The sequence below is a fragment of the Tenacibaculum xiamenense genome (genome assembly GCF_964513065.1).
Taxonomy (GTDB): Bacteria; Bacteroidota; Bacteroidia; order Flavobacteriales; family Flavobacteriaceae; genus Polaribacter; species Polaribacter xiamenense.
On sequence record NZ_CAZEQU010000010.1, the window covers coordinates 230,686 to 288,356 of the forward strand.

Genomic DNA, 57,671 nt, shown 5'->3' on the forward strand with positions numbered 1-57,671 from the left:
AATGCTTAACGGAGCCAAAATTGCACTTAAAAAGCGTACAGGTTTGGCCATAATATTTGCAAAAACTAGAGCCTTTCTGTTTGCATAAACTTTTGGTAATACTTCTCCAAAGAGTAAGATTAAAAAAGTTACTAAAATAACTTCAATAAAAAACTTACCTCGATCAGAATACCCTTCAAGAAAAACTTCTCCTAGAGAAGCAAACAAGAGAACAATTAAAATATTGATAAAATTGTTTGTTATTAAGATAGTCCCTAAAAGTCTTTTGGGTTTTTCAAGTAGTTTTGCAATTGTGCTTTTTCCTTTCGTTTTTTCTTTCAGATCATCAATTTCAGTCTGAGAAATTGAAAAAAAAGCTATTTCTGTTCCTGATATTAATGCAGAACAAAGCAATAATAGAAGTAGCACAACCAATTTAATTCCAATAATCCAGTCAGTGCTCAATAATAAATATGATATCGGTTCGGGTTCTGAGTCCAAAATTTAAAGTTTAGTTATACTAGAATGGTAAATCATCATCTTCGTTAGGCATAGAAGAAGCATTGTTACCATTTTCAGGAGCACCGTGCTGCTGATTAACCTGAGGTGGCGCTGGGTTATTATTAGGATCTTTCTTAGTAGACAAAAACGTCATATCCTGAACTTGAATTTCAGTTGTGTACCTTTTTTGCCCATCTACTTCATACTGTCTGTTTTTCAATCTTCCTTCAACGTACACCTTATCTCCTTTGGTAAGGTATTTTTCACAAATTTCAGCCAGTTTGTTTCTCACGACAATATTATGCCATTCTGTATTGGTGATTCTTTCACCCGTTTGACGATTTGTATATGTCTCATTCGTAGCAATAGGAAAACGACCAATAGCATTTCCTCCTTCGAAGTAATGCATTTTAACTTCATCTCCTAAGTGCCCGATTAAAATTACTTTGTTTACTGTTCCTGCCATAGCCTTAATTATATCCTATAAAATCAAATATACAAAAATTACTCACTAATAAGTTTTAAAATTCTCTTATCCTTTTATTGATCACTACTCACTACAAATTCATTCAAAAACTTCTCAATTAAAACAGGTACGGGTTTTTCCGAAACCTCCTCCCATTTAAGATTTGCTTCTTTGTAAGAATCAATAGAAACAATCCAAAATTGCGTGTATAAATGTTGGTGAGAAAGTTTATGAATTATTGTTTTCGTGTTAAAACGTTTAATAACTGCACCATTTAAATTCATTTCATTAAAAGAAGAATTTTCAACTAACTCATGGGCATCAATAGAACTTTTTGTTTCAATTAACGGAAATTGATACAATCCTTGCCAAATACCTTTTCCCTTTCGCTCTTCCAAAACTGTTCTACCATCATTAGTATCAATCACCAAATAATTAAAGTACCTCTTTTTTACTTTGAGTTTTTTTTCTTTAACGGGCAGGTCTTTCACCATATTATTACTAAATGCCATGCACATTGATGAAAATGTACAAGCATCACATAAAGGATTTTGAGGTTTACAATGCAAGGCGCCAAAATCCATAATTGCTTGATTGTAATTTCCTGGTTGTTCTTCATTAATTAAACTCTGAGCAAGTTCTTTGAACTCTTTTATTCCTTTAGTAGAATTGATAGGAGTACGCACTCCAAAAACACGAGATAATACTCTAAAAACGTTTCCATCTACAACTGCTACAGGCTCATTATAGCATATTGAAGCAATGGCAGAAGCGGTATAATCACCTACTCCTTTCAATTTTAACAAATCTTTATAATTTGATGGAAAAGTACCATTTAGATCGTTTGCAACATACTTCGCAGTGTAATGTAAATTGCGAGCTCGTGAGTAGTATCCAAGTCCTTGCCACAACTTTAAAACTGTATCTTCTTCTGCATTTGCCAAATCAAAGACTGTTGGAAAAGCCTCTGTAAACCGCAAAAAATAAGGCAATCCTTGAGAAACACGCGTTTGCTGGAGCATAATTTCGCTTAACCAAATGAAGTATGGATTTTTAGTTTTTCGCCAGGGTAAATCCCTATTATTTTGTAAATACCAGTTAATTAACTCTTTATAAAAAACCATTAAATTAATTTAGTTCTGCAAAGTTACTGGAATTTGATCGATTTTTTTTAAATTTAAACTTTTTCGGAATAGATTAATTATCATATATTTGCATCCTCAATTTTTAAAGAAAACAAATAAAAAATATTAATAATGACAAAAGCAGATATCGTATCTAAAATTTCGGACAAAAGTGGAATTGAAAAAGCAGATGTTTTAGCGACTGTTGAAGCATTCATGGATGAAGTGAAGGATGCATTGGAAAACGGAGACAATGTATATTTAAGAGGTTTTGGTAGCTTCATCATCAAAAAAAGAGCAGAAAAGACAGGTAGAAATATTTCAAAGAATACTACTATTAAAATACCTGCGCACAACATCCCAGCTTTCAAACCTTCAAAGGTGTTTACAGAAGGTGTGAAAACTAAGGTAAGTGTAAAATAACACGATCCTGTAAATAAAAGTATTAACCAAAAAGTCGGTTTATCCGGCTTTTTATAAACCAGTTTAACTATGCCAAGTGGTAAAAAAAGAAAGAGAGCTAAGATCTCTACTCACAAAAGAAAAAAAAGAGCAAGAGCAAACCGTCATAAGAAAAAGTAAGCAGTAGCTTACTTTTTCCGTTTGCTTATATAGCTCAAAAAAGTTCATTGACATTAAGGTTTAAACACCTTAAAAAGGTATATAAATACCTGTTTACAAAATTTTAATCCGTCTTCGTATGATGTACGTAGGCATAAAAATTACATTCAGATGAAAACAGAATTAATTATTCGGTCAAATTCTTCTGATATTGATTTTGCCTTACTGAGAGATGGTAAACTTATTGAATTAAACAAAGAAACAAACGACAATAAATTTTCGGTTGGTGATATTTTTCTAGCAAAAATTGGAAAAGTAATGACCGGATTAAATGCTGCGTTTGTAAATGTTGGTTATCCTAAAGATGGTTTTTTACACTATCATGATTTAGGGCCACAAGTACAATCTTTGAACAAATTCATAAAAAAAGTAAGCACAGGTAAATTTAAAGAATTCACTTTAAAAAATTTCCGCTTTGAGGAGGACATAGACAAAGACGGAGGTATTAAAGATGTACTAAAATCAGGTCAAAATTTATTAGTACAAATTGTAAAAGAACCTATTTCTACCAAAGGACCACGTATTAGTTCTGAGCTATCAATAGCAGGTAGATATTTAGTTTTAGTTCCTTTTTCTAATAGAATTTCAGTTTCACAAAAGATAGCTGACAGCAAAGAAAAGGAACGATTAAAAAGATTAGCAAAAAGTATAAAACCAAAAGGTTTTGGACTTATTTTACGTACTGTTGCTGAAGGAAAAAAAGTAGCAGAACTTGACAAAGACTTACAAAATTCACTGGATCGTTGGAAAAATATGTGCAAACGTATTCCAAATTCAAATACACCAACAAAAATATTAAGTGAATTGAATAGAGCATCTTCAATTTTAAGAGATGTAATGAATGATTCTTTTACAAGTATCGTAACCAACGATGAAGCTCTAGTACAAGAAATTAAAGAATATTTAAGGGAAATATTTCCTGCTAAAGAAAATATTGTGAAATTTCACAGGTCACAAGTACCTATTTTTGAGAAATATGGTATTGAAAGACAAATAAAAACATCGTTTGGTAAAACAGTTTCAATGAGCAAGGGTGCTTATTTAGTTATAGAGCACACCGAAGCTTTACATGTTATTGATGTAAATAGTGGTAACAGATCTAATAAAGCTTTAAGCCAAGAAGAAACTGCCTTAGAAGTTAATTTAATTGCCGCTTCAGAAATCGCAAGGCAACTTCAATTGCGAGATATGGGTGGAATTATTGTTGTTGACTTTATTGATATGAAAAGCTCTGAAAACAGACAAAAATTATATCAACATTTAAAAGAAGTTATGTCTTTAGACCGTACTAAACACAAGATACTACCTCCTAGTAAGTTCGGTTTAGTACAAATTACAAGACAACGTGTAAGACCTGAATTACATATAAAAACAAGAGAACCTAACCCTAATAAAAACGGAGAAGTTGAAGCTCCAATTGTTTTATTAGACAAGTTTGAATCTGAACTAGAAAGATTAGTTAACAGTAAAGATAGTTATAAGGATATTACTTTAAATGTTCATCCTTTTGTTGCTGGATATTTAACTAATGGATTTAACTCAATTCGTTTTCAATGGTTCTTAAGATATAAAAAGTGGATAAAAATTTTACCTCGAGATGCTTACTTATACTTACAATATAAGTTTTCTTATACTAAAATCAAGAAATAAGTAAGGTTTAATCTTATTATGAAATAAACCCCTTTCAAATAATTTGAAAGGGGTTTTTTATTTTATAGTGATTATAACGGTTACTCTAAAATAACTTTGTGCTCTTTGGAATAAAAACCATCTTCACTTTGAACTAAAACAAAATAGACTCCCTTATTAAGCGAACTTAAGTCTATTTGAAATTCATTTTGACTTTCGAATGTTTTAGAAAACTGCTCAATATAACTGGTCGAATAAACACTTACAACTGCCTTACCTAAAGCCACATCCCAAGGAATATTTACAATTCCAGTTGTTGGATTTGGATATGGAGGCTGTATCTTATCTTTTTCAGTATATATAGTAACAGAAGTACTGTTTGTTTTTCCATTTACATCTACAACTGTTGCTGTAATGTAAATTTCAGAACTTCCTCTTTTTGGATCGTATTGAAAGCTATATGGAGCTTCGGTACTCGAATAAAACTCAACTCTAGGGAAGAAATTAATGTCATTATATTCATACGTATGATACTCAACAAAGCTAATTTCACCACTTCCTTTGATTACCTCAACATTAACATCAAGAAGCTCTCCCTTATTAAGTGTGTAAAGGTTTCCTTCTGTTAAATTAGTGAATCGAATTTCAGGGTTTTTTACTACCTCAAAACTTACTTCTGCTTCACCCCAAGCTCCTCTTTCGTCAAGTGATCTTACCTTTACAGTATAAGCTCCTAACTCAGAAATACGAAGCGTAGTTTCCTCTGAAAAGTAATGTGAATTCTCATGGTTTTCTTCTCTAATTAAGTTTCCGTTTAAATAAACTTCAGAACGAACCAATTGCTCAGGCCCTTCAAAAAATTCATTGTAAGAAGTATATGCTAATTCAACTTCAAGAGATTCTGTAAGGTCAAAAGTAGTTCCCTCGAAAGGTGTATGAATAAAAACTACTGGTGCTATATTCTTTTCACCATTTCCAATTCTTCTCTGAACAGTTACTGAATCACTCTTCTTCCCTAAATTATCAATTGCAACAATTGTAATATCAAATTGATCCATAAGCTTTTCAGGAGTAATAACTGCTGAATACACATTTCCTTCTTTGATCATTTCAATGTTTTCCTTAACAACACCATATACATTCGTATAACTCATGTACACCTTCTCTACGGAACCATCAATATCTGTTGCTTTAATTTTAACAGGTATGGCGTCTAAATTATTTTGGAACTCATTTTGAGCTGATATCAATTCAAGCTTTGGAGATTGATTTAATGTAAAATCTAATTCTAAACCTTTTGTTGATTTTACTCCTTGCTCATTGATTGCTACAATACTTAAAACTTCCTCTCTATTTGTATTCGGAGAATAATCAAATGTATATACATTATTTACCTCTGATTTAGGCTCTAATAATAAAGTTTCTCCTGGTGTTTGAAGTTTCAAAAACACTGATGAAAAACTTAAAGCAGCATTCGTTACAGATGCCTTAACTTGAATTAATTTACCATGTTCGACATTAGTATTAGGCACAGGACTAATTAATGTTATTGTTGGCTTATTATTATTTGTACCACACTCTCCAAGCAAGGTCCAAGGTCCCCATTGATCATTTGAAAATGGAACTCTCCCTTGAGACCAAAACTTAGCCTCAAATCTATCACCTAAATACTCAACAACGTCACCTTTTTTATATGCTTTTGATCTTGACCATTGAGCTAAATTACAGGCTCCAGACACTCTGCTTCCTCCTGTAACAACTACTGATACAGCTTGCTGATTTCCTGCTAAAACTCCTTTATGAGTAATGGTTACAGTATAAACCTCGCCAGCAGTACCACCTACTACTTCAATTTTTTCAATATTATCAACAATATTATCACCTTTAGTTGCTCCCGCAGCTGGATTTGCTGGGTTCAATTTCCAAGGGAAAAACTCCTTATTCTCAGAATCCGTAACTCTAATATCCAAGTCATTCACTAATACTGGAGTTGAATCATCAACGGTTGTATCAAATGGAGAAACATTATATGCTAAATCGTTCCAGGAAATGGAAACCATCAACGGCTCGTTGTTAGAATTCTTTCTAACTTTGAAAGTATGTACCTCATTATTATCAAGGTTTATCTCTTTAATCATACTTAACTCTCCATTATTCTTAATGGCTTCCGCAGCTTTTTCAGCATTTAAAAGCCCCCAACCAAATTCGTAATCAGGTCCTGGGTTTCTTCCAGCTTCAGATGCTGTATGTAATGCTAAACCTTTTAAAGTTGCAGCATGCATATAAAATCCGTTTAATCGCTTATAATACTGTTGCAATAACAATAAAGACCCTGAAACATTTGGAGCTGACATAGAGGTACCACTCATTGTAGTATAAGCACTTGTACTATATCGGTCAGCCGAATAAACACCTACTCCGTTTCCTGCAATATCAGGTTTAATTCTACCGTCATCTGTTGGTCCCCAATTAGAAAAACCAGACATTTTTACCGAACTAGCATCTACATAGTTCTCTACCTTATCAACAGCAGCTACAGTTAAAATATTTTTGGCAACACTCTCTCTGTAAAGAATATCATAGCCTCCTTTGTTTAAATAATCATGCCAAGCTTCATTCTTAGATTCATAAAAATTATCTCTATCATTAGATGCTGACTTCACATGTAAATAGTAAGGAGATTGATTCGCTATCTCATCAAGGTTCTTTGCCCAGCTTGTATATTTACCAAATTCATATTCAGGTAATGAGTTTGCCCACCAGCCATAAGAATGATTAGAAACTAATAAATTATGATCTTTAACAGCTTGAATAATTTCTTGATTATCATTAAACCAATCATAACTTAGTAGAGTAGCATTCGGAGCCATTCCAGCCGCTCTACCTCCGTTGGCATGTTTAGCACCTACTAAAGTTCCACCTACATGATCAGCATGTCTATCATTTTCGGTCACGTTGAAAGGATTTATATTTCCGTATATTGGTTCTACTCCTTCTTCTTTTACAATAACTCTTCCAGTAAATGCTTCATGGTTTCCATTCACGGTTGAACCTTCCCAAATTCCGATCATTTCTCCTTCTCCAGTTAAATTATAACCTAATCCACTTGACGGGTGTAACTTATCAGTTCTGGTGGTTTTAGCTGCATCATCGTTATACGTGGTATAATAGTACAAGGTACCATCTTCACCAACATCCATTAACTCTCTATGGCTATTATCCTCCGAAGCGCTTTCAGGAGCTGCTGATCTTAATAATGACTGTTGTCTTAAGTATGCTTCTACTCTCTTCTTCGCAGCCTCCCTTTCTCTTTTAAATTGAGATTGCAATGAAGTTAATCCTTGCGAATTAGTTTCTTTTTTCACTTGAAGAATTGCCTTTTCCTGGGCATATCCACCAAATGAAATTAATCCTATAGACACTGCTGAAATAACAGTTCTAATTTTCTGCTTTGTAAAATCTATAAACATTTTGCTTATAATTTTTTCTAATATTTAAAAATGATTTTTAATTATAGAATATAACATCAGTAAGTTTGGTTGACATGGTGTGTTTATAAAACAGGTATGTAAACTATACACTAATCAATATTCTTTTCGTGCAAAAATTATGGGATAGCGCTTCCTTTTAATTCTCATGAGATTTTTTTTGCAGGCGCGAAACTACACTATTTTTTGATCCAAGGACTATTCCAGAGCGGGATTTTTAAAAAGCCATATTTTAAAAAAATTGAATAATATTCAATAAAAAACCTTAATCGAAAGATTATATTTATCAAAAACAACCATAAACCAACAGAATTAACATTAACCCAGTTGTCAAATAGGTTTTAGTAGAAAAATTTGCAAATTTTATCAAGTCTAAATAACAGAAAAGCTCCTGTTAATTTTATTAACAGGAGCCTTACTATTAGTATTATTTTGTAAGTAATTCTATTCGAAACTACTATTCAACTACTATTTTATATTCTTTACGGTATAATACACTTTGGCTTTCTACCACGACAATATAGGTTCCTTTTTTAAGGCTTCCTAAATCTAATTGTGCTGCCGCCTCTTTAGAGTCAAAAGTTTTCTTAAACTGGAATTTATAATCTAAACTATAAACGTAAGTAATAAATTTACCTAATGACTTGTCCCATGGAATATTTACAATTCCAGTAGTAGGGTTAGGATACGGAGGTTTTACCTCTTCTTTATCAGTATAAACTGTTAAACCTGCAGTGTTTGCCATTCCAAATTCATTAATAGCCACAACATCAATATCAATTCTAGACAGGCCATTTTTAGGCTCAAAAGTTGTGCTAGAAATCGCATCATTTGTTGTAAAATTATGCATATAAGGCATTCTTCCACCGTCTACAAACTCTCTAATATAGTAACGCACTTCTCTAATCTTTGCATAATCTCCTTTAGCTTCAACAGCTACTTCGAAAGATTCTCCAATTTTTAAAGGATATGTAGTTCCATCTACTAAGTTCGAAAAACTAACAGTTGGCTTATCAACAACTTTAAAGTTTATTTGATTTTCGCCCCAAGTTCCTCTTTCATCTAATGTTCTAATTTTAAGAGTATATTCACCTGCTTTAGTAACAGGAACAGAACTTCTCTGTCCTAACCCAAACTTTTTATCGTAAAAATGCTCATCAACTTTTACATCGTTTAAGAACACTTCTGATCTAATAATATACTCTGGTCCTTCAATTATACCATTATAGGTTACGAAAACAAACGGAATATCTCTTGGTGAATCAAACTCAAACACCTGTCCTTCAAATATTTCGTAAAACTCTACAACAGGAGGTAAGTTTGGCGCATTGGCAGCTATTCTATTATACATTTCTACAGGAGTACTTTCTCTACCTCTGTCATCAGTTGCAATAATTGCATTGTTGTATGCATCATAGAATGTTGGAGGAGTGAATGAAGCTGTATAAATATCTCCATTCTTAATCATTTCAACTCTTTCAAAAGTATTACCTTCAGCTTTGTAAATAAAAACAACCTTATCTACAGCTCCGTCAGCATCAGTTACTTTTGCTTTAATTTCAACTGTTTCTAGCGTTGTAAATAATCGATCGTCATAAGACAACAACTCAACTACTGGAGCTAAATTTTGTTTTAATGCTACGTTAATGGCTTTTTGAATTACAGTCTGACCCGCTTCATTTTTCACCAATACCTTGAACTCAACATTATTAGAACTATCTACATCAGGATAAGTAAAAGATTGAGCGAACAATGTTTGATCATTCTCAACATTTGTCAAATGATATAAATCTTCTTGCCCCTCAGTTGTTGTTGTTTGAAGATATACTTGTAAGCCTTTTCCATAGATTCCTGATACTTTGAACTCTAAATTCGTTGGAGTTCCTTTGTAAATAGCATCACCTTCTTGATGACTTAAGAAACTTATACTTGGTTCTCTTTGTTCCTCATAAAGGAAGAAATTGAACTCTTCTGTTTTCTTTGTTCCTTTACTATCAATAGCTACAAAAGTATTTTGATACTTTCCATACCAATCTGGTGTATATTCAAATGTATATACATCACTTTCAACTTTTAATGGGCTAATTATTTCAGTTCCTCTTTCACTTTTTCTTATAAGGTTTACTGAAGTTAAGTCATTATCAGCATCAGTAACTCTAGCAGAAAAAGTAACTTTATTCATTCCTCTAAACTCAGTTCCTGCAGTAGGAGCCAATAAATTAATTTCTGGAGCATTATTTCCTAAATCGTTACAAGATCCTAGAAGTTTCCATGGTCCCCATTGATCTTTCGCGAAAGGAGCTTGTGCTTGCGACCAGCTTTTTGCTTCAAATTTATCTCCTAAATACTCAACAACATCTCCTTGGTTATAAGCTTTAGTTCTTGACCATTGAGCAATATTACAATCTCCAGAAACTCTTTTTCCACCAGTAACAATTACTGCTACTGACTGACGACCTCCTACTAGATTTCCTTTATGGGAAATAGTAACAGTATATACTTCTCCTTCAATTCCTTCTGCAATATCAATTCTTTCAACGTTGTCAACAATATTATCTCCAGTCGTAGCTCCTTGTGCTGGATTATTTGGATCTAACTTCCATGGGAAATATGGTTTATTCTCAGTATCAGTAACTCGAATATCTAAATCATTAACTAGTACTGGAGTTGGATTATCAATAGATCTATCTGCTGGATTGAAATTATAAGCAACATCATTCCAAGAAATTGATACTAATAAAGGCTCATTGGTAGAGTTTTTTCTTACTTTAAAACTATAGACTTCTTGATTATCTAAATCTATTCCTTTAATCATACTTAACTCTCCGTTATCCTTGATTGCTTTTGCTGCCTTTTCAGCATCTAAAAGCCCCCATCCATACTCGTAGTCTGGACCAGGATTTCTACCTGCCTCAGAAGCCGTATGTAAAGCCAATCCTTTTAGCATTGCAGACTCCATATAAAAACCATTTTGCTGCTTATAATATTGCTGTAATAATATTAACGATCCTGAAACATTTGGAGAGGCCATTGAAGTACCACTTAATGCTCTATATGAATTGTTAGATTGATCACTTGCAGAATATACATTTACTCCATTTCCAGAAATATCTGGCTTTATTCTACCGTCATCTGTTGGTCCCCAATTAGAGAAAACCGACATATTTACTGAAGAAGCATCTTGATATGATTCAACTTTTTCAACAGCAGCTACAGTAAGGATATTTTTAGCTGTATTTTCACCGTACATTAAATCATATCCTCCTTTTGCTTGAAAACGTGCTCTATCATTAGAAGCCGCTCTTACATGTAAATAATAAGGAGCATTGTTTGCTATTCTATCAATATCTCTTGCATCGTACAAGTACTTCCCAAATTGATATTTCTTTAAGAATGCGGCTCTTAAACTATATGAATGATTTGAAACCAACAGGTTATGATCTGTAATAGCTTGAATAATTTCTTGCTTATCATTCCACCAATCATAACTTAAAAGCTCTGCATTCGGGGCCATTCCTGCTCCTCTACCTTCAGCTGAGCTTAATGCTCCAACCATAGTTCCTGCGACATGGGTTGCGTGATAATTGGTATTATTATTATTGTAAACTCCTTCTTGCGAATTTGCTCTTCCGGTAAAAGTTTCATGAAATTCTCTTACAACTCCAGCATCCCAAATCGCTATTTTTTCTCCTTCTCCGGTTAAGTTATACCCTAAGCCACTTGAAGGATGTAGTTTATTCGTTCTTGTTGTTCTAGCAGCAGCATCATTGTCTGTTCCAAAATAATATAAAGTACCATCTGGTCCAACATCCTTTAATTGCGTAGTTACAGAAGGATCATCTTCCTCAGTACTTTGATTATTTAAAAGGTTATATGCTTTGTAGAATTCATGTCTGTTTTCATACTCTTCTACTCTTTTCTTAGCCTCTTCTCCTTTTTTCTTAAGTTCGGATTTTAATGATGACAACTGTCTATTATCAGTGTCAATTTTGATTAATTGAGCCGCTTTATCTTGCGAATATCCGGCAAATGACATTAACCCTACAGTAACAGCAGCCACCGCTACTTTAAAGTTTTTGTGTTTAGTAAACTGTATAAACATGATGTTTATATTTTAGTTTTATTCGTTAAAAAATAGTTTTTCACTATAGAATATGTATTTTGATTATTTAAGCTTCACCCTAATTAAGTGCTTAAAAAAAGGCACTATAATCCACCCTCAAAACATTACTGTTTTGATTTTTTTTTGATAAAAAAATAAAAATTGCCTTTTCTATAGCCTCTTATGAATTAAAGAATTCAATTCATAAATATTCCCTTCTAATATTCTATGTTTGCAAAAAGTTATGGATAGCTATTCCTTTTTCTCGAGAGTTTCTTTTCGCTATTGTAAAGCTATGTTATTTATAAATGTTAAAATCAAATATTAGCCAAAGCACCATAAAAACACTATAAACATACCAAACTAATAGCTCTATGAATTTGATAATATTTTAAGACAAAAACCGCCGTTCGTCCTTTAATTTATGTTAATTAAAACACTTTAAAAACCTTAAAAAAACCTACCCCATTGATAAACAACAAACTACACTAACACTTTAAAAAAACCAAAATAAAGAATCATGAAATGAAAAAACCGACATAATTCTTACCCAAAAAATTAAGTAAAGAACGACGTCGGTTTATTTATTATAATGCTGAAACTTATATTCAGTCTTAACTTTTTATTTTAAATCGAAACCTATATCTTTTCTGAAGTTCATTTTATCAAAAGATATTTTATCAATGTTTCTATAAGACTTTTCTAGCGCTTCTTCAATGGTATTTCCGAATGAAGTAATTGCCATAACTCTACCTCCACTAGTAACCACTTTGTTTTCATTTTTAGTAGTACCGGCGTGATATACTATTGAGTCTTCTATTTCATTATATCCAGTAATTTCCTTTCCTTTTTCATAAGCTTCAGGATATCCTCCAGACACTAACATTACTGTTGTTGCCGTTTGATCTGTTACTTCATAAGTTTTTTCCTTTAAAGTTTGATTTGCTACTCCTTCGAATAAATCAACCAAATCAGATTGGATTCTTGGTAAAACAACTTCAGTTTCTGGATCTCCCATTCGAACATTATATTCAATTACAAAAGGATCTCCATTTACATTCATTAGACCTATAAAAATAAACCCTCTGTAATCAATTCCATCGGCTTGTAATCCATTAACAGTTGGTTTAATTATTCTATCTTCTACTTTACTTAAAAACTCATCATTAGCAAAAGGAACTGGAGAAATTGCTCCCATACCTCCTGTATTTAAACCAGTATCTCCTTCACCTATTCTTTTATAATCTTTCGCAGAAGGCAATACTTTATAACTCTTTCCATCAGTAAGAACAAATACAGATAATTCTATTCCGTCTAAAAATTCTTCGATGACCACAGTAGAAGATGCATTTCCAAATTTTTGATTTGATAACATTTCTTCAAGCTCCGTTTTAGCTTCCTCTATATTATCTAATATCAGTACTCCTTTACCAGCCGCTAAACCATCAGCTTTCAAAACAAATGGTGGTTGTAATGTTTCAAGAAATGATTTTCCTTCCTCTAATGTTTCACTTGTAAAAGATTTGTACTTAGCCGTTGGTATTTCATGTTTTTCCATGAATTGCTTTGAGAAGTCTTTACTTCCTTCTAATAAAGCTCCATCTTTTTTAGGTCCAATAACTGGAATTTTGTTCAACGCTTCGTCAGATAAGAAAAAATCGTGAACTCCTTCAACCAAAGGAGCTTCTGGTCCAACCACAACCATATCTATTTTATTTTCCAATACAGTTTTCTTTACTGCATTGAAATCGGTTGGATTTATTGATAAATTAGTTGCTATAGCATCAGTTCCTGCATTACCTGGAGCCACAAATAAATTGCTAATCTTTTCGCTTTCAGATATTTTTTTAGCAAAAGCATGTTCTCTTCCTCCAGAACCAAGTATTAAAATATTCATTGTTGTGTTGTTTTGTGCTGCAAATATATTGAACTCGGAGAAACCTTTTTCAATTTAGATCAATTTCATTGAGATACACTATAAAACATCAGTGTTTACAAAGTGTTAATTAAATAAAATTACACAACCACTTAAGTTAAAAAACAAACAAAACACCATCTTAAAGTATAATTTTGTAAAAAAAACACAATATTTCTTTGTTTTTAGCTAATAAAAAACAAATTTTGTCGCTTAAATCAACTTAATCATTGTACATGAAGAAATTTTTATTCTCAAGAAATTTTCTATTGTTATCATTTTTTCTTTTTTCAATAGCTGTTTCAGCACAAACAGTAAAAGGGAAAATAGTTGATCTCAATGGAAATGGTCTACCATTTTTTAATGTGGTAGAAAAAGGCACAAATAACGGTACTACTACCGATGATCAAGGGGAGTTTACGATTAATATGAGTAAGATTCCCTCAACACTAGTAATTTCTTTACTAGGTTATGAAACAACTGAAAAGTCAGTTACTTCGACTAATTACCTCGTAATAGAGGCAATGGAATCAAGCGAAACATTAGAAGAAACTGTTATCGTTGGTTCACGTAATAAATCAAGAACAGCGGTTGACACTCCTGTTCCTGTTGATATTATTAATGTAGCTGAGCTTACCAAAAATTCTCCACAGGTAAATCTTAACCAGATATTAAACTATGTGGCTCCTTCATTTTCTTCAAACACTCAAACTATATCAGACGGAACGGATCATATAGATCCAGCTTCATTAAGAGGTTTAGGTCCAGATCAGGTTTTAGTTTTAATTAACGGAAAAAGAAGACATACCTCATCATTAGTAAATGTAAATGGTACTTTTGGTAGAGGTAGTGTTGGTACAGATTTAAATGCAATTCCTGCTGCAGCTATCAAAGACATTCAAGTATTAAGAGATGGTGCTGCCGCTCAATATGGTTCTGATGCGATTGCTGGGGTAATTAATATTGTTTTAAACAATAAAGTAAACGAATTAAACTTATCGGTTACTTCAGGAGCACATGTCTCTAAAAATTCACAAGAGCAACAAGGAGGTATTGATGGAGAAACCGTTAATATTTCTGCCAATTATGGTATTGCTTTAGGAGACAAAGGTGGATATATTAACTTCACTGGAGATTTCGATTATAGAGATCCTTATAGCAGAATGAGTGAGTTTAAAGGACAAATATTTAACGGATATAATTCTGTTGAGTGGGTTGCTAATAATTCTGGATTGGACTTAGCAAATTTAAGTCTTGACGATATTCGTTTTGCTTCTCAAGGTGTTACTCATTTTGACTTAGCAACGAAAAACGCCATTAATAGTGCTACAGATATAGCTACTGTTCAATCTCTATTAAACTTCGACACTACTGAATCTGAATTAGCTGTTAGAGGTTTAAACAGAAGTGATTTCAACATGCGTGTTGGTCAATCTGGTTTAAGAGGTGGAAGATTTTTCGCTAACATGAGCTTACCTTTAGATGATAATGGAACTGAATTATACTCTTTTTCAGGGTTTAGTTCAAGAACTGGTAATTCTGCAGGATTCTATCGTTTACCTCATCAATCAAGAACCTATACTCCATTATACATAAATGGTTTCTTGCCTGAAATCAACTCTAAAATTGTTGATAAATCAATCGCAGTTGGAATACGCAGTAAAGCAGGTGATTGGGATGTAGACTTCAGTAATACTTGGGGTACTAACAGTTTCAATTTTGAAATTTCAAATACTTCGAATGCTTCTTTGTTAAGCGCTTCTCCAACTCGCTTTGATGCTGGAGGATTTAGTTTTACTCAAAACACTACAAATTTAGACTTTGTAAATAACTATGAAGATATTTTCAATGGTTTAAACGTAGCTATTGGTGCGGAATACAGAGCAGAATTTTATGATATTGTAGCTGGTGAAGAAGAGTCATATACTCAATATGATGCAAATGGTTTACCTGTTACTCCATCGACTACAGCTTCAACTGACTTCTTTGGAAATTCAAGACCAGGTGGATCGCAAGTATTCCCTGGGTTTACTCCTAAAAATGCATTAGGAAGAGATAGAAATAGTTTTGCTGCTTATGTTGACTTGGAAGCTGAATTAACAGATCAGTTACTTGTTAGTGGTGCTGCAAGATTTGAAAACTATAGCGATTTTGGTTCTACAATCAATTACAAATTAGCTTCACGTTTTAAAGTTAGTGATAACTTAAACTTAAGAGCAGGAGCTAGTACAGGTTTTAGAGCACCTTCATTACACCAGAGATATTATAATGCCATAGCAACTCAATTTATAGCAGGAGTTCCAAGTGAAGTAGGAACTTTTACAAACGATAGTGATATTGCTCAGCAATTAGGTATTCCTAGTTTAAAAGAAGAAGAGTCTGCAAGTGTTAGTTTCGGTTTCGCTGGAAAAATACCAAGTGCAAACTTAAAAATAACTGCTGATGCTTATTTCGTTGCAATTGAAGATAGAGTTATTTTAACTGATAGATTCAACATTCCTGATGGTATTGTTACAAATGCAGAAGCAGCAGCTTTCTTTGCAAATGCAATTGATACGGAATCAATGGGACTTGATATTGTAGTTACTCATAAAATTGACTTAAACGAAAGTATGCGTTTATCATCTGATTTATCTGCTACTTTCTCTAAAACCAGACGTGTAGATGACATTCACTCTTCACAAGTTTTAGTAGACTCTGGTCAGGAGAGCAGCTATTTTAGTGAAGCTTCAAGAATTTATTTAGAAGAGGCTGTTCCAAGAACAAAAGTAAACTTGTCAAACACCTTATCTACAGATCGTTTTAATGTATTTCTAAGAAATGTTTACTTCGGAGAGGTAACTGAAGCAAGCAATAATATTGCCAGTCAACAAATATATGGTGGAAAGTTAGTTACTGATTTATCAGTTGGATTTAAAGCAACAGACGAGTTAACTTTTACCGTTGGTGCTAATAATATTTTTGATGTTTATCCTGATAGAACTAACAGCACAAATAGCAATTTTAGTTCTGGAAGATTTGAATGGTCAAGAAGATCTCAGCAATTTGGAATCGGAGGAAGATTCTTATTTGCTCGTTTAAACTTTATTTTAAACTAAATCTTACTAAAATGAAAAATATAAAATTAACCATATATATAGTTTTGTTTTCTCTAGGCTTTATTGCTTGTACTAACGAAACTACAGACCCTGTTATAGGAACTCCTGTCGCTACTTCTCAAGTTGAGATTGGTTTTAGTGATTCCAATAACAACGCCAATATCTTAGAAGACGGAGGGCAAACCTCTGTAAGTGTTGGGTTGACTAAAAGCTTACCTTTTGACGTTATGGTTGAGCTAGAAATTACTTCATCAGATGGTTCTTTAGAGGATGATGCTGGACAAGCAGAATTAAACTATGATCAAATGATTACTATTTCTGCTGGATCAACTTCGGCAAACGCCAATATTTCATTTGTAGATGATGGAAAAAGTGACGGGGCTGAAACTTATACCGTAAAAATTAAAAATGCTACCACTAGCGTAACTTCTACGGAGTATTTTATTACAGCTTCTTCTGATAAAACACAACAGTCTAGAACATTAAATGTTTATGATCAATTACCTGATGTGGTTGATACTACCGAGGGTAGCGTTAAAATTGATTTAATGTGGTCAGAAAGTTCAAGAGATATGGATTTCTACATCTTGAATGCTCCAGAGCCATTAGTATCGAACATAGTTGATCGTAGTGAAGGGTTTACCACTACTGAATCGGTAGATTTACCTGCAACTGCAGATGATATTACTTATTATCTTTTTATTAACCAATACTTGTTCACTGCTGATGTTGAGTATACTATCGATTTTACCTTCCCTGATGGTCAAACAATGAACTACACAGGTACGGTAACTCAAGATAGCAATGTTATGTCATTAGCTAAAGTTACTGATGGAGATACTGTTACATACACAATTACAAAACTTTAAGAAAATGAAGAAATTTAAATATATAAAAGGTTTTATCATCATCCTTTCTGTTTTTTTAACAGGAGCTTGTTCTGTTGATGATGATCTTCCAATAACACCAGATGCAATAACAAAAATTACAGCACAAACGGCTGTTAATTCGGTTCGTATAGCAAATACGGAAGACACCTACTCAGTAGTTGTGAATTTTTCAAACCCTCTTTCTAGTTTAAGTAGATTGACATATTCAGTGGGTTCTTCTACTATGGAAATAGATTTAGCTAAAGGAGCTACACAAGTAGAACTTCCAGTTGATATGTCTGGTGCTAATATTCTTGTGAAAACCTTAACTATTAAAGATTTAAAAATCATAAACGCGAATACGGATAAGGTATCACCTAGCATCTCTGAAAATCAAAACTCTACAACTATTATAAAGGGTATTGATGTTAATAATGATGTTACTTTTGTTCTTACTTGGAATGACAATAGTGATTTAGACTGTGATGTTAGAGATTCTGCAGCTACAGTTATTGATATTTCTCAAGGGTTTACCGATACGGAAATGGTTACCTTACCAGAAACATCTGCTGATGGTGAGTATTTCTTCACAGTACGTCCTTGGACTATTAACAGTAATCCATTAGAATGTTATGTAACCGTAATAAATGGTGAGAACGTAAGTTCTTATACAGGAAGTTTGGTAGATGCATTACCTAGATATGGAACAATTGCGAACTTCGTGAAAATCACAAAAACTACTGATACATCAGGAAATGCTAGCTTCGCTTTTGAACAAGTATTATTCTAAGAAATAAACATTTTATTTATATTCTTTTTTAAAGGGTCATTCATTTATTTGAATGACCCTTTATTAATTCTTCCATTTATTAAAGTATTTATAAGCAGAAGTTATATGATAAAAAAGTAGTTTTAATCTATAAATTCAAAAAATCCCTTTACTTTTAAAAGAAGTTAACAATTTAAATTAAAGTCTACTACTTACTAACTATCAGTTTTTTATAATATTCTCCATCTTCTTTAGTTAAAATTTTCATATTATAAATACCATTACCTATATTATGAATAGAGATTGTGTTTAAATTCGAATCCTGATAAAAAATAACATTTCCATTAAAATCATAAATTACTACTTTCACTAATTCTTTACTGGACTTTATATTAACAATACCATTACTTGGATTCGGGTATATTGAAATTAAATCATCTTTCTGTTTTCCTATATCTTCTTTAACTACCTTATCAACAATAACGGCTTCTCTTCCAACTGTATCTGGATGACACCTATTAGGAAAAGGACAATCATTATCTAATTTTCGACCTATAGTTAATAGAACATTACCTCCTGTTATTCTCGTTCTTGGAGACATTATAATACGATTTTCAGCTATAAAATCATTCCTTCTATTATTTATGCTTATGTTACAAGTATTTCCTCCAAGATTTATGTTATAATCACTCACTAACACATCTTTCTCAAGATAATTACAAATATGTGTTGTTGAACTACCTTTTAATTCATCGTTGGATACCTGGAAAATATCAGAAAATTTTAATATCTGATCTCCTACAAAAACATGGTTTAATTCATCATTTATTTCTATTCTACTACTTAAGATACCACCAATATGTGTTGCCGAATTCGGGTTTAAGTGATTTAAATCTGTAATTTGTTCGAACTTTCCTGATGCTTCCCTTTTATAAAAATACACTATTCCATCATGTCCACCATTTGGTCCTTTTCGGAATAGTAATAAGTAATTATCATTAATAAAATGAGGGTATCCATAATAAGAAGTATTAATATTTAAATCTTGCTCTTCAATCCATCGCCCATTTTCTTCTTTATATAACTTAATAGATAAAAAACCATTATTGGTACTATGAAGATCACTCCACCTAACAGGAACAATGTATTTATCAAAATAATAATAACTAACATTTTTATCTTCCAACCAATTTTCTATGGGTAAATTAATTGTCCTTTTTTTGTAATATCTATTATCAATTCCATCATACTCCCATTCTTCAATTAATCCTCGCTGTTTAGATTTAAAATACCCTTTGTCCGTTAATTTTATGTTTTCTGCGTCATAGTAAAAATCATCAGTAACAAAACTTAACTCATGGGTATTAATATCAAATCTATAAATTGAGCGTTTATTGGTTGGTGATCCATAGTTTTTCGTTATATAATATCCACTTCTAGTTACTATTTGACCTGATAGATCACTGATATTAATATCTCTAACTCTCCAATCCCCCTCAATCTCTTCAAAAATCTTTAAACCTCTAACACCATTATCGTTTGATATAACGGTAAACGTTTTACTATTAATTATTTTTACACTTTTTACTCTATCGTGATCTGTGCTATTAAAGTTCAAATTATAAAAGAGTACCTCTTTAAGCTCACCGCAATCAACTCTATAAGCCCTAATATTTATTTTTGATCTAGATTCAGGTTCCTCGACGGCACTAACGAATAAATCACCTCTATAATCAACTGGGTAATGTCTTTTTCTATAACAATTCAAAGGCACTGATATCGAAGGCTCATAACATCTCGTACAGTAATTATAATAAACCCCATTGGTTGGGTTAGTCCCACCAGTTCCTCCTAAAGAAGTATCACAAAAATTCTTTAAATTAAAATAACTATTGTTCCAAATTGTATATCTTACATACTTCAGCAAATCTCTCATTCTTTCTTTTTGCCCCTCAGTAAAAAAAATTCTGCAATAATCTCTCTCAACTTTCTGATAATCCATATAATTCTGAACAGCACTAGTAATTTGATTATTACAATTATATCCTTTGCATGTCCCAGGAGCTACATTAAGGTCACCAGATCTCGGTACAGTTTCAGTATCGCAAATATAATCTCCTTGGGTTTCACAATCTACCTCATCACATGGGTTACGACTAGCAATACCATTATGATCATAACTGTGTAAAAGTCCTAACCAATGGCCTATTTCATGGATTGGGGTTGCTTTGTTTACCCATCTATAATCTATAACTACACCATCTCTAAAAGGCAGTGCTTCATGTATTTCTGGTAGTGGAGAAGAAGAGTACCCTTTCAATTTATCGCTACCATCTACCCATTTTAATTCAGCAATCCAAATATTTAAAAAAGTATCCGACGGAAAAGAGTTTTTTCTATGTTGTTTTATGTCCGCATCGACCTCAAGAGCATGTTGAATCCAATTACTTCGGCGAACAAATGGTTGATAAAACTCCTTACCATAAAAATGACTTATTCCTTCTTCGTTAATACCAAATACATTTTGCTTAGCCAAGCAAAACCTGATCTTTGTATCAATTCCTGTATATCTTCCAGAATACCTATCATTTAAATCATTGATTTGTCGAATTAAATCAGAATCCCTCAAATTAGCACCCTGACCAAGTGTGTAATGAAAAGGGTGAACTAAGTTAAAAACAACTGGTATTGTTATTATCTTATCATCTTGATTATTGTAGTTTCTAGCTTTTTTATTTTTGATTTTAATAATTTGCGCCTTAATAGAATTTTCTATGTTCGGATCGAGGCTTTTCAAGGCTCCTAAATATTCGTCAAAACCACAATTCTGAGAAAAGCTTAAAAAGCTTGTCGCAAGTAGGAAAAATAAGAAGTAAGGTAAAAATCTTATTCTTCCAGTTTCATTATATTTCATAACATTATTCTTTTTCTGACAATTTTTCTTCTAAGGCTTTTATTCTCTTTTCTTGCTCAATAGTGTAAAGTGTTAATTCCTCTATTTTTTGAAGAAGTAAATTTGTCATTTCTTTCAAACGAAGTCCATCTTCTTTAATTTTTCTCGCTGAAGGTACTTCAGGTAAATGATGGTGCTTTTTGGTATACTCTTCCACTTCTTTTAAAGTCGGCATTTTATATTCTTCCTTCAAAATAGAATTTCCTGTATAATACTTTTGGAAAACGTAGTCGGCCGGTACTTCTAAATCTATTTTAACTTCTTCACAATGAATAGACCCTTTTACCGTTAACATTTCATCTGGATTTCTTGAACCAACACCAATTTTTCCGTCAACAATTAAATTTGCGGCACTGGTGAAATATATTTGTTTATCCCAATTCCAACTCCCATTTATTCTAGGTGCGAAATGCAGATTTCCTTGAGAAGTTCCTGGGGTATGAATTACCCAATCATTACCACCATAAAATTGAATATCATTTTTCAGGTATAAATGCCCTTCAAATGTCCCTTCATTTGTAACTTTTAAAGGTCTTGCCAAAGTTCCATCACTTCTTATCTCAAATTGGTTTCCCCATGCCCAAGCTCCATTTATTTTAGGTGCAATATGAAGAGAGCTTCGACCATCTCCATCTGGTGTATGGAAAATCCATGAATTAGAGCCTCCACTGATTAAATCTTGTGCATTTGATATAAAGGTAATTAGTAAAATTGTAATTAAGCAGATTTTTGTTTTCATAATAGCTTATTTTTAAAGATTTATTAAATTTTAATAAAGCTGCCACTGATTACGACATATACATTTGATTATGAAACACATGGGAAAAAGTTAGCAATTTTTAACTAAGGTACTTTTTTTTTGTTAAAAATCAAAGCCATTATATAATATCAATAATCTTAACCCAAAGGTTTTAGGTTAACAATAATTGAACTTGTCTGCATTAGATATTCCATTTAATAAAGTACTTGATTGCAGAAATTATGTGATGAAATAATGGTCTTATTTTCTTCGAAGACTCTTGCTTCAGATTATGGCGTACTTCTTCATAGGGGTAATACATTTTTCTATAATTCAAGGCATCAATTTTTTTACAAATATCGACATCTTCCATATACAGAAAATATCTTTCGTCGAACCCCTTAAGCTCAACAAACATTGAAGTTTTATACAATTGAAAACAACCTGTCAAGTATTCGGGATAAAATGACTCCGACAAATTTTTATCCGAATATTCTCCTTTTTCAATAACTGACCTGAAAATTTTTCTGAGAAAAATTATTCTTCTTACTAACAATTCAAAAAAACTAGGATATCGTCTACAAGAAAATTGATGTCTATTATCTGGAAACAAAATTTTAGGTGCGATCATGATAAGATCGTCATCTTTTCTGAGCTCTTCAAATAGCTTAAGAACAATTTTACCTTCAAAAACAACATCAGGGTTAAGTACTAAATGAAAATTAGATTTTCTTTTTATTATCTCTAAAATCTGATTATGTCCTTTTCCAAAACCAACATTAACTTTATTTGATATATATTCTATATCTGGACTATCAAAGGCATTCTTAAATCTGGCACTTTGAGTATTATCAATTAAATATAATCTCTTCGAAACTGGCACAGATAAAAAGCTATTAACTGTTAATTTTAGTTCATCAAGATTTTCATTATACAGAACTATGGATGCGCTTATTTCAATATTCTTATTCAAATTACTAATATGCTTTTTCTTCTCCCTTAAAAATATTAAATACTGTTTTGACAATGATCTTTAAATCTAATGCTAACGACCAGTTTTCGATATAAAATATATCCATTCTAACTCTATTCTCGATATCTCTTTTTTCTTTCACCTCTCCTCTATACCCACTTACCTGTGCCAAACCTGTAATCCCTGGTTTTACCTCTTTTCTTTTGATATAATTAGTCACCTCCACAGTAAACTTATCGGACTGCGTATTCATATGAGGTCTTGGACCTACTACACTCATTGATCCAAATAAAACATTTAAAAATTGCGGAAATTCATCTAAGCTAGTTCTTCTTAATATCGCACCAACATATGTTACTCTATTATCATTCTCTTTTGTTTGTCTTTCATCCGATGAACCATTAACATACATCGAACGAAATTTATAACAAACGAACTCTCCTCCATGCAAACCTTCTCTTGTCTGCTTAAATATAGCGGGACCTCTTGATTCTATTTTTATCAATAGAAATAACAATGGGTAAAGCCATGATAATATAAATACACAAACAAAAATTGAAAAAACTATATCGAATACCCTTTTTACTATTTTACTTTCAATTAATTCAAAAGGCATTTTTTTTACCTTAAGAACTCTCATAGAATCACCGTAATATTCAGATACTGTATTTTTATTCGATAACTCATTTGCATTTGGAATTAACTTTACGATTCTATTATTTTTCGAAGCAAATTTGGTTACCTTCTTTATGGTTGTTTCCTCTAGCTCTGAAAGAGAACAATAAATTTCGTCTATCCCTTTTTTTAAAATATAATCGAAACTATTTTCTATTTGCCCTAAGAGATTCGCGCTAGGAACTGACTCTTTATCTGAAAAAAAACCACAATAAATATATCCTAATTCCTTCTCATTATTGAACAAGTCCACTATCTTTCTTGTCGAATTATCATCTCCTAAAACGATGACCTTCCTATAATTTTTTCCAAACGTTCTGTACTTTCTTAAAAGATAAACACCAAAAAACTTGAAAAACACAATGAGTGAGCTTATGAGTACAAGGTATTTCGCTTGATTATTTACAACTATACCTTCTCGAAAAATAGAGAAATAAGCAAAGAATCCTATTGAAAAAACTAATAGCTGGGTTAATAGAAGCCCTATAATTTTATAAATAGAAGTATACCTATAAATTTTATAAAACCTCGTGAAAAGCGACGAAACAACCCAAAAAGCACATATATATACTATAAAATAAAGTTTAACATATTCATTATCGTTAAGAGAAAACGATATTACGTTTAAAACTAAAAGATCTAATACTAGAAAGAGGGCTCTTATATATTTAGAATATCTTTTTTTCACCAAAAAATTGTTTAGTTTTTTCTTCAACAAACTCTTTAATTTCTCTTTCAAATCTCTGCCTACTAAAACGTAGCGCATTTTGTCTTATTGCCTCTGAAGAAAACTCAACTTCTTCAAAATTTCTTATGGCATTTATTATATCTAATTCACTTTGTTTGTCAAAAAAAACTCCTGTTTTATTTTCAATTATAGTTTCCAAAAGCCCTCCTTTTCTATAAGCAATTACAGGTGTACCGCAGCTTTGAGCTTCAACTGGAAGAATTCCAAAATCTTCATCAGCGGCAAATACTAAAGCTTTAGCTTTTTGTAACAACTCAACCATTTTTTCTTCAGACACTTTTCCTTTAAATTTAATATTCTTTTCCGCTATTTTCTGAAGCTTTTTCTTGTCTGGTCCCTCACCTATGACAACTAATTTTTTATTTGGAAGTTTGTTAAATGCTTGAATAATTAATTCGATTTTCTTGTAAGACACCAATCTTGAAGCCGCTACGTAAAAATCACTTTTATCAACGTTTAATTGAAAGGTATCAGTATCAACAGGTGGATAAATAACCGTAGCTTCACGATTGTATATTTTTTTTATTCTTTCTGCTATATAATTAGAATTTGCCACGAAGAAATCTACTCTATTTGAACTTACCACATCCCATTGTCGGATTTTATGAAGAACACGTTTTGCATACCATCCTTTAATTCCTTTCATAAGAGATTTACTCTTTAAATAATCAAAGTATAAGTTCCAAGCATATCGCATTGGAGAATGGCAGTAACAAATGTGCAATTGGTTCTGATTGGTTAACGCACCCTTCGCTACAGCCGAAGAAGATGAAATAACAACATCGTACTCAGATAAGTCAAATCCCTCAATAGCTAGAGGAAATAACTGTAAAAATTTTCTATGATTCTTTTTTGCCGTTGGTATATTTTGAATGAAACTTGTAGTGGTCTTAGCTCCTTTTAATATATCATTTCTATCCTTGTCATTAAGTGTATCCACAAGTGTATAAAAATCGAAATCACTCCAAACATTGGTTAAGGATTGTACGACTTTTTCACCACCAGCATTTGTGTAAAACCAATCATGTACTAAAGCTTTTTTCATTAAATCTTTATAGTTTTCTAAAATCAAAATAATGCATTTCTTCCTTTGAGGTTAGGTACATTATTATTGCGGTTAAATAAATGCCTATTTGCCTATCGAGTAAATTCTCAACGAAGAAAAACATTATTAATGAAACCAGCAACATCAAGTTTACCCCATTTTTCTTTTTTAAATTTCTTTTGAAAATCAGGAAAAAAGGTAAACAAAATAAAATAAATCCAACAACTCCTCCTCTTGTAAATTCGAATAAAAACTGATTATGTGAATTATAATTTTTCTTTATAAACCATGCCTTTCGATCATTGGTTTTAAAACCCTCATAATTTTTATAATATGAGAATATATTCTCTTTAACTTCTTTGGTGTTCGGGTTTCCAAAAAGGTAATTTCCTTTTTTATCTATTTCATTTAAATATCCCGACCAAATTATAGTTCTAGAGTCGTTTTTTATGGCAGAGAATCTTTTTTGAATTGAAGTTTTTTTATCAGAAAACAGAAAAAGCGCTAGAAACAAAAACGAAGACACCAAAAAGACAATTTTGTATTTAGTAAATATACGTTCCTTATAGAGAATAAAAATTATGAATAAAAGTGTAAGTAACATAGCTAATCTGGCCGCAATGAATACAATTACCCCAAAGGCCAAAACTGCCGAAAATATATATACATACTTCTTTTTAATTTTATAAAACACATAGGACAACAATACATTAACTGCTGAAAAATAACCTAAATATGGTCTCTCTATCCCCATTATGCTATTTAATCTTGAATAGTTTGTTAAATCATATTTTTTTCCTTCATAGAAGTAAGTATAATTTATAATTCCATACAAAGCCATAACCTGCACCACAATAGTTCCAAGAAAAAGAAAAAATAGAGCATTTACGAATTTAACTTTATCAGTATTGAAACCAACAGCAACCATAATCAGAGGCATTAGCTTTAATAAACTTCCTAATTCAGAAACTAAAACTCCATTAACAAGACTATTAAAATAACTAAATAATATAAAAAGTAACAAAGAATACTTCCATATTGAGGTCCAATTTTTCTTCTCAAAATATGGTGGTAAAAGTACTTGAATAATTAAGGCTATATTTTGAATTAACATCCAAGAAGGGAGAAAAAAGAATAAAATATATAGAAAATACTCCTTAGTTTTTTTTAAAGCTTTTATCATTTAACAACAGATTTTTTATGTAAAAAATCAAATATTAACAATAGTGTCAGGAAAAATACAGGTATAGTCAACTTAGAAAAATAAGACATTGTAAAAGTGTAACTAACCCACATTAACAATTGGAAAAAAACAACACTGAGTATATAAGATTTACCTTCTATAAGTTTTGTAAGCAATGATTGAAAGACTCCTACTATCGAAAGCAATATCATATTTGCAAGCAATGCTAAAGGTAGTGGAAAAATTCGTAATAATATTGAAGGATATGCATTTGTCCAGCTTACCCCACGAGAAGTAACCGAAATATAATCTTCATAGGACCAAGGCCAAAACATCTTCATAAGTACGTGCATTCCATTCCATAGTTCATTAATATTCCAGGTATTGGGATTACCATTATAAACATAATGCTCTGTAACCCCCCAAAAAACATGGGCTTGTAATCCGAAAGCCCTATAAAAAACAGATTCTAAAGGAGTTAACCCTAGATGTTCAAAGGGTTTTTCAATAGAATATTTGTAATATACGATACAAAACAAGATTGTACATATAGCTATAAAGTACTTGTTTAGAATCCATTTAATCTTAAACTTTATTCTAATTTTAGCAGAAAAATATAGTGCTACTAATATACCATAGATTGCGATAAAAAAGCCTGTAAATTTCTGACCAACTAAAATTAAGTAAGAGAAATATAGGAGAAAAAACAAGGTTCCCAACCCCTTTTTATTTCTAAAAATAACAGCCGACCCAAATGCTACAAAAGCCATTACATTACCAACAATTGGACGGAGAAAAGGGTATTTGGCATAGTACCAAAAATTAAACTTAGTAATACCTTCTTCAAATAAAGGTATTGGAGAGCTTAACAAATTGAAAAATGCAATAGCTAAAACCGAACCAATAATTATTGATAATATTTTGAAGTCAGAAAAAGGTTTTAACTTAAACTTATAGGTTTTGATATTTTTGAACAGACTTGAAAAAAGTTTTTTATAAAAAATCAAGGCGATTAAGGAGCTAAGATAAAAAAGAAGTAATACGACTCCAGAATTAGCGAAAAAACCTTTTCTACCCTGTTCATTAACAAAAATTCCATTTTCTATAACTATAACAGAACAGAACATCCACACGTATTGAATCAATAATATAAAGGACAGCAAAAATAACCCTAAATCCTTTTCTAATAAATAGATTAAGATAACTAGGGCGCATATTAGTAATGTTATGTTAAGCGCTAGTATCATTCAAAAACTTCAAACTTAAATCTCTTAAAAATAGGTTTCAACAACTTATTATACTTCAATAATACATAAAACTTGATATCACCTCTAACATCATCATCAGCCTCTAGATATATGTTTAATAAAGCACTTGAATCAAAGGAATAAACACTTCCAGCTCCTAATTCATCAAAATATAAATCCTCTAAAGATTTTTCTGATGACAACACACATACTTCTTTGTTTTCAAACTCAGCTATCAGAACATCATAATCAATTCTCTCTCCATTTCTATGCGGTTTATAATAAACCCTTTTAGAATCGATATATGAGTCGTTTTGTTTTGCTAAATCACATAATTCTTTAAGTCTTTCAATATATAGCTCTTTACCAAAGTGATGTATATATGGTTCTTGTCCTATTATTAGAACAGAATTATTTAATTGTGTTTTCCTTTTTAAATAGGGTAGACTTACCGATTTTTCTGGGCAAATTGATAACTCGGGCGATCTAACATATTGCTTTTTTACTTTCTCATATTCGATTCCACTGGAATGCCCTTTATATATCACATACCTTATTCCATAGAGATAAGATATGATTTTCTTTAACCACATCTTATTTAAGCTTAGGTTTTCAATAGAATGATAATAGTAGTTTAATGTACCATCTTCTACAACATAGGTTTTCATATTCTTATTAAAAGAGAAAAAAAGATAATTCGCCAATATATCTTCTAAAGATGTAAAATAGAGAGAGATATTTTTCTCTTCCTTATACCTAATGATTTTATCTAAAATTAACTGGTATTCCTTTATTTTCCTAATAATATTTGTAATAGCATCAATACTGCCATTAGATTGATTATTTAAAGATATTCTTGAATAAATAACTTCTGAAAATAAATTTTTGTTTACATGAACTCCCTTATTTGCAATTAAAATATGATTCCCTTTTTCCAGTATAGGCACTAAGTTTTCATAGTTCCTTACTTGATTATTTGAAAGTCCAACAAAAATATTGATCATATCTTCAATTTTTTTACACCGTAATATCTTGCTAAAAATAAAACAATCCCCGAAAAAGCGAACCCTATTGATGCTCCATAAATTCCTAAAAAACTGGTAAGTATTATTGAAACTATGAGCCCTATCACTCCTGTGAACACAATTATTTTCAACAACTCAAGATCATGTTTATGAACATACAATTTAAAATGATATAATAAAGAAATGTTCATCAATGCAGCACCAAAAACAAGTAAATAGAGCATAGGTAAGTACTCTTTAAAAAGAGGTTTATTCTGCCAAGATAATAAAGGAAAGGTTATCAAAACGGCTAGAATTGATATTATGATTGTTTGTAAGAGTAATGAGTTTTTGAACTTATTAAATACTAAACATTCTTTCGAGGTTCCTTTTGATTTTATGATACTTGGCAATTCAAAAGATATTACCACGGTATTGATATATAGTGTTATTACTACAGCAATACTAGAATAAAAACTGTAAACACCAGCCATTTCTCTATCTAAAAAATAATCAACTATAAATCGATTTGCATACTCTATTAACTTCAAAAAAATAGTTCCAATAAAAAATATCATACTAATCTTTATGCCTTTTTTTAACCAAGAAAGAAGAAAGACAATCCTTTTAAATTCTATTCTATAGAAATAAATAATTAATGGCAACACCATGGTAAAGATGTCTGAAATTAGCCAAACCTTGAGCACATAACTCACTGTAAAGTTTATTTTAAAATAGGACATTATTATGATTAAAACTCCCCAAGGCGCAGTTCTTAAAAAAAGTAATATATTGGCAAGCATTACTTTTTTAAAACCTATTAACAGTCGATATATTTCTTGGTTTAAATGTTCAGAGATACAAAGGAACAATATAAGAAAAAGGTTATTATTTATATAATCAAAATGAGGTAACACAATAAACCCTAGCAAAAAGAATAATGCGTATATAACAATATAAAAAATGAAAGAAGTAAACACCTTGCTTTGAATTTCATCTTTTTCATTATTAGATTGTAAAATATCTCGAATACTAAAATTATAAAGATCAAATCCAAGAACAAAAATTGTAATTGTAATTAATGATGTTATTAAACTGTAATCACCAAAGTCTTTATTTGACAAGTATTTTGATAAAACACTAAAGACAATGAACTTAATACCAACTCCTCCTACTCTAAGAACAAGGTTTGCTAGTTTGGATATAAATAAGGGGCTAAATAGTTTCAATTCTATTCTAATTCAAGAAGTTCTAAAACTCTTATATTGTTGTTCTTAAGTATAAGCTCAACAAACTCTCTAAACACTCCTTCTCCTCCTTTTTTTGTCAAAACAACATCTACAATTTCTTTCATGTATTCAGGAGCACTCGAAGGAACTGCACTAAGACCTACTTTTTTCAGTAATTGATAGTCATTAATATCATCACCTATATAAGCCACATCTTTCATTTCAATGTTCAATTCTTTTACTAAGGAAGTTATTACTTTAACTTTATTAGTAATTCCTAGAAATACATGGTCTATTTTTAATTTTTCACCTCGTCTTTTCACTGCTTTTGAATTTTCTCCAGTAACTATACCTATTGGAATATCCAAATTTCGACAGAAAAGTACACCTGCACTATCGTAGGTGTTAAATTTTTTAAATTCATTCCCAGCTTCATCATAATACATTCCTCCATCAGTCCAAACGCCATCAATATCGGTTAAAACAAGTTTTGGTAGCATTCTATTCAATATTATCTAAATATATAAGTTCGTTTTTAGGTAATTCACTCTTCAGTTTTTTACCAATAAGTAAGTTTCTATCAACCCACTTTACTCCATCTCCTGGACTTAATAAATGAACATCTTCCTCTCTAATCATATGTCCTTTCGCTAATTCGGTTTTCGTAGCTATCGATCTTTCTAACTTCAGTCTAGCTTCAGACACAGCCTCTTCAACTACTAATTTCTCTTCTCCAATTGATTGCTCCAAATTTCTGATATCTCTTACCATTCTATAGATACCGTCAACTGCCAAGGAACCAGATTGATCTGTTCCTTTCATTTGTCTATCAAGAGTAATATGCTTTTCAATTATTTCAGCTCCCATGGCAACGGCTGCTAACGGAGTAGCAACTCCGATAGTGTGATCGGAATAACCAATGGTATAATTAGGATATTTTTTCTTTAAATAAGTAATTGTTTTTAAATTAACATTATGATACTCTGTCGGGTATTGCGATACACAATGTAAAATAGAAACATTGTCGTGATAATTTCCTATCACATTTAAAGCTTCATTCAAATCCTTTTCTCCAGCCATTCCTGTTGAAATAATTAAAGGTATTTCGGTTTCTGCCAGCGCTTCAAGCAATGGTAAGTTTGTTAAATCTCGAGAAGCTACTTTTAATTTATCCGGTTTGAATAATTTTAACATTTTTAAACAAGAAGGAGCACAAAGCGTTTCGACAAAATCTAACCCTTTTTGTTTAGCATACTGATAAATATCGTAATGCTGATAATCATCTAGCTCTAAAAACTTTCTATGTTTCCCGTAAGTTGTTCCAAATGAATTAGGAGAGTCGTAAATTCGATTCATCTGAGAAGAAGACAATTCATAATCTAAATCTCTTTTCGTCAGCTTAACGGCATCCATTATAGGTAAACTATTGTTAAAAAGCTTATCTATAACCGGTCTGGTTACCACATCTATCAATAGTTTTGCTATATCAACTGATCCGTTATGATTCTGTCCTATTTCTCCAATAATATACGTCATTGGTTATTTTCTATTTGTTTCAATTTGGTTCTTCATTTTTTCTTCAATTTCGCTATTTTTTTCGATAAAAGAAATTAGAGACTCTAATGATTTATCCCTATTGTTTCTATACCATTCAAAATGTATTTTTTGTAGGTTTTCGAAATCCTGTTTTGTATCTAATGTACACCTAATATTCTTATTTTCTATGTTTTTCTCAACAAACCGAACATTAAACTTTTCTTGATTGGAATAAATACAGTTTGTTACATGTTCAAAGCAATTATTAATACTTGAATTTAAAACCTTCTTCAACGATTTCGAACTAACAATCTCTGAGAAAAAACCATAATGAGTTAATATACTCGGTTTACCATTTATGGCAAAAGAAAAATAATCTTCTCCATTATATTGATCAATTAGCATTTTAAGATGATTGATATCTAAAAATGGATTATCCGAACAAACCCTGATAATAGTCTTTAAATCATACTCCTCAGAACAATCTACAAACCTCTTCAAAACATTTTGCTCTTCACCTCTAAAAAATTCAACTCCGAACTTATTCGCATACTTTTCAAGCAAATCGTTTTCTTTATTCGTTGAAGTAGCTAAAATAATTGGAATCTTATTAAAATGTTCTTTGATTCTATCTAATAGTATTTCCAAAAAACATACCTCGCCATCGATAGGTAAAACAATTTTATTTGGCAATCTCGTTGAAGCCAACCTTGCTTGAATAACTATGCCCAAACTCATATTTTCTCCTTTTATTTTTTAGTTGGTATAACTAAATATTTGAAGTTCGGGAGCTTCATATCCTTTTCCAACAGTTCAATCTCATTCTTATCTAGCATCCAATTGATATTCAAAAAACTGTTATTATAAATAATTCCACCCTCAGATTCTTTGTTATAAAAATTATCGCATTTATACGCAAAAATAGTATTGTCTTCAAGCACCGAATATCCATGTGCGGAACCTCTACGTACAAACAATTGTTTTTTATTTTCTCCTGAAAGTATTATCGAAAACCACTTTCCGTAAGTAGATGATTTTTTTCTTAAATCAACTACAACATCTAAAACACTTCCTTGAATTATTCTTACTAACTTAACCTGTGCATATTCTCCTTTTTGAAAATGGAGTCCTCGCAAAACAACTCTTTGTAAAAAAGCTTCATTATCTTGAACAAAATTCACGTTTAACACAGTCTCATCTCTAAGCTCTGTAAGATTAAAGCTTTCAAAAAAATATTCATGACTGTCTTGGAAAACTCTAGGTTCTATTACAAAACAATCATTTAGTTTTGTAGAAATAACTTGCATACTTACCCTTTATTACGGCTATAGCTTTCTAAATACTTGTTTAATTTAATCAATAACAAATAGAATATCATAAGAGAAAGAGATAGTAAAGCTAATTGAAAAGCTTTGTTTTGTGACACCCCTTGGATTTTATGTCCTATTGTTTGAAAATTTGATACCACATTAATAATTTCCGATTTCTCAGTTTTCTCTTCGCTTACACTCTTAAGTTCTTGATTAATATTTAACGTGGTCGAAAACAACTCTAATTCTTTATTATTTTTCTGGCTATTCCCTAGATCAATATTAGTTCCTTGACTAGCTACTTTAGCTTCTTCTAAGAGTACTCGTTTATATATCTTATGCAACGAATCAGCTTGTATTAAGTTCTTTCTCAATAAAGCATCTGTTCTATTCAAATTTTCATTTGTGAGTTCTTTTAACTTATTGAAATATTTATTCTCTGTTATAGAAGAAATAATTATCTCATCTAACTTCGAAAAAACGTCTTGCTTTGAGGACTGAACTTCTATATCATGAACTTTATAGTTATACTTTGTAAATGTCCTCTTAAATTCAGAAAACGGATAACTTCTCACTGTTGCGGTATCAATTTGAAGAATTAAATCATCATAAGTAGTAATTACATCGTTACCATTTATTATTGGATTTACCCTGAATTTTTTTAAGGATTTTGCTTCTTCCAAAGAAATTTTAAATATTTCAGAAAGAACATTCGCTTTCTTCTGCTTCACCAAGTTATTATAAAAATCAACATTACTATACAATTGTCTAGCACTATTGAAATTTGTTTGTACCAAGAGATTCGAACTGTATCGATCTTCTTCATTTAATTCAATAATTAAACCTATAATTGCTCCAATAACAAATGCTATTCCAAGCTTTTTGAAATTCTTTTTGAAGAATAACAATATTTCGATGAAGAAATAGAAAATAGAAGTAAAGATTTTTCCTATAAAATTGAAAAGTTTAGAAAAACCTCTACCGATAATTAAAAATAACGAACCTAAATCTACTTCTTCCTCGTTTTTATAATTACTCATATTTACTAAAATATTTGTTCAAGAATTTTCTGAGTTATGGCGTATGTCGGAGTAACTCCGCTCATTCCCAAACCTCCTGACGCTAAAGTTGCTCCTGTTTCTAATGGATTATCAGAAGCATAGTATGCATACCTTACTTTAACATTCTCAGAGATGTTTCCCCTAATTTTTGATGCAGATTGAATCGCTTTTTGATAATGAGCCCCTTCCATTTCTAACCCTATTACATTCCATGTTGAGTCATGGAAAAACTTTAAAAGGTCTTTATTTTGCAGCGAAGTTCCCAGTACAGTCACCATTGCTCCATCGAACACTTCGACACCAAATCCTTCTAAATCATTTTTTGACAATTCATTTTTAAATGGATAATTATCTGCAGTACCTTCAAAAATATGTGAAGAAGGAATCATAATATCTCCTTTTCCTCCTTCTAGAATTCCAGCTTTACCCATAATTGAAACCGATTCAACATTTAAATGAATCTCTGAATCATTTACCTTGTATGGTTTCAATAACTCATCCATAGTTTCGTAAGCTTGCTCACCAAAAGCATAGTCCATCACAATAATAACAGGCTTCTTGTCAATTGAGTTTACTTTGTTAAAGTCAGTAGCATCTACATCAAGTTTATTTGTATCAATAACCTGAACATTAATATTCGTTCCAGAAGTATCTTTTAAGTAAATCAACCCATTTTCTGAGGCGAAATTTTTTACTTTTGATTGTAAACTTTCACTATTCGAATTACTTAATAATTCAAACAGCTCAAATGTATTATTTTCTTTAGCTTCTTTCGGAAGTGCATTTTTAGCGTAAATGGTATTCATTACACTATGCATGTTAGCACTAATGATATGAATTGGTCTGTCTATTAAACCATTATCCAAGAGCGTTTTTTTGATATTATTTGCCCAAATTTCTCCATAATAATGACGACCTATTTCATCCACTAAAACAGAACTAAATTTTATCGATCGTTTTTTATCATGAACAACTTCATTAATAGCCAATTTACCTAGCCAGTACATTAAATGTAAAAAGCGATTCGGGTTTTCATCTGTTCCAAAAGCATTATAGCTATCATAAACCTCATCATAAGTTCTTCCTAGTATACTTGCTAAATGCACAATCATTACGTCTCTTTCATTATCTGAAAGAGATTTATTGTAAATTACTGTTTCCTCTAAATGCGTCCATTCTCTAATAAATTTCTCTCCAGAGTTACCAAGCATAACCCTATCTTTTATTTTATGAGATTCAATAAATAAGAAAGTTAAATGCGTAAGTATATCATAAATCTCAGATCGTCCTCTTGTTATTTCAATATTCATTTGATCTTTATCGATTCGATAACAGTTTCTTCTTCTTTTAGGTGGTATAATTACCTTGAAATTAGAATTTCTATAACCTTCATCGGCAGTTAAGTTAATGAACTGGCACTCCTCTATTCCTTCAGGTAATCTTTCAATTACATAAGTTAACCCGTTAAGCTCTGTTTTTTTCTCAGCAATAGAGCCATAAATTTCTGGTCTTAAAGCTAAGAGTGATTTTCTTAATGTTTCTCCTGAAACCCCCATTGGTTTATAAAATCCACGACTAAAAAGGTGTCTCATTGAAATATACAAACGTTCAATCGCACTTGTAGATTCCTGAGCCCTAGTTCTTTCTTTCTGGTTCGGTTTTGACATATGCTTAATCAAATATTAGGTTATACAATTGTTTTATTTCTTAAGAATGGAGTTGTACTTATTTGCGTTTTTAAGTAAATCTACAGCTTGCTTAATTACCTCATCGTTGTGTAACTGATGCCTGTACATTCCTTCTCTATAAAAAGAGTTTTTCATTATCTCTTTTTCAAGACTAGCTATAAGTACATCTTTATTCTTACTAATTTCTTTTACTTTTTCTTGCTTTAATTTTAATTCGAGATTTTCATATTCGTTTTTTATCCTTTCACTGTTTTTTATAGCTTTATAAGCCCTTTTAAACAATCTTTCTTCTTTAGTTACAAATGTTGTATCCTTCGATAGCAAAAAGTTTTTAAACTCATTAAATCCTGCTTCATCAAATCGATAATTTAAAGAATCAATTACACCTAATTTGCCCAAATACTCATTTGAAAAATTGAATACAGCCCTTGATTTTAACAAGGATTTTGTTGCTTCATTTTTATCAGAGGAATTTGACTTAACATCAGGTGTTACTCCTCCTCCGTCATACACGGTTCTACCATTTTTAGTTTTAAAAGAGGAAACTTCTCCATCAGAAAACTTTGGAACTTTTCCTGTTTTTGGATCTCGATTTGCATAGTCTAATTCCTGAATGCAACGACCACTAGGGGTATAGTATTTTGAAATAGTAATTTTAGCTTGAGTTCCATAAGTCAACTCATAATAACGTTGAACCAATCCTTTACCGAAAGAGCGCTTTCCTAAAACTACAGCTCTGTCATAATCTTGTAAAGCTCCAGATACAATTTCAGAAGCAGAAGCAGATCGATCATCAATTAACACTACCACTGGCATTTCTGTATCTAATGGATCTCTACTTGTTTTATAAACTCGACTGTTTTTTCTGATTTTCCCACGAGTATCAACCACTCTTTCTCCTTTCGGAATAAATAAGTTTGTAATATTTATTGCATCAAAAAGAGAACCTCCTGGGTTGCTTCTTAAATCAAAAACTAACTTCGTCATTCCTCTTTCCTTTAACGTCTCAATTGCTTTTTTAACCTCTTCTGTTGCTTTTCTGCTTATAAAACGAGTTAAAACTACATAACCAGTTTCTTCATCAATCATGTCAAAAAAAGGTACTGGATTTACAACAACTTTATCAAGTTCTATTTTAATATTTTTAGTTTGATTATTGCTTACAACTTTTATCGAAACCTCTTTACCTGGAGATCCTTTAAGCATTTGAGATAGTTGATCATTTTCCAAACCTAATAACGATTGACCATCTACTTCAACAATAGCATCACCTGGTTTCAAGCCTGCTTTATCTGCCGGAAAACCTTTGTAAATTTCAGAAAGAATAATTCCTTTTTTAGTATAATAGGTCATTACTCCTATACCTCCGTATTCTCCTTCCCTTCTAATTCTTGCATCCTCTACATCTTGTTCATTATAAAAGTTCGTATAGGGATCTAAATTTCTTAGCGTGTTTTTAATAGCCTTATCGGTTAAATCGCCAGGATTAACCTCATCAATATAATTCATATTGATTTCCTTAAACAAATTATTATAAATTTCAATTTGTTTAGCTATTTCAAAAAATCGTGACTGAAACGAGAAAAATACTCCTACAATGGCTATCAACCCCCAAATAACAAACTTCTTATTTTTCATTTTTATTAATTTCAGTTATAAAATTCGACAATAATTTTTTCATTTTCATCTCAATATCAGCATATTTCCATTCATCTTTTGCAAGATAAGAAATCATAAACACAAATGGTTTGTTGGCCTCTGAATAAACAGTATGCTTTTCTTTGCGGTAACTTTCTCTTAATAGTCTTTTTATTCTATTTCTGTCAACAGCTCTTTTAAAATTCCGTTTGGGAACAGAAACTCCTACTTGGGCAGGATAATTTGAAGTATGTTCGGTTTGTAAATAAACCATGCGCAGAGGAAAAACTTTAATCGATTTTCCTTCTTCATATAATTTCCCTATTAATTTTCTACTTTTTAATCGCTCCTCTCTTCCTAAAGTAAATCTCATAATGTACAAACATACGCAAACCAGTTAGGAATAACCATTTTTTTAAGTATTTTTGGAAGAACCAATATTTTAACATATTTACTGATTTTGTTAAAATCTTTCAATATCAGTGAATTTATTAACTTAAAAATAGACTTATGAAACCTGATTTATTTCAAGCTCCTGACTACTACGGTGTCGATGATTTACTTTCTGAAGAGCATAAATTAGTGCGTGATACAACACGCGAATGGGTAAAGAAAAATCTTTCTCCTATTATTGAAGATTATGCACAACAATCAAAATTTCCAGAAGTTCTTGTTAGTGGTCTTGCTGAAGTAGGTGCTTTTGGTCCTTATATTCCTGAAGAATATGGCGGTGCTGGTTTAGATCAAATTTCATATGGTTTGATTATGCAAGAACTTGAAAGAGGTGATAGTGGTATACGTTCTACTGCCTCGGTACAATCTTCATTGGTAATGTGGCCTATTTTCAATTATGGAAATGAAGCTCAAAAGAAAAAGTACTTACCTAAACTTGCTAGTGGTGAATGGATTGGTTGTTTTGGTTTAACCGAACCAAATCATGGATCAAACCCTGGAGGAATGGAAACCAAATATAAAGACATGGGCGATCATTATTTATTAAATGGTGCAAAAATGTGGATTTCAAATTCTCCAATAGCAAACGTAGCCGTTGTTTGGGCTAAAAATGAAGAAGGAAGAATTCATGGCTTAATAGTAGAACGAGGCATGGAAGGTTTTTCTACTCCAGAAACTCATAACAAATGGTCATTAAGAGCTTCGATTACCGGAGAATTAATTTTTGATAATGTAAAGGTTCCAAAAGAAAATTTATTGGAAGGTAAAACTGGACTGGGAGCTCCATTACAGTGTTTAGACTCTGCCAGGTATGGAATATCATGGGGAGCGCTAGGTGCAGCTATGGACTGTTATGATACGGCGTTACGTTATGCAAAAGAGCGTACTCAATTTGGTAAACCTATTGGTCAGTATCAGTTACAACAAAAGAAGTTGGCGGAAATGATTACAGAAATTACCAAAGCACAGCTATTAACCTGGAGGCTTGGTGTTTTGAAAAATGAAGGTAAAGCTACTTCTGCTCAAATTTCTATGGCCAAGAGAAATAATGTTGATATGGCTTTAAAAATAGCGAGAGAGGCAAGGCAAATTTTGGGTGCTATGGGTATTACAGGAGACTACTCTATTATGAGACATTCAATGAATCTTGAAAGTGTTGTAACCTACGAAGGTACTCACGATATTCATTTATTAATAACAGGATTAGATATTACAGGCTTAAATGCCTTCAAATAAAAAAGAAGAAGTGTTCTAAAAGAAAAACAACCCGGTTTTTAGAACACTTCTTACAATCAACTATTAAAAATCACTAAATTAATAGCTACTCCTTCTTTTTTCCTGTATTCATTAAAATTAGAAGAGCCGCTACTAACCCTAAACTAACAATACCAAATACAATCATCATAATAGCTCCATTGGTCCATGAAACTGATGGAATATTAACTAATTGCGTCATATCGTATATCTTTATGACAAAATTAGGTACAATAAATAGTTTAGAATATGACTTTTATCAGTCTTTGTTAAGTTTTGTTTTCAGTCCGTCAATACTTACCTGATTTCTTTCTTCCCAATAGGTATTAATTCCTTCTTCTCCTTTATTTTTAGCCCATTCATTTAACTGATTTCTTTCTCCTTGATATTCATAATATGGAAGAGACATTCCACAAGAAGTTTGAACAGTTTCTACATTTACTAAAAAGATTTGACGAGTTCCTGGAAGCTCTGGAAAAAGAGAAATATATTGACCCCACTCCTCATCTTCTGGCAACACTTCAATAGCCGAGCCATAAATTCGAACAATATTTGGTGCTCCATTGAACGCGCAAAACATAATAGTAATTCTTCCATTTTCTAGAAGATGTGCCGATGTTTCATTACCGCTTCCAGTTACACTTAGCCAAGCAACTTTTTTTTCATCAAGTATTTTAAATGTATCCATTCCTTTTGGAGAAAGATTTATTCTACCTTCCTTAGGAGCAGTAGCTACAAAAAACATTTTTTGTTGTTCAATAAACTCTTTTACTCTTTTATTTATTGAATCATAGAATTTAGCCATTTGTTTAGTTTTTATTATGGATAATTTTAAAGAAATAAAACTCTCTAGTTATCCAAAAGTTTATAGTTATTTATTAGTCTTTTTTGAAGTGGTTCTTAGTCTATCCAATCTTTTGTTCTTTCTACTGCCTTTAACCATTTATTGTACAATCGATCTCTTTTTTCTTCAGAGATACTAGAATGAAACTCAGAACTCAGTTTTCTATTGTTTTCTATATCTTTTAGGCTCCAGATACCTAAAGAAATTCCAGCTAAATATGCCGCCCCCATTACCGTTGTCTCTATAATTTCGGGTCTTTCAACAACAACATTTAATAAATCTGCCTGAAATTGCATTAGCGTGTTATTTGCGCTAGCCCCTCCATCAACTTTTAAGGAAGTTAATTGGGTTTTACTATCTTTTTGCATAACTAAAAGAACATCTTTCACTCGATATGCCAAGGAGTCTAATGTTGCCTTTATCAAATGCTCTTTGCCTGTATCTCTGGTTAAGCCAAAAACAGCACCTCTTGCATTCATATCCCAATAGGGAGCACCTAAACCGGCAAATGCTGGCACAACATAAACAGGGTTTTCTCCTTCTATTTTATTAGCGTAAGCTTCACTTTCAGAAGCAGATTCAATAAGTTTTAAGCCATCTCTTAACCACTGAATTGCCGATCCAGCAACAAATACACTTCCTTCCAAAGCATAATGTATTTTATCATTAATTCCCCATGCTATTGTTGTTAGTAACCCATTATCAGAATACTCTAAATCCTCCCCTGTATTTAATAACATAAAGCAACCTGTTCCATACGTGTTTTTAGCTTCTCCTTTGGCAAAACAAGCTTGACCAAAAAGAGCCGCTTGTTGATCTCCAGCAATTCCAGCAATAGGAAGTTCCACGCCATTATACTTATAGTTTCCATAAATAAAGGATGATGGTTTTACTTCCGGTAACATGCTTTTTGGAATCCTTAATTCTGTTAAAAGTTTATCATCCCATTTCAAGTTTTTAATGTCGTATAACATTGTTCTTGAAGCATTACTATAATCTGTTGCATGAATTTTTCCTTCAGTAAGATTCCATAATAACCAAGTATCTACTGTTCCAAATAGTAAATTCCCTTTTTCAGCTTCCTCTTGAGCCCCTTTAACATGGTTTAAAATCCAATGAACTTTTGTTGCAGAAAAATAACTATCAATTACTAAACCTGTTGTGGTTTTTATATATTCAGTAAAGCCATCTTCTTTAAGTTTATTACATGTAGCTGCTGTTCTTTTATCCTGCCATACAATTGCATTATAAACTGGTTTTCCAGTATGCCTATTCCAAACAACAGCAGTTTCTCTCTGATTTGTAATACCTATTCCAGCTACTTGTGAAACTTCTATATTACTTTGATTAATAACCTCTTTGAAAGTATCGAGCTGTGTTTTCAAAATCTCCATTGGATCATGTTCCACCCATCCTGATTCAGGAAAAATTTGAGTAAACTCCTTTTGTTTCATTCCAATGATTTCTCCTTTGTTGTCAATTATTACTGTTCTCGAGCTTGTTGTTCCTTGGTCTAGGGCAATGATATACTTTTTTTCCACACGAATAGATTTAAGTTAAAAGGTCTTTTCATTTCTAAAAAGTGATGACTCCGATATTATTTCGTTATTATCATATAATATGATTCGTTCGATTCACCTCTAGCAATTTACAATTTATATCAAAATAAAAAACCTTTCAGAAAATGTTTCCTGAAAGGTCTTTTAAATGATTGATTTGGTTAGATCAGTCTTCTTAGTGTCTTAAAGCATAACTTGCTCCTTTTCCAAATTCAGCTAATGCTGCTAACAAGTTACCAAATGCCTCATTCACTTTTTTTAGTAATAATTTCCCCATTGTTATAAAATTTAAATTTCCCTTGAATGTTTGTGTTTAAAAAAACAACACTACAAATATACCGTTGATAATCAGCTAACAAAAGGGGAAAACCGCTATATATTTTGCGTTTTTCCGCTTTTTGTGACTTTTTCAAAAAAAAATCCCTCTAAATATGATCTTTTTCTTGATTTTTGGATCAAACAATAAAAAAACCTCAACATAAAGAACTGATTATAAACAACTTAAAAACAACCATATTTAGGCATTATAGTATTAAAAGAAGATTTTAATATATGTCTATGAAAGAAGAGAAGGAGTTGTTTACTTTTTCGAAGTATTTAAATTATAAGCATAAAAAAAACCTTCTAGCTTGAATCCCCAGAAGGTTTGTTTCCCCTTAAATTATCCGCTCACTTATAATGAGTGATACCACAAAGTTATAGTAGCTCTACAAACTGATAAAGGGGTTTTCCGTCGTTTTTATTGTTATTTTCCGCAAGCTTAGAATTCTTGCTTTTTCGAAGTATTTAAATTTTAAGCATAAAAAAACCTTCTAGCTTGAATCCCCAGAAGGTTTGTTTCCCCTTAAATTATCCGCTCACTTATAATGAGTGATACCACAAAGTTATAGTAGCACTATAAACTGATAAAGGGGTTTTCCGTCATTTTTATTGTTATTTTCCGCAAGCTTAGAATTCTTACTTTTTCGAAGTATTTAAATTATAGGCACAAAAAAACCTTCTAGCTTGAATCCCCAGAAGGTTTGTTTCCCCTTAAATTATCCGCTCACTTATAATGAGTGATACCGCAAAGTTATAATGACTCTACAAATTGATAAAGGGGTTTTCCGTCGTTTTTATTGTTGTTTTCCGCAAGCTTAGAGTTCTTGCTTTTTCAAAGTATTTAAATTATAAACATAAAAAAACCTTCTAGCTTGAATCCCCAGAAGGTTTGTTTCCCCTTAAATTATCCGCTCACTTATAATGAGTGATACCACAAAGTTATAATGACTCTACAAACTAATAAAGGGGTTTTCCGTCGTTTTTATTGTTGTTTTCCGCAAGCTTAGAATTCTTACTTTTTCGAAGTATTTAAATTATAGGCATAAAAAAACCTTCTAGCTTGAATCCCCAGAAGGTTTGTTTCCCCTTAAATTATCCGCTCACTTATAATGAGTGATGCCACAAAGTTATAATGACTATACAAATTGATAAAGGGGTTTTCCGCCGTTTTTATTGTTATTTTCCACAAGCTTAGAATTCTTACTTTTTCGAAGTATTTAAATTATAGGCATAAAAAAACCTTCTAGCTTGAATCCCCAGAAGGTTTGTTTCCCCTTAAATTATCCGCTCACTTATGATGAGTGATACCGCAAAGTTATAATAGCTATTGATTTTACTAAAGGGGATATCCGCTTTATAAACTGCAAATTTCCGCAAAGTGAAGATTACGATTTAATTGCTTTAACGTGAGTTCGAAATAAGAAAATCAATGTCAGTTTGAGTATTTTTTGAAGAAAAATGTATAAAAAACAACGTAGTGATTTTCAATCGAATAGACACTTTTTTAAGTTAAATAATTCTTACATGGAACTCTAATTATCCTAAAAACAGAAAAACCCTTAAGATTGTCCATATCTTAAAGGGTTTTTCAATTTCTCTTTTCTTTACTCAGAATTTCTCCCTATGTCAAGTGTAATTCTGAAACAAAGATATATTGTATTAAGAAGTGGTAAAAGGGGATTTCCGCAATATAAATCGCAAATTTCCGCGATATCTAATCTAAGATTCCTAAATCTTTTGCTTTCAACACTAAGTCTGTATTATTATTGGCATTTAAATCAGTTCTTAACTTGGCTAACTTGCTCTCAATAGCTCTTATTTTAACCAAAGAACCGTCTGTCTTGGTAATCACACCTTCTAAATTTGATATTTTAGTATGATTCGGTAATTCTTTTAAAATTTGAATTGCTACCTCATCCATTTGAATTTCTATAAGGGCTCTTTTCATTAGCTTTTCGTGAATCTCGTGCGTATAATACACTTGATCAGACATCATTTTTTGGATAGCAAAATTCAACTCTGCTGTATTACACTGTCCTTTTAAAATATACGCTAAAGGGTTTAAATTACGAATCACATTAAATACCCTATTGGTTTCAGAGTGACCTGTAATTACTCCTAATTTAATTGGAATTTCATCTCTTTGAAGGGCTTTAATTAAGTTTTCACCACCATCAATAGTAACATTTTTGTTACCTACATCAAAACTCAAATCGGTGAACAATATATGAAATGGATCGGTTGCCATACTTGATTTTACCAAGCTATAAGCATCATCACAAGAATTTGTACTTGTTATTTCTAAGCCATCGGTATCTTTTAAATAGGACATAATTCCTTCTATAATCAACTGATGGTCATCAACAAATAGTATTTTTATTTTATCAGACATCTAAAGGTATTTGAATATCGGTTTTGGTTCCATTACCCACCGTACTCTCAATCGAAAAAGTCCCTTGTAACTCCTCAACTCGTTCCTGTAAATTATGCAAACCAATCCCTTTTTTTCTGATCGTAGTATCGAAACCGACACCATTATCAGTAATATTCAAAAGTACATTTTTTTTGTGTACTGAAAAAGTAACCACTACTTCTGTTGCCTGAGCGTGTTTTTTACTGTTTTGTATACTCTCTCGTATACATATATATAATAGTCTTTTAACTGCGCTATTCATTGTTGACCAATCCTGATCATCTAATCCGCGAAGTAGAATTCTAAAATTAGGCTCGAAGTAATCACTTACTAAATTGATTAACTGATCTTTAAACCCTACTTTTTTGAAACTTACACTACTTAATTGATGCGAAAGATTTCGTACATTTTCTTTAACAGCATCTAACTTTTTAGCTTCTTCTAGTAGCGCTGATTTTTCTAGCTTTTTATGAAGTAATCGTAAGTCTCCAGCCACCTCGTCATGTAATGCTTTTGCAATTTGTTTGCGTTCTTGTTCACGGGCATGAGCTTTTTGTAACTGTGCTTGATATAACAACTTTCTTCTTCTAAAAATAAAAACAGTAGCCGTGAAGCCCATCCCTAGAAATGCCGTAACCGCGAGTAGCCATCCAATTAACTTTTGCTGTTTTTGTCGAACAATTTCTTCTTGCTTCTTTTCATTTTCAGTTTTTAAAACTTCATTTTCCTTTTCCTTTTTATCCGTCTCATAACGAATTTTAGCAAATTGATTCTTTAAACTTCTTTCCTTTTGAAGTAGACTATCATTTAAATGGATATAGTCGCCAATGTAAATCTTTGACTTTTCGCCTTTACTTAATTTAGAAAGGAGTTCCAATGAGGCTAGCCATCTAGCATTATTATGTGTTTCCTTAGCAGATTTTAGAGCTTTTTCAGCATGAAAAATGGCTAGATCAATGTTTTTTAATTTTCTGTAATAATTAGATATGTTAATATGTACCGTACTTATTTCTTCATTATTCTTACTGACTTCTCTTATTTTTAGCACTTCATTATATCGAAGTAATACATTTTCCATATTCCCCTCAGAAAACTCACTGTATGTTTGATTTTCCAATAGCAAAGCATAAATCAAGGGATACTTTTGTTCGATTTTGTCAAACTCTAACCCTCTCTTAAAATAAGTAATGGCTTTCCTGTGTTGACTTTGTTTCTGATATAATAATCCTAAATTATTTTGTATAAATAAATACCCTCTTTCTCTATGATAGTCGCTATCTACCTTTTCATTAACTTTCAGTGCTTTCTTATAATAAGACACCGCTTCCTCCTTTTGATTTAGCTCTTCAGATACAAGACCAAGTTCAATATACACACTTCGCAAATACCTATATGGCTTAACAGCTTCCAAATAAGGTAAAGCTTCTATCAAACTGATTTCACCTCCTAAAACATCCTTTGCTTCTTTTTGAAGAATAGCAATACTCAACAACCTTCTTCCTACCTCCAATGAGTCATTTATAATCTTAGAAATATTTTTTGATTCCTGATAATAATAATAAGCACTATCCTTTTGATAAAGTAACTTGTTATTTAAAGCTTTAAAATGATAATATTTCGCCAAAAGAACTGAATCTTTTGTGCTACCATATTCATACAAAACTCTCTTTAAAGATTTTTGTAAAACAAAAGTATCTTTTCTAAAATAAGCATTGATTCCATTGTCAATAATTCTTTTTATTTCTTTTTGATTACTGGAATCTTTTTTTTGACCGTAAGCGAAACAAGTAGTAAGTAATATAGAGAAAAATAGTATTCGCATATAATCATTTTTGACTTTCAAAAATAATTTTAAATTTTTTACAAAAACAAAAAACTCTTGAAAATATTTTCAAGAGTTTTTTGTTTCTTTAAAGGAAATATCTAACCATCACCTCCATCATTCCCACCGCTTCCACCTCCGTCTCCTCCAGTGGTATCTCCTCCTTGAGTTGGTACATCATTACCTCCTCCTAATTTTATTGCTTCTAGTTTAAAAGTGTAACCGTTTTTCATTTTATATGTTTTTAAGTCTATTATTGTTCTACTAAAATTAAGGTTTTAACTTATAATTCAAAACATTTTAACCTTTTTTTCGATGGTTTTCGAGGTCTTAGAGCAGTTTAATGACTTTTTTGTCATTTTTCACTCAATAAAACACTTATTACTAAACAAATAGGCATTCTAAACACTCTCAAAAACCAATGGTAACTTTATCTCCACTTGCATTCCTTTTTCTGGTTTTGAGAATATGGAAGATTCTCCATTCAGCTTTTCTACTTTCGATTTAATGTTTTTAAGTCCAATTCCATTGATCTGACTGTCCATGTCAAAACCGATACCGTTGTCTTTGTATTTCAATAAAACATCATTTTTGCTTCTTTTTATGCTCAATTTTACCTTCGTTGCCTTAGCGTGTTTTAACGTATTTTGAAGTAATTCTTGTATAATTCTCTGCAAATTGGTTTTGTACTCTTTTTCCAAAGCCTCCCAATCTATATCTGATAGATCAATTTCATGAACAAAGTTTCCGATACTACTTTTCTCTTGAAATAATTGATTTATTAGCTCTATAAAATCTGTTTTGTTACTTGAACTCAGCTGGTGTGAAACCTCTCTAATTTCTTGCTCTACATTTTGTAAATCTTCCAAAAGATTTTGATGCTTCTCTAATTCACTTTCTTCTCCTTCTAAGTTTAAAAAACCTATTCCTAAACGAATTCCAAAAAGCTTGCTTAAGACACCATCGTGTAATTCCCTAGCAATTCTGTCACGTTCCTCAAACTTGGTTCTTGTTTTTTCAAGTTCATTTTTAAATGCTATTTTTCTTCTTCTCGATAAAAATAAAATGGTTATCAAGATTAATGCCGATAAACTAATAGCGGCTATTAACCAACCAAGTAGCTTTTGTTCTTTTTGCTTGGCTATTTCTTCCTGTTTTTGAAGTTTTTCTTTTGCTAAATTATTCTCTGCTATGATTCGTTTATTAACCTCATCTTTATAATTATAAATAGTAGTTGCGAATTCATTTCTATCTTTCTGAATGCTATCCAAAATGTTAGATTTTTCAATACTCAATTCTTTAGCTCTTGAATTGGGTTCTAAGGATAGAATTCTATCTATTGCTAAAACTCTTGTACTAGCCAAATCATGCTTTAATGCCAGATTATACATTAACTGGGCATATTCTCGTGCTTTGACTATAACTCCTTTCTTTTGATAAAATTCAGATAAATAGAGATAGTTCGTAGCTAACCCCGCAATATCATTGATTTTATTTTTAATTTTCCGTCCTTCTAAAAAATCAGATTCACCAACTTTATCCTTGTTTAATAATTTAGAATAAGCGTGATTATCTAAAATCTTGGCTTTTAATTGGTCAGTGATATCATCAAAAGACTGGCTCGATTTTATACCTTCATATACTCTATTTGCTTCAATATATTTTTCGAGATAAATTAAATTAACAGCAATATTACTTTTATATCTAATAATTCTAATAGAATCTAAATCTATTTTTAAAGCTTTATTATAACATACGACAGCTTCTTGATAATTTCCTAGACAATATGCATTAATTCCGAGCTGATTGTATAACGAAGCGGTTATTTTATATTTATCTTTTTCTGCCCCTAAAAGTCTAAGAGCCTGTATTGCTGTAGAATCACTTTTCGAAAAAAACTCCTTTTTTGTTTCAATTCGAGCAAGACTAAACATCCTCTTAGCTATCTTTAAAGTATCTTTCAACTCTAAACTTAAATCTTTCGATTTAGAAATGTATTTATAGGAACTATCTAGCCGATTCAATTTACCAAAATAATACCCTAATGAGTAGTATCTGTATTCTAACATCAATCTATCTCCATCATCAGTTTCAAGAAGCTCTTTTCTTATTTTTTCAATCTTTTTCTTATAACTATTTTTTTTTCGTTCCTGTCCATTAAGATGGACGGACAATACGGTAAAAAAGAAAAGGAATATTATTTTCATGTTTTTCATGCCCTGAAAATTTTAAACTGTTTAGACTGCAAAAAACTAGTATACTGAAATTGATCTATTAATGCCTCAAAGGCAACTTTATCTCTATTTGCATTCCTTTTTCTGGTTTTGAAAATATAGAAGATTCCCCATTCAGCTTTTCTACTTTCGATTTAATGTTTTTAAGTCCAATTCCATTGATCTGATTATTTATATTAAAACCAATACCGTTGTCTTTGTATTTCAAGAAAACATCATTTTTGCTTCTTTTTATGCTCAATTTTACCTTCGTAGCCTTAGCATGTTTTAACGTATTTTGAAGTAATTCTTGTAAAGTAGTATAAATGATATTTAAATATTTATCCTCCAAATCTGTCCATTTCTTATTACCTAGCTCTAAATCATAAGTAAAATTGCCTTCCTTACTTTTTTTATAAAACAACTGATGGATAGATATATTGAAATCTTGTTTGTTTGAAGTAGTTAGATCATCTGAAACTTTATCAAGTTCATTTTCCAAACTCTCCAAATCATTCAGAAAACTTTTGTATTTCTGCGAATCGCCTTTTTCTATTCCTAAATTGAATAGTTCGGCGTTTCTTCTTATTCCATGTAGATTCGTTAAGACAGGACCTCTTAGTTTTTGAGCAATTTTATCTCTTTCTTGGTATTTTACTCTTTCCTTTTCAAGTTCATTACTTTGAAATATTTTTCTTTTCTTTTTAGTAAATAGTAATAAAACAAAACACAAGGTGAACAAGGCAATCATGGCTACCAATCCCGCAACCATTTTTTGTTGCTTTTGCTTTTCTATTTCGAGGTTTAAAAGTTTCTTCTCCTCTATTAATTTCTTATTGGACCTTTCTTTTTCAAAATTCAGATGATTTGCTCTATCTAAGCTTTTCTCTACTTCATTTATTTCACGAATTAAATCTTCTTTTAGTTGAGCATGTTTATTGAAGTATTCACTAAGGGCACTCTCTTGAAAATTAACTAGAAGAAACTCTATTTTTTCAAATTGCAACTCTTTATCTCCTGTCTTCAATGCATTATCACATGCGCTAATTGCATGAGATTTTGCTTTCGATTTTCTATTTTGAGTTAAGTAGTAATTACTCATTTCGCCATTAAGAAAACAAAGACCTTCAAAGTCTTTAATATTTTCCTTTAAAGGCAAAATCTCATTGAACGTATTTATTGCTTCTTTATCTCTTTTTAAAGCGAACAGACTAACAATTTGGCGCTCCTTTAGTTTAGAATAGCTTTCAGGATATTTTAGCTTTAGGTTTTTATTTTTAAGCAAATCATTTAAAATGTCCATCGCATTTTTATGATTTCCTCCTTCTTGATCCTTGATTATAGAAGGCATAAAAAAATTATTAATATTGGACTCTAAAAAGTCTTCTTTTTTTGAACCGGAATGTTGATTCGAGTTTTGACCAACTACAATTTGTAAACAAAGTATACCCCAAAATAGGGTAGATAAAAATATCTTCCTCATATGCAATTCTAAAAATTTTAGAGCTATTCAGCAAGTACAATTTTTATTGAAAATGAACCGCCAACTGTATCTTATCCTCTAGCTCCTGATTATGAAATTCTAAATCTTCTTTTTCCCAATTAAAATAATTTGCAAATTCTTCTAAAACGAACTCTTTATTTCTATCAACACTTGGTTTATCAAAAAATAAACGTCCTGTTCTTCTCATAAAAAAATCCGTAGGTGTGCAGGTCATTTCATGATGAATAGTAAACCAAACCTCTGCTTTTACTAACTTCTTCTCATTGTTTTCTTCAGATAATTCATCAAATTTATCTAAAATGGTGCTTGTTTGCTTTCCATAATTATAAACTAAATAAGCTGCATCTTGCTTGGTAAAACCTTCTGATTCCATTCGTTTAAACACCTGCTTAATGTAAAGCTTTACAGATTTAAAATTCTGAAATGGTCCACCTGATAAAACAATTTCCTCTGTTTGAATTGGATCAAATTCTATTTCAAACCTTCGTCTCATTTTCTTAGCTACCAAATCAACAATACGCTCTGCCATTTTACGGTATCCTGTCAATTTTCCTCCTGCTATTGAAATAAGCTTCGTATCAGACACAAAAATCTCATCTTTCCTAGAAAGCTCTGAAGCTGATTTTCCTTCTTCGTGAATTAATGGTCGTAAACCCGCCCATGAAGATTCAATATCTTCAAGTGTCAATGTAATCTCTGGAAACATATTATTCACTGCTTCTATTAAGTATAAAGCATCAACAATTGATGTTTCTACATTGTTTTTATCTTCTTGATAATTCGTATCTGTAGTTCCGAAATATGTTACTTTTCCTCTTGGAATAGCAAACATCATACGTCCATCAGGAATGTCAAAATACACAGATTGCTTAACTGGTAATTTTTCATGCGCAACTACCAAATGAACCCCTTTTGTTAAATGTAAGCGCTTGCCAATTTTTGAATTGTTAATCTGGCGTAACTCATCTACCCAAGGACCCGCTGCATTTACTACATATTTTGATTTAATATCCAAGGTTTCGCCAGAAAAAACATCAGTTACTTTTGCTCCTACTACTCGTTTGTTTTCATAAATAAACTCCGTAGCTTCAACATAATTTATAATTTGCGCATCGTATTGACTGGCTGTTTTTAAAATTTCAATGGTCAATCGAGCATCATCAGTTCTGTATTCGGCATAATACCCAGCTCCATTTAAAATTTCCTCTGGAAGTAATGGTTCTTTTTCTAAAGCTTCTTCTTTATCGAGCATTTTTCTCTTATCATCTCCTTCAACCGAAGCTAGAATATCATATACCTTTAACCCAATTGAAGTTAACCAAGAACCATAAGTTCCGCCCTCGATTAAAGGTAAAATCATTTTTTCAGGAATGACTAAATGAGGAGCCAGTTTATGAACAATGGCTCTTTCCGTTCCTACCTCTTTCACTAGCCAAAAATCGAATTGTTTTAAATATCGTAATCCTCCATGAATTAACTTTGTAGATTTACTACTCGTTCCAGAAGCAAAATCATTTTTTTCAATAAGAGCAACCTTCATTCCTCTAGAAGCGGCATCCAAAGCAATTCCTGCTCCTGTAATTCCTCCTCCAATAATTAGAATGTCAAATTCTGTTGATTGTAGCTCTTTTTTACTGTTTTCTCGGTTAAAAAATGAAAAGTTATTCATAGTGGAAAGGGTATTTCAAACAAAAATAAACTAAACAGAATAATATTTGCTTCTTTCTTGATTTTCTTTATTATAAAATTAAAAAACAGATTCAATTCTATTGATTTCAAACAGTTGAGCTCATTAAAAACATCTAGTAATAAAAAAAGAACTGAAATAATTCAGTTCTTTTTCGTTGTCCCCCTAGATTCAATCTAGCCAACTATTATTGACTAATCGACTTCCAGTTTTTGTCTGCTTGTTTTTTTAATTTCTCAGTGTTTTCTTCGTTCCAAAGATTTAGTGTATTGGTTCCCCAAGCGTTATAAAACAAGTATAGTTTTTCATCTCGAATTTCAAATGTTTTCGGATTAATATCAACTTTCTCACCAGTTTTTCCAATTGCATATGCACAATATCCTCCATATTGCGGTGCATATTTTTCAGGTGATTGTTTAAACTTCTGTAGATTCTCATTAGAAGAAAATCTAAATGTTGCTCCGTCATGTGTTGTTGAATACTTCTTACTTCCTTTTGTCGCCTCATTATCAAAATAAGCCACAACATCATACCCTTTAGCGACAAGCCCTTTTTTTAAATTATAATTTTTTTGACTATATCCTAACGAACATATAAAAAGAAAGATGATAACTAATTTATTCATTCCAATTACTATTTATATTTAAGTTCTTCCCAGTTATTATCTCCTTGTTTTTGAAGTTTTTTAGTATCTCCTTTTTTCCAATCTTCCAATTTATTAGATATCCAAGAACTGTAAAACAAGTACAATTTTCCATCTCTTACTTCATATGCTTCAGCGTCGATATACATTTTTGTTTTTTTTGCTGCTATCGCATAGGCACAGTATCCTCCATATTGTGGAACATATTTTTCGGGATTTTCTTTAAACAATGCTAAATTCTTTTCTGAAGAAAATTTGAATTTCACCCCATCATAAACAGTTTGAAATTTGTTCTTCCCTTTACTTGGCTTATCATCTACAAAATAAGACACTACATCATATCCTTCAGCGACAAAACCTTTTTTGGTATTATAATCTATTTTTTGGGCAAAAATAACCGTTGATATTGTTAACAATATTAAAGTACAAAGTTGTTTCATAATGGTATAGTTTTGGAAAGTTGTCGAATACATTTACAAACACTTACATTAAAACTGCATTATTTTTATACCTTTTTAACTCCTTGATTGCTAAAACTCCCCAAAAGCACCAATCTTTACTATGCTAAACTAAAAGCCAGGTTTAATCAATATGTTTACGATTGTTTATTTTAAAAAAGCGCAGATAACTTAAAAGTAACTATTAAAGGACCATCAAATTACACCCTCTAATATCAGAATTATCGAAACGTCCAATAATTTCAAAACTTCCATTATGATATACTTTACCAAGATCTTGTGTAGCAATAAATGAACAAGAATTGTAGTTGGCCAAATCGATAACATTAATTCCACCAGATTTTCCAGTAGGTAAAATACTTAACGCATCTTCGGTATCACGTGTTAATAGTTTCATCCAAGGGGGACAATTAAAAATCCCGTTTCCGTTGGAATACCCTTGACTTAATAATTCCGTCATACCATATTCTGAATGAATTTCAGAGACTCCAAATCCCTTTTTCAACAACTCATGAAGTTCAGCTCGGATTAACTCTTTTCTTCTTCCTTTCATTCCTCCAGTTTCCATAATAATAGTGTTTTTCAAAGAAAACTGATATTCCTCTATTAAGTCTAATAAGGCAAATGAAACTCCAATTAACAATATTTTCTTTCCTTTTTCTTCGAGATCAATTAAAGTTTTAGCTAATTCCGATAAATTATTCAAGTAAAATCCACTTTCAGGATTACCAGAACGTTTGATTAAATCGTCCACCATATAAATTAGTGAAGATCCTTTTCGCTCAAGGTAATTAGGTAGCAAAGCCAAAACTACATAATCACTTATATCTCCATAAAAATGTTTGAATCCAAGTAAATAACTTTTTTCATACCAAGATAAATCCGTGACAAAATGTTTACTTGTAACGCTTCCTGTGGTTCCTGAACTTGAAAATGTTTCCTGTATTGGATCTTTGGAAGAAAGAACCTCTCTTGATTTAAAAAATTGAATTGGCAAAAATGGAATTTCCTCAATTTTTGTTACATCTGATGGATGTATATAGAGCAAATCACAAAACGACCTATACACTCTATTATTGGTAAACTGATGCTTAAAAACATCGAGAGTAACTTCTTTAAAATCTTCTTCGGATTGTATGTTAAAAACCTTGTTCTGCATAATTTTTACAAAAATAAGAGTATTCTACGCAACCATTTAATTTTTTGTGCATCTAGTAATAAAAATCATTAATGATGTTTTAAACAAAAATTAAACGTTCCACTTAAATATTATCTCATGAAAAGCTTGCAATCAAAAATAGATACTGTACTACGAATGATGAATATTACTAGTTCTAAATCTTTAAAGAATCAAAAATTCATAACGATAGCTTCCAAAAAAGCCTCTCAGAAAGAATTGCTCTTTAAAGAAAACGAATTTGATTCTTGGCAAACATGTTATGACAATATTAATGGTTTCGTTTATGAAGATGGGTATGAATATGAATTATTAATTTCTACAAAAAACTCATCAAAAATGGCTGTTGGAGAAGACAAATATCTTGTTAGAATTTTAACCAAAACAAAAAAGGAATCTTACGATTTACCAAATTAACCTATTTATTAAATGAAAAACCAATTTTAATTATGAAAAACCTCAAACTACTACCTATTTTATTTGTAATCTTATTATCATGCAATAGCAATAATGATCTAAAGGAAACTATTGATCCTGCCAATCAAGAAGAGCATTATCAAGAAGTAAAAAAGATATTTGATCAAGCCAATGATATGGTAAAAGATTTAGACTGTAAAGACTCCGATAATTGGTCCTTTGTTTCTTACGGAAGTAAAGCATGTGGTGGACCTCATGGATATATAGCATATTCGAACGAAATAAATGTTGAACTGTTTCTTAGTTTAATTGAAAAACACAGAACAGAAGAAGATAAGTACAATAAAAAATGGAATGTTGTTTCTACCTGCGATACCCCTGCTCCACCAATAGGAATTGTTTGCAGCAACGGTAGCGCTCAGTTGAATTATTAGTATTTTTAAAAAAATAGACTCATTAACCTAACGACAATCATACAACAATGTTGCCGACAGAATATTAAGGCACAAGCAGAGGTTTACGAACTGTACTCTACTAAGCTTTTTGCGTTGTGCCTTAAATATTCTAAAAATTATGAGGATGCCCAAGATACTTTACAAGACAGTTTTATTACCATTTTCAAAAAAATTAAGCAATATGATCATAAAGGATCTTTTGAAGGTTGGATGAAAAGAGTAACTATTAATACTGCTTTGCAAAAGTATCGGCAAAAATCGCCCTTACAATTAGTAAAAGAGGAAGCCATAGAAGAAGTAGAAGATGTGTATTATGATGAATCGGAAGTAAATGTAGATTTTCTTCTGGCATGTATTCAAGAGTTACCTGATAGGTATCGATTGGTTTTTAACCTGTATGTATTAGATAAGTTTTCTCATAAGGAAATTGCAAAAATGCTTGAAATTTCTGAAGGAACTTCTAAATCTAATTTATCAAGAGCTCGGTTATTATTAAAGCAAAAAATAGAAGCTCACCAAAAAGTACAAAAAGAAGCGTAAATGGACAGTAAAGAAAATATAGATAGATTGTTTCAAGAAAAACTTGAAGGTTTGGAGGTAACTCCTAACCCTGAAGTTTGGAATGCCATTGAAGCAAAACTAAAGAAGAAAAAACGCAAAGTTTTACCTATGTGGTGGATCTATACTGGTGTTGCCTCTATTGTAATTATTGGGATATTGTTATATCCTTTTTTGAAAGCTGATGAACCTGTTATTAATGATGTTATTGTAACCTCTCCTGATACCACTAAAGATTCGATACATACTAAGAAAATAATTCCTGTTTTACCTATTCAAGAAGAAACAATTGTTGTAGCAAAAAGCTCAAATTCCCCCAGAACAAATCAACCAATTAAGAATAGTAAATCAGTAAAAAATACAGTTCAAAATAAAACTCTTATTGCTAGTAAAAGTTCAACTTCAGACAAGGTGGTTAAAGAAGGGTCATTGTCAGAAGAGAAAAATGCTATGGAAAAGATTTCTTTTGAAAAGGAGTCGCAAAACAATTCAATTAAAATTTCCTCTAAAAATGATTCGACTTCAACTAAGAAGTCAATGAAAAAGGACTTCTTAAAAGAATTACAAAAAAGAGACAGTGTATTAATCGCTGAAAACAAAGAGAACAAATGGTCTGTTTCTCCTACGTTTGCCTTAACACATACCAATTCTTTTACAAACACCTCAGCACTAGATAAAAGTTTAAACGCTTCTGATACTAATGGAGAAAACACTTTTTCATATGGTGTAAAACTTGCTTATGAGGTAAATGATAAATGGACCGTTCAATCAGGTTTATTGGTTCAGAAAATTGGTTATTCAAATGATAATCTTTCTGTTCTTAACGATGTAAGAGGAGCCAGTTTACAAAATGTAGAACACAGTTCTGAGCCTTTATTTTTATTAAGTACTTCAGAAACTCCTCTTGATGCAAACTCTATTTCCACTTCAAGAGTTGAAACTACTAATGCTTCCTTACTGCAAAACTATAGTTATATAGAAATTCCTGTAGAAGTAAAGTATACATTTTTAGAAAGTAAAAAATTCAGCTCGCAAATCGTTACTGGTGTAAGTTCTTTATTCTTAAACCAAAATGAAGTGGTACTTAATTCTGAAACACAGTCGCAATCGCTCGGAAAAGCTAATAATTTAAACACTATAAATTTCAGTGGAAATTTAGGTATTGACCTTCAATATTCCATAAATAAAAAATTAAAGATCGCAGTTAACCCAATGTTTAAAGTGCAATTAAACACTTTTTCAAAAAATGCTAATGGTTTTAGACCTTATACCATTGGTGTATACTCTGGATTAATTTATCAATTTTAAAACCTAAACTCATGAAAAAAGTATTATTATTTATCTTAGCCCTAGGCTTTCTTTCATGTTCACTCGATGGAAATAATTTAGTTGTTAAAGTATTGCCTATTAACGAGTCAACGACACCCGATAGTTTCACTTTCAATACTATTGATACTATTAAAATTAAATACTCTTTACCTGACAATTGCCATTCATTTTACAATTTGTATTACCAATATGACGATACAACAAGAATTGTAGCTGTAAGAGCTTTGCAAGATTTAGATGCTAACTGTATTAATCAAGCCATAGAAAGAGAACTTGATATTCCAATACAAGTAAGACAAGAAAAAGATTATGTATTTAAGTTTTGGAAAGGTAAAAACAGCAATGGTGTTGATGAATACGAAGTAAAAGTAGTACCTGTTAATAATTAAAATATTACCAGTGATGTCGAAATTTCGATACCACTTGTCAAAATTATGTCCTGAAATTACTTCAAACTATAGCTTTTGCTTACTTCTTGATTTCACATAGTATTAGTTAGATACACTAAACCTAGAAGCTCATAGTATAAGTGTATTTTCAGGACTTTTTTGAATAAACTTGTCTTTGCTTTTCTTTATCCTTAAAAAGAGTCAAACTTGCTAAGATGAGTTCGATTTACGTTTTTGTGCATAACTAAGGGAAATAATTTTATGCTCTATTGATTGAAAAGAGGCCGAAAAGCCTCTTTTTTTATTTTTACTATTGCTTCTTCATTTAAAATTGGCTGATTATTTAATCTTAAGAAAACCTGGGCAACAGCAACCGTATCACGTTCACAGTAATCAACAATTCTTTGAATGTTTTTCTCCTTATAAAAAATATCAGCAACTTCACTTCCATCAATATCTTCTTTGGGTGAAGGTACTCCTAAAACATGAGTGAGTAGTTTTAATGAAGTATAATGTTTATAGTCGCCAAACTTCCACAAATCCATAGTGTCTAAATGTGATATTTCCCAAGGTTTTTTACCAAAT

General features: G+C 31.4%; 47 protein-coding genes (2 of these 47 only partly in view). 11 read left to right on the plus strand and 36 right to left on the minus strand.

The features are described from left to right. The 3 genes from gldE to mutY all read right to left on the minus strand — a co-directional run. Positions 1-480 carry the 5' portion of a gliding motility-associated protein GldE gene (gene gldE, locus ACKTTV_RS02985; protein WP_408029321.1) on the minus strand. It extends 822 nt beyond the left edge of the window, so the window shows 480 of its 1,302 coding nt (coding positions 1-480); it begins with the start codon at positions 478-480; its stop codon lies beyond the left edge, outside the window. 19 nt (positions 481-499) lie between these two features. After that, on the minus strand, positions 500-946 hold the full coding sequence (locus ACKTTV_RS02990; RefSeq protein WP_408029322.1) for a single-stranded DNA-binding protein: 447 nt from the start codon (positions 944-946) through the stop codon (positions 500-502). Positions 947-1,020: 74 nt separating this feature from the next. Next, positions 1,021-2,070, minus strand: coding sequence for an A/G-specific adenine glycosylase (mutY, locus tag ACKTTV_RS02995; protein WP_408029323.1), 1,050 nt, complete (start codon positions 2,068-2,070; stop codon positions 1,021-1,023). Positions 2,071-2,202: 132 nt separating this feature from the next. Here mutY and ACKTTV_RS03000 point away from each other — a divergent pair, with 132 nt between their 5' ends. Next, the gene (locus ACKTTV_RS03000; protein WP_408029324.1) at positions 2,203-2,493 is read left to right on the plus strand and encodes an HU family DNA-binding protein; all 291 of its coding nucleotides are present in this window, start codon (positions 2,203-2,205) and stop codon (positions 2,491-2,493) included. Between the two features lie 309 nt (positions 2,494-2,802). Beyond that, positions 2,803-4,341 carry an Rne/Rng family ribonuclease gene (locus ACKTTV_RS03005; RefSeq protein WP_408029325.1) on the plus strand — a complete coding sequence of 513 codons (1,539 nt, stop codon included), beginning with the start codon at positions 2,803-2,805 and terminating at the stop codon, positions 4,339-4,341. A gap of 80 nt (positions 4,342-4,421) precedes the next feature. Here ACKTTV_RS03005 and ACKTTV_RS03010 read toward each other — a convergent pair whose 3' ends face one another. The 3 genes from ACKTTV_RS03010 to purD form a co-directional block, all read right to left on the minus strand. Then, the gene (locus ACKTTV_RS03010; RefSeq protein ID WP_408029326.1) at positions 4,422-7,790 is read right to left on the minus strand and encodes a S8 family serine peptidase; all 3,369 of its coding nucleotides are present in this window, start codon (positions 7,788-7,790) and stop codon (positions 4,422-4,424) included. 475 nt (positions 7,791-8,265) lie between these two features. Further along, complete coding sequence (locus tag ACKTTV_RS03015) at positions 8,266-11,910, minus strand: S8 family serine peptidase (RefSeq protein ID WP_408029327.1); 3,645 nt, start codon at positions 11,908-11,910, stop codon at positions 8,266-8,268. A gap of 622 nt (positions 11,911-12,532) precedes the next feature. Further along, on the minus strand, positions 12,533-13,807 hold the full coding sequence (purD, locus tag ACKTTV_RS03020; protein WP_408029328.1) for a phosphoribosylamine--glycine ligase: 1,275 nt from the start codon (positions 13,805-13,807) through the stop codon (positions 12,533-12,535). Between the two features lie 254 nt (positions 13,808-14,061). Here purD and ACKTTV_RS03025 point away from each other — a divergent pair, with 254 nt between their 5' ends. The 3 genes from ACKTTV_RS03025 to ACKTTV_RS03035 are packed head-to-tail and all read left to right on the plus strand — an operon-like array spanning position 14,062 to position 18,582. After that, entirely contained in the window at positions 14,062-16,923 is a 2,862-nt protein-coding gene (locus ACKTTV_RS03025) for a TonB-dependent receptor (protein ID WP_408029329.1), read from the plus strand. A gap of 11 nt (positions 16,924-16,934) precedes the next feature. Then, positions 16,935-17,792: a hypothetical protein gene (locus ACKTTV_RS03030; protein WP_408029330.1), complete on the plus strand. Its 858-nt coding sequence runs from the start codon at positions 16,935-16,937 to the stop codon at positions 17,790-17,792. 4 nt (positions 17,793-17,796) lie between these two features. Continuing rightward, positions 17,797-18,582 carry a hypothetical protein gene (locus ACKTTV_RS03035; protein ID WP_408029331.1) on the plus strand — a complete coding sequence of 262 codons (786 nt, stop codon included), beginning with the start codon at positions 17,797-17,799 and terminating at the stop codon, positions 18,580-18,582. A gap of 187 nt (positions 18,583-18,769) precedes the next feature. Here the strand turns inward: ACKTTV_RS03035 and ACKTTV_RS03040 are convergent, their stop codons facing one another. From ACKTTV_RS03040 to rnpA, 17 genes are all read right to left on the minus strand, one after another. Next, positions 18,770-21,475 carry a zinc-dependent metalloprotease gene (locus tag ACKTTV_RS03040; RefSeq protein ID WP_408029332.1) on the minus strand — a complete coding sequence of 902 codons (2,706 nt, stop codon included), beginning with the start codon at positions 21,473-21,475 and terminating at the stop codon, positions 18,770-18,772. A gap of 4 nt (positions 21,476-21,479) precedes the next feature. Continuing rightward, positions 21,480-22,253, minus strand: coding sequence for a hypothetical protein (locus tag ACKTTV_RS03045; protein WP_408029333.1), 774 nt, complete (start codon positions 22,251-22,253; stop codon positions 21,480-21,482). Positions 22,254-22,455: 202 nt separating this feature from the next. Next, entirely contained in the window at positions 22,456-23,226 is a 771-nt protein-coding gene (locus ACKTTV_RS03050) for a glycosyltransferase (RefSeq protein ID WP_408029334.1), read from the minus strand. A gap of 4 nt (positions 23,227-23,230) precedes the next feature. Continuing rightward, entirely contained in the window at positions 23,231-24,667 is a 1,437-nt protein-coding gene (locus tag ACKTTV_RS03055) for an exopolysaccharide biosynthesis polyprenyl glycosylphosphotransferase (protein WP_408029335.1), read from the minus strand. Then, positions 24,570-25,694, minus strand: coding sequence for a glycosyltransferase (locus tag ACKTTV_RS03060; protein WP_408029336.1), 1,125 nt, complete (start codon positions 25,692-25,694; stop codon positions 24,570-24,572). Before ACKTTV_RS03060 ends, ACKTTV_RS03055 begins: the two co-directional genes overlap by 98 nt. 7 nt (positions 25,695-25,701) lie before the next feature. Next, positions 25,702-26,877 (minus strand): O-antigen ligase family protein, encoded by a 1,176-nt coding sequence (locus tag ACKTTV_RS03065; RefSeq protein ID WP_408029337.1) that lies wholly within the window; start codon positions 26,875-26,877, stop codon positions 25,702-25,704. After that, positions 26,874-28,124 (minus strand): DUF6418 domain-containing protein, encoded by a 1,251-nt coding sequence (locus tag ACKTTV_RS03070; protein WP_408029338.1) that lies wholly within the window; start codon positions 28,122-28,124, stop codon positions 26,874-26,876. Before ACKTTV_RS03070 ends, ACKTTV_RS03065 begins: the two co-directional genes overlap by 4 nt. Further along, a complete protein-coding gene (locus ACKTTV_RS03075; RefSeq protein ID WP_408029339.1) occupies positions 28,121-29,128 on the minus strand; it encodes a hypothetical protein in 1,008 nt (335 codons plus the stop codon). The genes ACKTTV_RS03070 and ACKTTV_RS03075 overlap by 4 nt, the downstream gene beginning before the upstream one ends. Next, positions 29,125-30,357, minus strand: a complete 1,233-nt coding sequence (locus ACKTTV_RS03080) for a lipopolysaccharide biosynthesis protein (protein ID WP_408029340.1) — start codon at positions 30,355-30,357, stop codon at positions 29,125-29,127. The genes ACKTTV_RS03075 and ACKTTV_RS03080 overlap by 4 nt, the downstream gene beginning before the upstream one ends. Before the next feature lie 2 nt (positions 30,358-30,359). Continuing rightward, positions 30,360-30,857 carry a KdsC family phosphatase gene (locus tag ACKTTV_RS03085; protein WP_408029341.1) on the minus strand — a complete coding sequence of 166 codons (498 nt, stop codon included), beginning with the start codon at positions 30,855-30,857 and terminating at the stop codon, positions 30,360-30,362. A 1-nt stretch (position 30,858) separates the two neighbouring features. After that, positions 30,859-31,893: an N-acetylneuraminate synthase family protein gene (locus ACKTTV_RS03090; RefSeq protein ID WP_408029342.1), complete on the minus strand. Its 1,035-nt coding sequence runs from the start codon at positions 31,891-31,893 to the stop codon at positions 30,859-30,861. Positions 31,894-31,896: 3 nt separating this feature from the next. Further along, positions 31,897-32,631: a cytidylyltransferase domain-containing protein gene (locus ACKTTV_RS03095; RefSeq protein ID WP_408029343.1), complete on the minus strand. Its 735-nt coding sequence runs from the start codon at positions 32,629-32,631 to the stop codon at positions 31,897-31,899. 11 nt (positions 32,632-32,642) lie between these two features. Then, entirely contained in the window at positions 32,643-33,200 is a 558-nt protein-coding gene (gene rfbC, locus ACKTTV_RS03100) for a dTDP-4-dehydrorhamnose 3,5-epimerase (protein WP_408029344.1), read from the minus strand. Positions 33,201-33,202: 2 nt separating this feature from the next. Next, positions 33,203-34,243, minus strand: coding sequence for a hypothetical protein (locus ACKTTV_RS03105; RefSeq protein ID WP_408029345.1), 1,041 nt, complete (start codon positions 34,241-34,243; stop codon positions 33,203-33,205). Between the two features lie 5 nt (positions 34,244-34,248). Next, on the minus strand, positions 34,249-35,931 hold the full coding sequence (locus ACKTTV_RS03110) for a DUF6909 family protein (RefSeq protein ID WP_408029346.1): 1,683 nt from the start codon (positions 35,929-35,931) through the stop codon (positions 34,249-34,251). Positions 35,932-35,964: 33 nt separating this feature from the next. Beyond that, positions 35,965-37,590, minus strand: coding sequence for a S41 family peptidase (locus ACKTTV_RS03115; RefSeq protein ID WP_408029347.1), 1,626 nt, complete (start codon positions 37,588-37,590; stop codon positions 35,965-35,967). Continuing rightward, positions 37,580-37,963 (minus strand): ribonuclease P protein component, encoded by a 384-nt coding sequence (gene rnpA / locus ACKTTV_RS03120; protein WP_408029348.1) that lies wholly within the window; start codon positions 37,961-37,963, stop codon positions 37,580-37,582. The genes ACKTTV_RS03115 and rnpA overlap by 11 nt, the downstream gene beginning before the upstream one ends. A 137-nt stretch (positions 37,964-38,100) precedes the next feature. Here rnpA and ACKTTV_RS03125 point away from each other — a divergent pair, with 137 nt between their 5' ends. Next, on the plus strand, positions 38,101-39,279 hold the full coding sequence (locus ACKTTV_RS03125; protein WP_408029349.1) for an acyl-CoA dehydrogenase family protein: 1,179 nt from the start codon (positions 38,101-38,103) through the stop codon (positions 39,277-39,279). An 85-nt stretch (positions 39,280-39,364) separates the two neighbouring features. Here the strand turns inward: ACKTTV_RS03125 and ACKTTV_RS03130 are convergent, their stop codons facing one another. The 12 genes from ACKTTV_RS03130 to ACKTTV_RS03185 form a co-directional block, all read right to left on the minus strand. Continuing rightward, on the minus strand, positions 39,365-39,499 hold the full coding sequence (locus ACKTTV_RS03130; RefSeq protein ID WP_408029350.1) for a hypothetical protein: 135 nt from the start codon (positions 39,497-39,499) through the stop codon (positions 39,365-39,367). A gap of 57 nt (positions 39,500-39,556) precedes the next feature. Beyond that, the gene (locus ACKTTV_RS03135; protein ID WP_408029351.1) at positions 39,557-40,102 is read right to left on the minus strand and encodes a pyridoxamine 5'-phosphate oxidase family protein; all 546 of its coding nucleotides are present in this window, start codon (positions 40,100-40,102) and stop codon (positions 39,557-39,559) included. 95 nt (positions 40,103-40,197) lie between these two features. Continuing rightward, positions 40,198-41,682, minus strand: a complete 1,485-nt coding sequence (glpK, locus tag ACKTTV_RS03140) for a glycerol kinase GlpK (RefSeq protein WP_408029352.1) — start codon at positions 41,680-41,682, stop codon at positions 40,198-40,200. Positions 41,683-43,735: 2,053 nt separating this feature from the next. After that, on the minus strand, positions 43,736-44,413 hold the full coding sequence (locus ACKTTV_RS03145) for a response regulator (protein ID WP_408029353.1): 678 nt from the start codon (positions 44,411-44,413) through the stop codon (positions 43,736-43,738). Further along, positions 44,406-46,256 (minus strand): tetratricopeptide repeat-containing sensor histidine kinase, encoded by a 1,851-nt coding sequence (locus tag ACKTTV_RS03150; protein WP_408029354.1) that lies wholly within the window; start codon positions 46,254-46,256, stop codon positions 44,406-44,408. Before ACKTTV_RS03150 ends, ACKTTV_RS03145 begins: the two co-directional genes overlap by 8 nt. A 101-nt stretch (positions 46,257-46,357) precedes the next feature. Further along, positions 46,358-46,489: a hypothetical protein gene (locus ACKTTV_RS03155; RefSeq protein ID WP_408029355.1), complete on the minus strand. Its 132-nt coding sequence runs from the start codon at positions 46,487-46,489 to the stop codon at positions 46,358-46,360. A 168-nt stretch (positions 46,490-46,657) separates the two neighbouring features. Further along, positions 46,658-48,472 (minus strand): ATP-binding protein, encoded by a 1,815-nt coding sequence (locus ACKTTV_RS03160; RefSeq protein WP_408029356.1) that lies wholly within the window; start codon positions 48,470-48,472, stop codon positions 46,658-46,660. 58 nt (positions 48,473-48,530) lie between these two features. After that, positions 48,531-49,952 carry a sensor histidine kinase gene (locus ACKTTV_RS03165; RefSeq protein ID WP_408029357.1) on the minus strand — a complete coding sequence of 474 codons (1,422 nt, stop codon included), beginning with the start codon at positions 49,950-49,952 and terminating at the stop codon, positions 48,531-48,533. A 43-nt stretch (positions 49,953-49,995) separates the two neighbouring features. After that, a complete protein-coding gene (locus ACKTTV_RS03170; RefSeq protein ID WP_408029358.1) occupies positions 49,996-51,642 on the minus strand; it encodes a glycerol-3-phosphate dehydrogenase/oxidase in 1,647 nt (548 codons plus the stop codon). A 205-nt stretch (positions 51,643-51,847) separates the two neighbouring features. Further along, complete coding sequence (locus tag ACKTTV_RS03175; protein ID WP_408029359.1) at positions 51,848-52,285, minus strand: YHS domain-containing (seleno)protein; 438 nt, start codon at positions 52,283-52,285, stop codon at positions 51,848-51,850. 8 nt (positions 52,286-52,293) lie between these two features. Further along, on the minus strand, positions 52,294-52,743 hold the full coding sequence (locus ACKTTV_RS03180; RefSeq protein ID WP_408029360.1) for a YHS domain-containing (seleno)protein: 450 nt from the start codon (positions 52,741-52,743) through the stop codon (positions 52,294-52,296). Between the two features lie 202 nt (positions 52,744-52,945). Further along, on the minus strand, positions 52,946-53,920 hold the full coding sequence (locus ACKTTV_RS03185) for a LuxE/PaaK family acyltransferase (protein WP_408029361.1): 975 nt from the start codon (positions 53,918-53,920) through the stop codon (positions 52,946-52,948). Between the two features lie 117 nt (positions 53,921-54,037). On the opposite strand from ACKTTV_RS03185, the gene ACKTTV_RS03190 reads away from it, so the two are divergent. The 5 genes from ACKTTV_RS03190 to ACKTTV_RS03210 are packed head-to-tail and all read left to right on the plus strand — an operon-like array spanning position 54,038 to position 57,086. Beyond that, positions 54,038-54,355, plus strand: a complete 318-nt coding sequence (locus ACKTTV_RS03190) for a DUF4377 domain-containing protein (RefSeq protein ID WP_408029362.1) — start codon at positions 54,038-54,040, stop codon at positions 54,353-54,355. Positions 54,356-54,387: 32 nt separating this feature from the next. Then, entirely contained in the window at positions 54,388-54,789 is a 402-nt protein-coding gene (locus tag ACKTTV_RS03195) for a hypothetical protein (RefSeq protein ID WP_408029363.1), read from the plus strand. A gap of 21 nt (positions 54,790-54,810) precedes the next feature. Then, positions 54,811-55,350 (plus strand): RNA polymerase sigma factor, encoded by a 540-nt coding sequence (locus ACKTTV_RS03200; protein ID WP_408029380.1) that lies wholly within the window; start codon positions 54,811-54,813, stop codon positions 55,348-55,350. Then, positions 55,351-56,676, plus strand: coding sequence for an outer membrane beta-barrel protein (locus ACKTTV_RS03205; RefSeq protein ID WP_408029364.1), 1,326 nt, complete (start codon positions 55,351-55,353; stop codon positions 56,674-56,676). An 11-nt stretch (positions 56,677-56,687) separates the two neighbouring features. After that, complete coding sequence (locus ACKTTV_RS03210; RefSeq protein ID WP_408029365.1) at positions 56,688-57,086, plus strand: hypothetical protein; 399 nt, start codon at positions 56,688-56,690, stop codon at positions 57,084-57,086. Between the two features lie 266 nt (positions 57,087-57,352). On the opposite strand, the gene ACKTTV_RS03215 is transcribed toward ACKTTV_RS03210, so the two are convergent. Next, positions 57,353-57,671, minus strand: the final stretch of a protein-coding gene (locus ACKTTV_RS03215) for a 3'-5' exonuclease (protein WP_408029366.1). The gene runs 431 nt beyond the window's last position; the window shows 319 of its 750 coding nt (coding positions 432-750); the start codon falls outside the window, past its right edge; its stop codon occupies positions 57,353-57,355.

Excerpts from the sequence above, each read along its gene's own strand:
- ACKTTV_RS02990 (WP_408029322.1), bottom strand. The coding sequence starts at position 946 with ATGGCAGGAACAGTAAACAAAGTAATTTTAATCGGGCACTTAGGAGAT.
- mutY (WP_408029323.1), bottom strand. The coding sequence starts at position 2,070 with ATGGTTTTTTATAAAGAGTTAATTAACTGGTATTTACAAAATAATAGG.
- ACKTTV_RS03000 (WP_408029324.1), top strand. The coding sequence starts at position 2,203 with ATGACAAAAGCAGATATCGTATCTAAAATTTCGGACAAAAGTGGAATT.
- ACKTTV_RS03005 (WP_408029325.1), top strand. The coding sequence starts at position 2,803 with ATGAAAACAGAATTAATTATTCGGTCAAATTCTTCTGATATTGATTTT.
- ACKTTV_RS03010 (WP_408029326.1), bottom strand. The coding sequence starts at position 7,790 with ATGTTTATAGATTTTACAAAGCAGAAAATTAGAACTGTTATTTCAGCA.
- ACKTTV_RS03015 (WP_408029327.1), bottom strand. The coding sequence starts at position 11,910 with ATGTTTATACAGTTTACTAAACACAAAAACTTTAAAGTAGCGGTGGCT.
- purD (WP_408029328.1), bottom strand. The coding sequence starts at position 13,807 with ATGAATATTTTAATACTTGGTTCTGGAGGAAGAGAACATGCTTTTGCT.
- ACKTTV_RS03025 (WP_408029329.1), top strand. The coding sequence starts at position 14,062 with ATGAAGAAATTTTTATTCTCAAGAAATTTTCTATTGTTATCATTTTTT.
- ACKTTV_RS03030 (WP_408029330.1), top strand. The coding sequence starts at position 16,935 with ATGAAAAATATAAAATTAACCATATATATAGTTTTGTTTTCTCTAGGC.
- ACKTTV_RS03035 (WP_408029331.1), top strand. The coding sequence starts at position 17,797 with ATGAAGAAATTTAAATATATAAAAGGTTTTATCATCATCCTTTCTGTT.
- ACKTTV_RS03040 (WP_408029332.1), bottom strand. The coding sequence starts at position 21,475 with ATGAAATATAATGAAACTGGAAGAATAAGATTTTTACCTTACTTCTTA.
- ACKTTV_RS03045 (WP_408029333.1), bottom strand. The coding sequence starts at position 22,253 with ATGAAAACAAAAATCTGCTTAATTACAATTTTACTAATTACCTTTATA.
- ACKTTV_RS03055 (WP_408029335.1), bottom strand. The coding sequence starts at position 24,667 with ATGCGCTACGTTTTAGTAGGCAGAGATTTGAAAGAGAAATTAAAGAGT.
- ACKTTV_RS03060 (WP_408029336.1), bottom strand. The coding sequence starts at position 25,694 with ATGAAAAAAGCTTTAGTACATGATTGGTTTTACACAAATGCTGGTGGT.
- ACKTTV_RS03065 (WP_408029337.1), bottom strand. The coding sequence starts at position 26,877 with ATGATAAAAGCTTTAAAAAAAACTAAGGAGTATTTTCTATATATTTTA.
- ACKTTV_RS03070 (WP_408029338.1), bottom strand. The coding sequence starts at position 28,124 with ATGATACTAGCGCTTAACATAACATTACTAATATGCGCCCTAGTTATC.
- ACKTTV_RS03075 (WP_408029339.1), bottom strand. The coding sequence starts at position 29,128 with ATGATCAATATTTTTGTTGGACTTTCAAATAATCAAGTAAGGAACTAT.
- ACKTTV_RS03085 (WP_408029341.1), bottom strand. The coding sequence starts at position 30,857 with ATGCTACCAAAACTTGTTTTAACCGATATTGATGGCGTTTGGACTGAT.
- ACKTTV_RS03090 (WP_408029342.1), bottom strand. The coding sequence starts at position 31,893 with ATGACGTATATTATTGGAGAAATAGGACAGAATCATAACGGATCAGTT.
- ACKTTV_RS03095 (WP_408029343.1), bottom strand. The coding sequence starts at position 32,631 with ATGAGTTTGGGCATAGTTATTCAAGCAAGGTTGGCTTCAACGAGATTG.
- rfbC (WP_408029344.1), bottom strand. The coding sequence starts at position 33,200 with ATGCAAGTTATTTCTACAAAACTAAATGATTGTTTTGTAATAGAACCT.
- ACKTTV_RS03105 (WP_408029345.1), bottom strand. The coding sequence starts at position 34,243 with ATGAGTAATTATAAAAACGAGGAAGAAGTAGATTTAGGTTCGTTATTT.
- ACKTTV_RS03110 (WP_408029346.1), bottom strand. The coding sequence starts at position 35,931 with ATGTCAAAACCGAACCAGAAAGAAAGAACTAGGGCTCAGGAATCTACA.
- ACKTTV_RS03115 (WP_408029347.1), bottom strand. The coding sequence starts at position 37,590 with ATGAAAAATAAGAAGTTTGTTATTTGGGGGTTGATAGCCATTGTAGGA.
- rnpA (WP_408029348.1), bottom strand. The coding sequence starts at position 37,963 with ATGAGATTTACTTTAGGAAGAGAGGAGCGATTAAAAAGTAGAAAATTA.
- ACKTTV_RS03125 (WP_408029349.1), top strand. The coding sequence starts at position 38,101 with ATGAAACCTGATTTATTTCAAGCTCCTGACTACTACGGTGTCGATGAT.
- ACKTTV_RS03130 (WP_408029350.1), bottom strand. The coding sequence starts at position 39,499 with ATGACGCAATTAGTTAATATTCCATCAGTTTCATGGACCAATGGAGCT.
- ACKTTV_RS03135 (WP_408029351.1), bottom strand. The coding sequence starts at position 40,102 with ATGGCTAAATTCTATGATTCAATAAATAAAAGAGTAAAAGAGTTTATT.
- ACKTTV_RS03145 (WP_408029353.1), bottom strand. The coding sequence starts at position 44,413 with ATGTCTGATAAAATAAAAATACTATTTGTTGATGACCATCAGTTGATT.
- ACKTTV_RS03150 (WP_408029354.1), bottom strand. The coding sequence starts at position 46,256 with ATGCGAATACTATTTTTCTCTATATTACTTACTACTTGTTTCGCTTAC.
- ACKTTV_RS03155 (WP_408029355.1), bottom strand. The coding sequence starts at position 46,489 with ATGAAAAACGGTTACACTTTTAAACTAGAAGCAATAAAATTAGGAGGA.
- ACKTTV_RS03160 (WP_408029356.1), bottom strand. The coding sequence starts at position 48,472 with ATGAAAAACATGAAAATAATATTCCTTTTCTTTTTTACCGTATTGTCC.
- ACKTTV_RS03165 (WP_408029357.1), bottom strand. The coding sequence starts at position 49,952 with ATGAGGAAGATATTTTTATCTACCCTATTTTGGGGTATACTTTGTTTA.
- ACKTTV_RS03170 (WP_408029358.1), bottom strand. The coding sequence starts at position 51,642 with ATGAATAACTTTTCATTTTTTAACCGAGAAAACAGTAAAAAAGAGCTA.
- ACKTTV_RS03175 (WP_408029359.1), bottom strand. The coding sequence starts at position 52,285 with ATGAATAAATTAGTTATCATCTTTCTTTTTATATGTTCGTTAGGATAT.
- ACKTTV_RS03180 (WP_408029360.1), bottom strand. The coding sequence starts at position 52,743 with ATGAAACAACTTTGTACTTTAATATTGTTAACAATATCAACGGTTATT.
- ACKTTV_RS03185 (WP_408029361.1), bottom strand. The coding sequence starts at position 53,920 with ATGCAGAACAAGGTTTTTAACATACAATCCGAAGAAGATTTTAAAGAA.
- ACKTTV_RS03190 (WP_408029362.1), top strand. The coding sequence starts at position 54,038 with ATGAAAAGCTTGCAATCAAAAATAGATACTGTACTACGAATGATGAAT.
- ACKTTV_RS03195 (WP_408029363.1), top strand. The coding sequence starts at position 54,388 with ATGAAAAACCTCAAACTACTACCTATTTTATTTGTAATCTTATTATCA.
- ACKTTV_RS03205 (WP_408029364.1), top strand. The coding sequence starts at position 55,351 with ATGGACAGTAAAGAAAATATAGATAGATTGTTTCAAGAAAAACTTGAA.
- ACKTTV_RS03210 (WP_408029365.1), top strand. The coding sequence starts at position 56,688 with ATGAAAAAAGTATTATTATTTATCTTAGCCCTAGGCTTTCTTTCATGT.